This window comes from Aquirufa sp. (assembly GCF_044342065.1).
Classification (GTDB): Bacteria; Bacteroidota; Bacteroidia; order Cytophagales; family Spirosomataceae; genus Aquirufa.
Genome location: NZ_JBIIQN010000016.1, coordinates 1 through 54,031 on the forward strand (window position 1 = coordinate 1; position 54,031 = coordinate 54,031).

The window sequence follows — 54,031 nt, forward strand, 5'->3', positions numbered from 1 at the left end:
ATAATTTTACAGGTGATGTTTCCTTAGTATCCGTTTTATCAGGCATGTTTAATTGCATGGTAACGGGCTTTGCTAACGTCGTTGTTAACATAAAGAAAGTAATCAAAAGGAAGCCTAAGTCCACCATGGGTGTCATGTCGATTTTGGTCGACATTTTCTTACTACGCTTCTTTCCGCCGCCTTTCTTCCCGCCACCGGAGCTATCTATTTCTGCCATTTCTTTTCGTAATTAATAATTAAAATGAAAACTTATCTCGGTTTATTTTCCGGTCCAGTTACTAATTGGAAGATATTGATATTCTGAGCCTGCAAAGTACCGATGATATCGGCAAAAACTTTGTAGTTAGAATTTTGATCTCCTTTAATAGCAACTTTCAACTCTGGATTAGACAATTTCGCATAACCCACCCAATACGAAAGTTCGTTATTAGTTGAATCAATTGGAATCCCCTTGCTTAGCTTTTTAGCTTCTGAAGGTTTCATATTTAACACCTGACGCATTGCTCCTAGAGGATAGCCTACGATTTCTGAAGCCATAAAGTTCTTCTTCATCTCGGCTGTTACAGCGACACCATAGCGATTAGCCATGCGCTCTAACATAAACTCACGTGCCATTTGATCATCAGTTGCCAAATAAACGCCTCCTTCTGGTGAAACACTAACCATCAGCATACCATCTTTAATGTTCAGAGGTTTCTCTGAGATAGAAGATGGAGGAGTGATCGTAACTGCCTCTTCTGGACGGAACTTCGCGGTTAACATGAAGAACGTCAAAAGAAGGAAAGCCACATCACACATCGCTGTCATGTCGAGTGAGACACTTTGTCGTTTAGCTTTAACTTTTGGCATAACAATTATTTTTTTGAACGGTGAATAAAATTGAATGAAAGGGCAAGGCCCCTAAATCAGTTCAAATATTAATTGTGATGTGTAGCGTAGTTTTGGTTAACGCTTAAGCCGATTTCGTCAATGCTATAAGTTAACTCATCAATTTTCGCTGTGAACACGTTGTATGCAATGATACAGATCGCTGAAGTACCGATACCTAATGCTGTGTTGATTAGGGCTTCAGAGATACCATTTGCTAAAGCGGATGAATCAGTTGATCCACCTGAGTTACCTAATGACGCGAAGGCCTTAATCATACCGATTACCGTTCCTAATAGACCGATCAAAGTTGAAACGGATGCTAAAGTTGCGATGATAGTTAAGTTTTTCTCTAACATTGGCAATTCTAATGAAGTAGCTTCTTCCACTTCTTTGCTCAATGCAGCTAATTTTTGCTCTTTGTCTAAAGATTTCTCCGTAGTCAAAGCTTTGTATTTTTTGATGGCAGCTAAGGTAACGTTACCTACAGATCCTTTTTGCTTATCACAAGCTTTCAAAGCACCGTCTACGTCATCCTTGTCTAAGGAAGCTTGAATTGAGCGAACAAAAGCATTCACATCACCAGTTCCTTTTGCTTTACCGATTGTGAACATACGCTCGATTGAGAATGTTAATGCAGTTAAGAAACAAGTCATCAAAACTGGCACGATAACTCCACCTTTATAAACTACACCAAAGTAGTCGCCTGGTAGTGGGTGTCCTTCATTAGTACCGCCTTCAAAGTGAGAGCCATCACCCATTACAAGTGAATAAATCGCTACCGCAATGGCAAAAAGGACAATTAGAATTAAACCTGCAGAAATACCGCCAGATTTTTTTTCGGTTGCAGCTGGCTTAGCAGCTGGCTTTGGTTGTTGTGTACTCATTAGTTTGGTAATTTGGGGTTAAAGAATTATTTTTTTGGTAATAAAACTTGTTGAAAAATGCGGGAGTAGTTTTCATAGTTTTTCGTCCACTGCTTTTTTCGGTAAAAGCAAAAGTAATAGAAATCTCAAATAAATCGTATAGGTATACATAAGCTCAGCCATCAAATCAACTTTGCAGGCTAACTTGCTATTGTATTATCTTGATATTTTGTCCTAAAATCCCTCCTTTATTAGGTACTTTTTTTAGAATTATTTTTTGAAAAAATTTTAAAAAAAAATTAATTTAAACCTGTTTACACCACATAAAGAACCAAAATAACGTACATTTGCTCATCTAATTTTCTATGCATGGATTCTCCATATAGCCCGAAAGGACCACGCGCAGCTACACGTAAAAATGAAAGCCAACCGCTCAAAGAGGCGATTGATGCGCTTTTACGCGTATATAAACTGCAAAGTCAATTCGACGAGACTTCCATCGAAGCGCATTGGGAAGAAATCATGGGAAAACCCATCGCGGCCAGAACTACAAAAGTCTATGCCAAAAACCTGAAGCTATACCTACAAATCGATTCTGCTCCCCTGAAAAAGGAACTCATGATGGCGAAACAGAAAATGATTGAATTAATCAACAAGCACGCTGGCAAAGCTGTTATTGAAGAGGTTGTATTTCTTTAGATTTTTTTCAGGTAGTAAAGCCCTTGCGATTTTTCCCAAGAATCTAATACGGAGAATTGCCGAGTCCTATTTTTGATGTTTCGCACTTTCCTTTGCCGAAAAAAAAGGACATATTTGTAGCATATACACGTAATTCATGCAAATCCCCCAACTATTACAAAAAGGTGACCGCGTTGCTATTGTTTCTCCCGCTTCTCCCCCGAGTTCTCAACAATGGAAAAAAGGAATTGATGTTTTAGAATCCTGGGGACTCAATATTGTTTATGCTGATAATTTTTTAGCAAAACACTTTGGTTTAGCTGGCACAGACGATCAACGGCGTTCAGATTTGCAAGCTATGTTGGATGACCCCACAATTAAAGCCATTTTTCCATTACGCGGCGGTTATGGATGTAGCCGATTTATGGACCAATTAGACTTTAATAAATTCAAGGCCTCGCCTAAATGGCTAGTTGGATTTTCTGATATCACTGCCCTATTATGTCACATCGATTCCTTAAAGACGGCAAGTATTCATGGACCTATGCCTAATAATTTTTGCCAAAATGGCGGAGAGGCTGCTTTAAATACACTGCATCAACTACTTTTTACGGGTAAAACCCATATTCAAGCCCCTTCCCAGGCAGCAAATCGGACGGGCGAAGCAGAAAGCACCTTGATTGGAGGTAACTTATCTTTGTTGGCACACCTCATCGGAACTGAAAGCTTTCCAAATCCTGTAGGCAAAATCCTTTTCATCGAAGAGGTAGGCGAACGATTATATCATGTGGATCGCATGCTGGTCCAACTAAAACGGGCAGGGTATTTATCCCAACTCACAGGATTAATCATCGGAGCATTTACCGATTGCCATGAGGCAAAATTGGAAATGGGCAAATCGATTGAAGAGCTTGTCCTTGAACATTGTGCAGAAAACCCATATCCCATTGCTTTTAATTTCCCAGCCGGACATATTCCAAACAATTTCGCGCTCCCCTTCGGAACGAAAATCAAATTCTTGGTAAATTCTGATAATGTCCAAGTTGTTGGACAGATTTAAGCCTCTATAGAATGTTAAAAGACTAGTTTTGATTAAAAAAAATCATGCTAGCTAAAACCTATGCCTGCTCCGTTTTTGGAGTAAATGCAGCATTAATTACCATTGAGACATATGTAGGCCAAGGCAGCAAATGTCACTTAGTAGGGCTTCCGGACTCAACAATTAAAGAGGCTATCCTTCGTGTCGAATCCGCCATGAAACAAATGGGGTGTTTTTTCCCTCGGAGAAAAGTGGTGATAAACTTAGCGCCTGCCAATGTCCGCAAAGAAGGATCAGCTTATGACTTAGCCATCGCACTTTCCATTATTCAAGCCTCTGAGCAAGTTGAGATTCCCGATCTTCCCGCATTCGTCATCATGGGAGAACTTGCTTTAGATGGGGTAATTCGTCCAATCAAAGGAGCCCTGCCCATTGCATTAGAGGCGCGAAGAAATGGAATCCGAAAAATTATTCTGCCAAAAGAAAATGCACACGAAGCAGCCTTTGTAGAAGATATAGAAGTTTTTGGCATGGAAAATCTGCAAGAGACTGTTCAATTCCTACGTGGGAAAACGTTTCACGCATCCATTAAATCAGCACAAACTTTCATGCCTTCCAATCATTCTTTGTTGGATTTTGCGCAAGTTCAAGGACAAGTAATAGCCAAAAGAGCCTTCGAAATTGCCGCAGCAGGTGGACATAATCTTATTTTAATAGGTCCTCCCGGCGCCGGAAAAACGATGTTGGCCAAACGAATACCGAGCATTTTACCCCCATTGAATTTGGAAGAAGCGATGGAAACAACCATCGTCCATTCAATCGCAGGTAAAATACCCTTAGAACATACTTTATTGGCACAACGCCCTTTTCGGTCACCACATCATACCATTTCCTCTACAGCTTTAATTGGTGGTGGCTCAAACCCGCAACCCGGTGAAATTACACTGGCACACAATGGCGTATTGTTCTTAGATGAACTTCCCGAATTTTCTAAACATGCTTTGGAGGTGATGCGCCAACCACTCGAGGATCGTAAAGTATTTATTTCACGGGCAAGATATGCCGTAGAATTCCCGGCCAACTTCATGCTCATTGCAAGCATGAATCCATGTCCTTGTGGATATTACAACCACCCCACAAAGGATTGCACATGCGGTTCCGAAGTTGTGCAACGCTATCTAAATAAAATTTCTGGGCCCCTATTAGACCGGATCGACCTACATGTTGAAGTGCTTCCCGTACAATTTGAAGAAATGCATGGAACACAAACCAATGAAAGTAGTGCCGAAATTTACACACGCGTTCTTCAAGCCAGAGAAATCCAAACCAACAGATTTGTCCAGCAAAAATTTCATGTAAATGCATTAATGAACTCGACCAATTTACGAAAAGTTTGCCAACTGGATTTTGCTTCAGAACAACGTTTAAAATTGGCCATGCAGACACTTTCCCTGTCGGCAAGAGCCTATGACCGCATCTTAAAAGTGGCGAGAACCATCGCAGATTTAGATAGAAAAGAAGTGATTGAAATCAAACATCTTACGGAAGCTATTGCCTACCGCAGTTTGGATAGGGAAAATTGGGGAGGATAATGTATTTTTGAAAAAAAATCCCCGATGAGAATCTTATTCGCCCTGGTAGTTGCGCTACTAATCCCTAGGTATAGTCAAGCACAAAATCCTTCATTCAAAACGCTAGAGAATTTTGATGCCATTTTTGCACGCGCAAAAAAAGAAAATAAGCCCGTCTTTTTCGAGGCCTTCTTGCCCAATTGTTCACATTGCATTGCCTATGATGCAACCTTGAAGAACCAAAAAATCAAGCAGTTTCTGGACAAAAATGTTTTGGCATACCAGCTTGATCTAAGTAAAAAAGAAAACGGGATTTTCTTACGTAAGCAAAAAATATTCGTCCCTTCTACCCCAAGTTTTATCATGCTAGGTCCTGATGGAAAACCCTGGAGTGTTCAAACCATGGGAGATGAATTAAACAATGTGGATGGAATAATCAGCACTTTACAAAAAGCGATTGATCCAGAAAAAAGAGATGAGGCCATTCTCAAAAAATACCAACAAGGGGCTAGAGATTTTAATCAGATGATAGAGCTCGCTAATTTTACCCGAATGACCTTAGATTCAGTACAAAACATGGAGATAGTCCAACAACTTGCTGAAGCATTACCCCAAGATAAATATGAAAGCGAACTGGGATTTCTTTTGATTCGAAAAGTTATGCTTGATAACAACAATCCCCTGTTTGAGCACTTTATAAACAACCTTCCCGCCTATCGAAAATATGCAGATTCTGTTACCGTAAGGCAAGCCGCCGAAAACACCTTAATGTCTACTTTATTCTCCAGTAGGGCGAGAAAATTTAGTCCAGAGCGAATTGCGGGAATAAAAAATGGATTAAAACTAATCGGACTTAACGAAGCTCAAATTGCAAATCGGTGTATCGTTTTGGAAGTGATGATAGACCTAGACAAAGATCATTTAGCAACCGCGGTAGATCGGGTGAAAAAGTTTTATCAAAGTAAAGTAATTCCAGAAAAAGAAAAGGAATTCTGGTGTAAATGGCTCACCCGTAAATCCGGACCGAATATTCCTTGCCCGCTCCCCTAATTTACACTTGTATATTTAGCTAAAATGGCGTAATTTTCAGCATAACATAGGTTGTCCATTACATTTTTTATGAAAAAAATATTACGCTATTGTCTTACAGCTTTAACATTAATTGGATTTTCTAGTGCCATCCCCTTAGTAGGCGAAGAGTCATTGGAATCCGTTTTCAAGCGTATTAAAATAGAGGTGGACACAAATTCGCAAGCCTATTCTACCCTTGGAAATGCCTGCGCAACCATTGGGCATCGATTAACTGGTAGTGAAAATGGGAAAAAAGCAGAGGAATTGGCGTTTCAACTATTCAAAAAATACGGATTTAGGGACACAAAATTTCAAGGTTTTCAAGTAGAAGCTTGGGCGCGTGATACTGTTACATTATCTGTTGCGCCACCAAAATCTGATGACTTTCGAGATATACCTGTTGTTTCTTTGGCACTTACACCTGTAGAATCGAAAATTCAAGGTCAAATTATTGACTGTGGGAATGGACTAGATAGTGATTTTGAAGCAAAAAAAGACCTCATTAAGGGCAAAATAGCCCTGGCCAATATTGGCTTGTTAGGTGCCCCAGAAGGAACAAAAAATTTACACCGTTCTGAAAAAACGGCCTTAGCCATAAAATATGGCGCAACCGGTATCATTTTCGTTAATACAGTTAAAGGCCAAGTATTGTTAACTGGAACAGCATCAGTAACAGGTAATCTTATTTCGATACCTGCCGTTTGCATATCATATGAAAGTGGTCAAGAAATCAGAAAATGGTTAGTGGACCAACCAGGCTTATTGAGTATGATTGAAATGCACAATGTTAGCCAACCCATCAAAGCTCGTAATGTAGTTGCTACCTTAAAAGGGGAAAGCCGCAGTTTACGACATGAAAAAATCATTATTGGTGGACACTTGGATTCTTGGGATTTAGCGACGGGCGCAATTGATAACGGCATAGGCTCTTTCTCTGTCATTGACATCGCACGCACATTCAAAGCCTTAGGCTTGAAGAGCAAGCGTACCATTGAATTTGTTGCCTTTATGGGAGAAGAAGAAGGTCTTTTGGGTTCCAAAGCCTATATGGAACGTGCAAAAAAAACCGGGGAAGTGAATGAAATTGTTTACATGATCAACCTTGATATGGCCAATGATGTGCGTGGATTTAATGCAGGTGGCCGCGATGAAATGTTGGGATTATTAAAAGAAATTGGAAATAAAATCAAATCGATTGACCCGTCGTTTGCCAATGAAATTCATAATGCTGCAGGACTACATTCCGACCATCAAGTATTTTTATTAGAAGGCATTCCTGCAGCTGACCCCGTAGGCAAACTAAGCCGATCTGTACTCGATTGTTACCATGCGAATTGTGATGTATTTAGCTTAGTCAATAAAAAAGAGATGGAAAATAATGTAAAATACACTTCCATGCTTTTATATGCTTTAGGCAATGCAAACTCAATTCCTGCGAAAAAATTAGACTTTTATTCAACGCGGGATTTCTTTATCAAACAAAACTTACAACACGAATTAGAATTAGGAAATGAATGGCGCTGGTGAAATAATTAAATTCTCCTCAATTTCATTATTTTTGCAAGCAATTGAATTACTGTTACCCTTATGAACTCTACGAATCCCTCTTTTTACGACCACGACATGGAAATGATCCCAGAAAACACCTTCAAATCAATAATTAAAGTAGTCGGTATCGGTGGCGGTGGCTCCAATGCCGTAAAGCACATGCAGGAAATGGATATCAAGGGCGCAGACCTTGTAATTTGCAATACCGATTCGCAAGCATTGGCATCTAACCCTGTTCAGACAAAGATTAAATTGGGACAACAAGGTCTTGGAGCAGGAACAGATCCGGAAGTAGGCCGCATGGCTGCTTTGGAAAGTCGGGAAAAAATTGAACACATGCTATCGAATGAAACCCAAATGGTGTTCATTACCGCTGGTATGGGAGGAGGAACAGGGACAGGTGCAGCACCGGTGATTGCAGAAATTGCCCGCGATAGAAATTTATTGACTGTGGCAGTTGTCACTGCACCATACAATTGGGAAGGTAAGGACAAAATTCAATATGCGCTTAACGGTGTAGAAGCATTAAAAAAATATTGTGATACGGTCATCGTAGTCATGAATGATAAATTAGCTGAGCATTACGAAAACTTGCCTATGTCGGAAGCCTTCTCAAAAGCCGATGACGTGCTTGCCAAGGCAGTTAAATCAGTTGTTGACGTTATTGCAAAACCAGGCGATATCAATACGGACTTCATGGATGTCAAGAAGGTTTTGACGAATGCGGGAAAAGCAATGATGAGCTCAGCTTATGGTAATGGTGAAAATCGTGCCCATGAAGCAATTGCGGAGGCATTAACATCGCCTCTATTGAATTCTCAACAAATCAAAGGTGCTAAACGCATCTTGGTTACTGTTTCAACCGGAAGCAGCAATCAGTTGAAGATGAAAGAGCAAAATGTTATTATAAATTACCTCAATGACCGTATTTACTTGCAAGCAGATATGGTGAAATTCGGATTCTCTACCGATGAAGAATTAGGCGACAGCCTGTATTTAACCGTTATTGCTGCAGGCTTTGAACATGAAGGGGATGAATTTGGCACCTATTTCGCTGAATCAGACGGCACCTATGCGTCGGCCGATGACACAGGTAATCGTGAGTTTACATCAGGCAGCACCATCACATTGGATGCAGAATCAGCGAATAACCCCATGAACGAAGAGGAACGTTTTAATTACATGGTTGACATATATGCCAACGGTGGTGTAAGTGAAACGGAGTTTGAAGTGCCAACGTACCGTCGTAATTCGGTTAAGCTTTATGCCTTGAACAGATTACCAGAAGAAGAGTGGGTAACTTCAGAACTTTACTAATTCCCCCGAACTCGCTTAATCGTTTCACGAATTAACTCCTCATTGGAATAGGCTATTTCGAATTCCGAAATTTCACTTAATCCGCCCATGGAAATGCCTGGTCGGCGATATTCCATGGCTGAATCACGTAGGGTTTTAGCACTCGTATGTACCGCATCTACTCCAGCGTCAAGGAAAATTTGGCAATTTTGAGGATTAACACCACTTCCTGCCATGATTTCAATTCGACCAGCGGCAAGGCCAACTAACTGAGCGATATTTTCAACACCATCTATGGCTTTATTTTTTTGCCCAGAAGTTAAAATTCGCTGAAAGTTAAGTTTAATTAATTGCTCCAAAACAAGCGCCGGTTCGCGACTAACATCAATCGCCCGATGAAAGGTTAATGACAAATTACCAACGCGCGCACGCAGTCTAGATAAAAACTCGACATCCAGATCACCATTAGGAAGTAAGGCCCCCACAACCAAACCATGAACCCCGGTTAAAAGAAGCTCATCTGCTTCGGCCAACATAGTTTGCTTCTCCCACTGATCGTAACAAAAATCTCCCCCACGCGGACGCAACATCACATGGACTCCGAGACTCGTTGCCGCAAGGACAGATTTAACTAAACCAGCTGATGGAGTACATCCACCATCATGTGGCGATGCGCAAAGTTCAACGCGGTCAGCCCCGGCACGATCAGCGGCCAAACAAGACTCCAATGAATAAGCACAAACTTCAACAGCAACCCCTGTTTTTCTCTTCATAAAAATAGGCCTAAATGAGCCATTAAATTGCTTTTTCGATAATTAACGAAAATTTAAGAAATAAATCTTTTATAAATATTTTTTTATTTTACTTTTGCACAACGATCAAAAAGAAATAATAAAATTTCCTCAAATATGTATTGGACATTAGAACTTGCCTCCTACCTTGAAGATGCGCCTTGGCCTGCTTCAAAAGACGAATTAATTGACTTTGCTATCCGTACAGGATCGCCACTTGAAGTTGTTGAAAACTTACAAGAATTAGAAGACGATGGACAGCCTTTCGAGAGTATCGAAGAAATTTGGCCAGACTATCCGACCAAGGATGATTTCTTTTTCAACGAAGACGAATATTAATTAAGAGGCGAAAGCCTCTTTTTTTATGGCCTTAATTTCCTCACTCATTTGTTGATTCCGTAAACTAATTCCCCAGCGACGGACCAGTACATCATCCCAGCAGGTCACCATCTCGTGTGCTTTCTGGTAACTAATTTCAGATTCGATAAATGGTAGATTGGGATGAATAATCTGTAGGTCTCCATTCAGTAACTCAAAACTTTGGGAACCATAGGTCTCCCACAAGTGCTTTTGGGTAGCTTTTGACAAACCCAAAGCTTCTGCTTCTTGGTTAAACTTTTCGCGTAATGATTCATCCCCACCCCATAAAGAATGACTTTCGGTCATGCACTTTCTAGGGCTACTATTTAATACCTCGCGTTCTAAAACATCCATGGTATCAGATGCCATGACCCGGTAAGTAGTCCACTTGCCTCCCATAATACTAACTAATTTACTGCGGCCATCAACTTCCACCTCATGATCACGCACTAAAGATTTAGTATCTGTTGACATGGCGGCATCCAAGGCAGCTTGCAATAAGGGACGCTGACCCACAAAAGTTGATGTAACATCACTGCGTGATGCTTTTTCAGTCGCGTAGCGATTGAAATAATCTAGTAAATAGTCAACCTCTTCCGACAAAATAGGCGGATTCTCCCGCAAGGAATCCGGTTCATCTGTGGTCCCTACGAGCACGTATTCTTGCCATGGGATTACAAAAATAACACGGCCATCATCGGTTTTAGGAATCAATAAGGCTGTTTCGCCTGGCCAAAAAGTAGCTGGCAAAACAATATGAGCTCCTCGACTAACCTTCATTCGAGGTTTTAACTTGGGATTAGCAAGCAAACGAATGGCATCAGTAAATGGTCCAGTCGCATTAACAACGGCTTTCACCGGTATTTGATAAGTTTCCCCTGTAACTAAATCGTTAAAACAAACTTCTTTGACTTTGAGGCTCTTTGGGGAGTGCACAAATTGAGTAAGTTCGGCATAATTTAAAATACAAGCACCAGCAGCTTCAGCAGATTGCAAAATCGCCAAAGCATAGCGTGCATCATTCAGTTGGCCATCGTAATACAAAACACCACCGCGTACCTGTTTTAACGAAAGTGCCGGACTTAACTCGCGCATCTGGTTGGGACCTAATCCCCTACTCGGTTCTAAATTAGTATGACCTGCGATTCGATCATACATCCACATCCCAATCCGGTAATAAATCCGATCAAACCAAGTATAACAAGGCGTAAGCAATGCCAAAGGATGTGTTAGAAAAGGCGCATTTTTCAATAAAATCCTTCGCTCGTGCAATGCCTTATAAACCATCTTAAATTGCTGCCAATCTAATTTTTTTACCGCTTGCTCCAAGTAGCGAACGCCTCCATGAACTAATTTCGTCGATTTAGAAGAAGTTTGTGACGCGAAGTCCCCTTTCTCAATTAACAATACGCGATAACCGCGTAATGTAGCATCTAAAGCTACACCTGCACCCGTAGCCCCGCCACCAATGACACATAAATCAAATGGCTCACGCAATTTCTGTATTTGGTCTGCACGGTTAAAGGACATCTGATTGTGAGGTTTACAAAGGATAAAGTACGATTTACTTCAATTTACTCAACAAATTCTAAAATAAAACGCAAAAGATTCATTTAAAATTGATAAAAATAGAAGAGATTTTATAATTTTGCAGTCCTTTGGCTAGTGACATAAACTAGCTCGAGCATCAAAGCATTATAATTTTATGGCAAAGAAGAAAGAAGTTAACGAATCCATTGAAATCATTGAAAGCCCAGAGGCACTTCAACACGAATTAGAGAAAGTCACTGGAGTTTTCGATCAAAATAAATCAACTGTTATTGGCATTGCCGTTGTTGCAATCGCGGTTATTGTAGGCTATTTCGGCTTTCAGTGGTATCAAAATACACAAGACGCAGAGGGCGAAAAGAAATTATATAAGGCTGTTTACGCCTTTGAATCCGATTCTTTAGCTGCTGCATCAAAGGACCTAGCGAAAGTTTCAGATGAATTTGGCGGGAATACGCAAAATTTAGCTGATCTATATTTAGGTATTACCTTATTAAAACAAGGTAAATATGATAACGCAATTGAAAAATTGAAAAATTTCAACAGCGGAGATTTATTAGTTCAAGCACGTGCTTATTCATTAATTGGTGATGCATATTCAGAAAAGAAATCGTACGCTGAAGCCATTGAATATTATACAAAAGCGGCTGATTATAAGTCGAATAAATTCTTCTCTCCAGGTTATTTATTGAAGTTGGCAAATGCTTACGAAGCCAATAAACAATCGAAAGAAGCATTGGATGCCTATACAGCAATTACGGAGAAATATCCAGAATCGGCTGAGGCGATTCCAGCAAAGAAATATAAGGCGCTATTAGAAAGCTCTATCTCTGAATAATACCAATTAAGATCATTTCAGGAGGGGATAAGAGCAAACGCTTTTATCCCTTCTTGTTTTAGCCCCATTAGTATGTCATCTTCCGTAAAAAACTTAAGCGAATTTAGCACCATGCATTTGCCCAATATTACCGGTAAACGCTTTGCCATCGTAGTATCAGAATGGAATACCGACGTAACGCATGCGCTCTATACTGGTGCATTTGAAACCTTGTTAAAGTACGGCGCTACCGAAAACAATATTATTCGCGTTCAGGTGCCTGGGAGTTTTGAATTAAGCTTAGGGGCGCAAAAGATGGCCGAAAAACAGGATATTGATGCTGTCATCTGTTTAGGATGTGTAATACAAGGCGAAACCCGGCATTTTGATTTCATCTGCCAAGCCGTAGCGGATGGTATTACAAACGTAAGTTTGAAATACAATAAACCCGTCATCTTCGGCGTATTAACTCCGAATACCCAAGAACAAGCCATGGACCGCGCTGGTGGAAAACATGGTAACAAAGGAGATGAGGCTGCTATTACGGCCATAAAAATGTTAGCAATAAATTAAGATATACTATTATGCAAGTTTGGAAATTTGGCGGTACATCCGTAGGAAAGCCAGAAAGAATGCAATCAATTCGTCAACTGATCACAGAAGACGGGAAACCTAAAATTGTTGTTTTGTCAGCTCTATCTGGTAGTACCAATGCATTATTATCTATTTCTGAATCTTTAATCGCAAAAAATGCAGCTGATGCGCAAACAAAAGCAGCCGCATTACGTGCGCACTACGATACATTCATAACTGAACTTTATCATACACCGGCTGGACTAGGTAAAGGCCAAGCCATCGTAGAAAAAGAATTTAATTTCATCGATAGCCTAATTGACACCGTTCCTTATACGCTGAAGGAGGAAAAAGAGATGGTTGCTTTAGGCGAATTGCTTTCTACGCAAATTTTTGAAGCATACTTGCAAGAAGAAGGAGTCAGCTCAACATTACTTCCTGCCCTGGACTTCATGGTGATTGATGCGGATAACGAACCCATCATGGCTGATATCTCAGCGAAATTAGCGGCTACATTAACTCCTGTAAAGGATAAGCAAATCTTCGTTACGCAAGGTTTCATATGCCGCAACCCTGCGGGCGAAGTGGATAACTTGAAGCGTGGAGGATCTGATTACACGGCATCTTTAATAGGTGGAGCTATTCAAGCTGACGAAATTCAAATCTGGACAGACATTGATGGAATGCATAATAATGATCCGCGCATTGTTAAAAATACATTCCCAATTCGTGAATTATCCTTCGCAGAAGCAGCCGAATTAGCCTACTTTGGGGCAAAAATATTGCACCCGAGTACGATTACGCCAGCCAAAATTAAAGGCGTTCCCGTGCGATTAAAAAATACCATGGAGCCTAGCGCCTTCGGCACCTTGATATCTGAAAAATCCACAGATATTGAAATCAAAGCGATTGCAGCTAAAGATAATATTACGGCCATATACATTCACTCAACACGTATGTTGAATGCCTACGGTTTCTTAAAACGGGTTTTTGAAATATTCGAAAAATATAAAACGCCTGTTGATATGATCACGACATCCGAAGTTTCGGTATCTGTGACAATTGATCAAACCGTAAATCTTGATGCAATTATGCGCGAATTGCGTGAATTTGCCGAATTAGAAGATCCCGATAAAGACCAAGTAATCATTTGTATTGTTGGGAATTTCTGGGCCGATAAAGAGGGTATCGCCATCAAAGTATTGGATGCCATTAAAAATATCCCAATCCGTATGATTTCGTACGGAGCGTCTGAACACAACATCTCACTTTTAGTAGATGCCAAACATAAAAATGACGCATTAAACGCATTAAACGAAGGACTTTTCTAAACAAACACCATGTTAACGATTCCATTTATCCGGACAAATACGGAGCTTACGATTGCTGGTTTAACGAAAAAACATGTGAAGGATGCTGCAGAAATTGTAGCCCAACTCCTTGTGATGGATGATAAGCGTAAATCCTTGCTCCAACAGGCTGAACAAGCGCTGGAAAAATCCAATGCCGCTGCCAAAGAAATCGGTGCGCTGATGCAATCAGGTCAGAAAGAATTAGCTGAAGGAAAGCGTGCTGAAACCGCTGCGTTAAAGGGTGAAATCAAAATGATGGAAGATGCAGCGCGTGTAGCCGAGAAGGATTTAAATGACTTATTGGTCACACTACCTAACCTGCCGCATAGCTCTGTTCCCGAGGGAAAAGTAGCTGAGGATAATGAAGTGGTGTTAAGCTGGGGAAATATCCCCACCCTACCTGCAGCCGCTAAGCCGCATTGGGATTTAATCAAAGAATATGACATTATTGACTTCGATTTAGGGAATAAAATTACAGGCGCCGGTTTCCCAGTTTACAAAGGAAAAGGTGCACGCTTGCAACGTGCGCTAATCAACTTCTTTTTGGATGAAGCCATCAAAGCGGGCTATTACGAAATTCAACCTCCTATCTTAATCAATGAAGAATCGGGATTTGGTACCGGCCAATTACCTGATAAAGAAGGTCAAATGTATGTTACCCAAGCAGAAGGATTGTATTTAATCCCGACAGCCGAAGTACCTATCACCAATTTGTATCGTGATGTCATTGTTAATGAAAAAGAGTTACCGATCAAAAATGTAGGACATACCCCCTGTTTTCGTAGGGAGGCTGGCTCATGGGGTGCGCATGTGCGGGGATTGAATCGCTTGCATCAATTTGATAAAATTGAAATTGTACAGATTCAAAAACCCGAAAACTCCTATGCGGCACTGGAGGAAATGTCGCTTCACGTTCAAAGCCTTTTACAAAAATTAGCATTACCATACCGCGTATTACGTCTTTGTGGCGGCGATATGGGCTTTACCTCCGCATTAACGTATGACATGGAAGTATGGTCTGCAGCCCAAAGTCGGTGGTTGGAAGTGAGCTCAGTATCAAACTTTGAAACCTACCAAGCCAACCGACTAAAATTGCGTACGAAAATAGACGGTAAATCAATCTTATGCCACACGTTAAACGGCTCAGCATTAGCATTGCCGCGGATAGTAGCAGCGATTTTAGAGAATAATCAAGGACCTGATGGAATCAAAATTCCCGCAGTATTGGTGCCGTATACGGGCTATACACATATCAACTAATCGACACTCAATCGAAAACCCTCGCCGTGCAAATTCAATAACTGTACGCGAGGGTCTTCCTTTAGCAACTTCCGGAGTTTGGTCATGTAAACATCCATGCTTCGGGCATTAAAATACGTGTCATCTCCCCAAATCAATTTCAGTGCATACGAACGACTAACCGGTCGGCCTAAATTCTCGCATAACAATTTCATTAGCTCATTTTCCTTTGGCGTAAACTTCTGTTCATTCCCCTGGAATACAAGTCGCATTTTTGCAGGATAGTAAAGAAAATCTCCTAAGTGAATTTCATCTGCTAACGCAGGCAAAGTCTTATCGGATTTCATTCGACGCAAAACAGCCTCCATTCGAGCGACTAGCACGTCCATCGAGAACGGTTTTGTGAGGTAATCGTCTGCCCCCACTTTAAATCCTTGCAGGGTGTCTTCCTCCATGGATTTTGCCGTCAAAAAAATAATGGGAACGTCCAAATGAGTCGCGCGGATATCTTTTGCCAAAGAAAACCCGTCTTTTTTAGGCATCATAACATCTAAGATGCAAAGGTCATATGATCCTTTTACAAAAAAATTTAACGCCTGATCGCCGTCCTGACTCCAGGAAACATCATACCCTTTTTTCTTTAAAAATTCCGATAGCAATAACCCTAAATTAGGGTCATCCTCGGCCAATAAAATGTTGAGATTAGTTGCCATAAGGTATCGTGATTTCAAATGTACTTCCTTTTCCTACTTGACTTTTTACATGTACCGTTCCCCCGTGTGCTTCCACAATTTTCTTGACATAACTCAAGCCAAGTCCAAAACCTTTTACATTATGCACATTGCCTGTTGGTACGCGATAAAACGGGTCAAAAACCTGAGATAGGAATTCTTTACTCATACCAATTCCTTCATCACTAACTTGAATATGAAATCCTAAATGATCGCTATCCGTAAATATTCCAATTCGCGGGGCCTTATCGCTGTACTTAACGGCATTATCAATCAAGTTATTAATCACATTACTCATATGCACTTCATCGATTAATATGACGCTAGAATCAGCACTAAATTCGGTATTAATTTCCCCTTGATTAGCCATCAACATCGGTTGGTTCATTTCAATCACCTGATGAATGAGTTCATGCATGTCCAAATGCTTTTTCTTTAAAACGATTTCTTCCCGCTCCATTTGTGCTGTTTGGAGTACTCTTTCGACTTGCTGGCCCAAGCGCACATTCTCATCTTTGATAATCCCTAAATACCGTTGAATGGTACTGTTTTCAACGACGCTCACATCTTCCTGAATTAATTGAGTTGCCAATGAGATAGTCGAAATAGGTGTTTTAAATTCATGTGTCATGTTATTGATAAAATCATTTTTGATTTCTGCCAGTTTCTTTTGCTTTAAAATCGTCATCATCGCAATGTAAAAACAGCCAACCATAATAAAGAGTAAAATGGCTGATCCCAATAAACTTACGCCCATCGTCTCCCAAATAAACCCTAAGGAATCAGGAAAATATACATGCAAAAATTGACCTGAGGCATGTAAATCATTGGGAAAAAGCGCTGCCATAAATTGTGGCGTATGTTTTTTAATGGTAGCGTTGGAGGTAAAAATCCAGTCTTTTGACTGCTTGGGTGCTTGAGGAGCTATACCAAAGGCGTAGGACAATTGAATATTTTTTGCGGCCAACTCCTTTCGCAACAGACTATCGATGTAGTGTGGTTCCACACGTTGGGCGATGGGTTGTTCTTTAAATAAATAATCCGCAAAAACCTCTTTGGCAATGGCCGTTTTTTGGATTACTTTTTCCACTTCAGCTTTGGCAGCCAAGTTGATATCGGCACTTCGCTTATTCTGATTCTTTTTTGATTCATCCCTATCCGCACGACTTGCCTTGTGTGCACGGTCACGCTTCTTGCGAAAAGGTAGGTTTTTATTGGCTGGTACTCCATTCAACAGCTCTGATAATTGTTGATCTTCCTGCATCCTGCGTTGGATTTCTTGTTCAGGGTCTACATCCACGTGATACTCCTCCGTAATTTCAGCAATCTGACCATTGGGAAGTAAAAAGGATTTCCGCACATACATGATATCTGATCGGACCTCATTTTGAAATACCCCCATACCATTGCGTGCGACCACGTCTGGGCTGATAAATGCATCGGCATTCTTTTGCTCATTCGGTGGCATGGGAACCACGGGTTTCTTGGGTTTAATTGAAGCTAACTTGGCGGAAAGTTCCTTGATTTTCTGTTGCTGGCTTTCGTACGTTTTATGTCGCTCAGCAAGCATAACTAACTCTTCCTTCTCTAATTTTCGAACCACTTGAGCTAAGCCATCCTGAACATCCGAAGCGAATTGTTCTTTCTTTGTCTCCAGCATGAACCCGAGCCAGTAAGCTTGAAAGGCAATAAGACCAACTAATGCGAGGGTCATAAAGCTAATAATCCATCGAATCTTTTTCTGGGTCATACTTATTTCAAAATCGAAAGAACAAATTTATTAAATTGATTGAAGGATAAAAGAAGTCTTAACACTTCTTAACAAACAAGAATAAAAGGCATTTTGTAATTTTGCATGAAATCAAAAACGAAATCAAATATGAAATATCTATTCATCACAGCAATAGCCGCTTGTATTTCTACTACAGCTTTTGCGCAAGAAAAAAAGGAAGCTACCGTTAAGATTGTCATCAACGAAAACGGTAAAGAACGCATCATCGAAAAAAAATTCACTGACCTAGACCAAGCTGATGCTGAGATAAAAAAACTAAACGACTCCTTGGACATCAATATTTCTACATCGGGTGGAAAGAAAAAAATCGTTCGTGTCGATGTGAATAAGACACACATGTCTGATAAGCCAGGCAACATCATTATAGAGAATATGGAAGGGGGAAAAGAAGGAGGTGACGAAAAGCGTGTAATTATTCGCCGCGTTGGCCCAGGCATGCCGGGACCGGGAGCTCCAGGTCATCATGGCAATGAGTCCAACGTGATGATCTTCCGTGGAGAGGGAGGCCCTGAGGGAATGCCTAAAGAATTCAATATTGAATTAGATGGTCCAATGGGGGGACGTATGAAAGGATTAAAGAAATTAATGGAAGAAAAAGGATCTAAAACTATCCATGGTCTTTCAGGAGAACCCAATCAACCATTCAATGGCAAATTGAATGTTGAATTTAACGCTCCTGAAAAAGGAAACGTAACCATCGCTGTTACAGATGTAAATGGAAAAGAAATAGCATCCGAACAAGTGAAAGATTTCCAAGGGGATTATTTAGGTCAGATTGACTTAAAGAAAGCCGGATCCGGTGTATATTTCTTGCGCGTGACGCAAGGAAATGACGGTGCCGTACGAAGAGTTAAGGTTGATTAGTTTGTTATTTCCCCAGGCCTTCAAGCCTGGGGAACCATTTGAAATCCGTCTAAGTCAAAACCCTGAGCATCTGCTTAGGGTTTTTTTAGTTGACCATATTTGCCCAAGCAAAGGCATACATGTCTGCCGTTAGCTCGATCAATTTGGCAGTATTACTAGACCCATGTCCACTATTGGTGTCAATCCGGATAATAATGGGCTTTTTGCTTTTGTTCTTTGCCTGTAAGGTGGCCGCATACTTAAATGAATGCGCCGGAACCACTCGATCATCATGATCTGCTGTCGTAATCAATGTGGCCGGATAAGTCTTTCCCTCAATGTTGTGCAAAGGAGAATAGCTGTACAACACCTTAAACTCCTCAGCATTATCACTAGAACCATAATCGGCAATCCAGTTCCAACCAATTGTGAATTTTTGAAAACGCAACATATCCATAACACCAACACCAGGTAATGCCACGCCAAATAATTCGGGGTGTTGGTTAATGACAGCGCCAACTAATAACCCTCCATTCGAACGACCTGAAGCCGCTAAATAGGAAGGTGCTGTATATTTCTCTTTAATCAGATACTTGGCCGCATAAATAAAATCATCAAATACATTTTGTTTTTTTAGTTTCATCCCTGCCTCGTGCCATTTCTCACCATACTCACTTCCTCCTCGCAAATTTGCCAACACATATACCCCACCTTTTTCTAACCAAGCCATCAGACTTGCCGTGAAGGTTGGAGTGGAACTGATATTAAACCCGCCATAGCCATGAAGAATTGTTGGGTTTTTTCCATTCAGCATCAATCCCTTTTTACTCACGATAAACATCGGCACGCGTGTTCCGTCTTTACTCGAATAAAATTTCTGAATCACCTGGAAGTCTTCCGGGATAAAGGCCAGTTTGGGCTTTTGGAATACTTTACTAGTATTTTGCGCTATTTCGTATTTGTAGACAGTAGGCGGAAAGTTAAAAGATGAATAGGTAAAGAAAGTGTATTTATCATCCTTCTCTCCATTAAATCCGCTGACATTTCCAAGGCCTGGCAACTTCACTGAACCTATGCCCACGCCATTATATTTATAGATCAAAGTACGTGAAGTTACATCTTTCAAGTAGGTCAAATACAACCGATGTCCCGCACTTGCGACCGATTGCAAGGGTTCTGCTCTTTCTGCAATCAAGGGCTTCCAATTATTTTTCTCAGGTTTAGCTAAATTCAGCTCAACCACTTTCCCATTAGGTGCGCCGTCATTCGTCTCCAAGATGAGGCGATCTCCTTCATTATCTATAACCGAATAATGAAATGAACCAGGCTCACGAACGATGGGTCTAAATACATCGCCAACAACATCCGTACGAATAAACCATAATGCATTTCCATCTAAACCTTTCCCACGATCACTAATAGTCAGGTAAGCTAAGGTTTCATCATCCGACGTACGCAGGGTATGAAAACGTTGCGGATTTTTCTTATCCTCATAAACCAATCGATCTTGGCTTTGAGAAGTACCTACTTGGTGATACCAAACTTGGTGATTTTCGTTTTTTGTGCTCAATTCTTTACCTTCTGCCGGCGCAGGATAACGTGAATAATAAAACCCATCCCCTTTCCAGGCAACGCTGCTTACTTTAACCCAGTTCACTTGGTCGGGCAAGTCTTTACCTGTTTCCATATCGCGAACGCCAAAAACCTGCCAATCACTCCCTCCTTTACTTAGGCCAATGCATGCATAACGCCCATTTTTGCTTAAACTAAACACAGTTAATCGGGTCGTGGCATCAGAAGAGAGCTTATTAGGATCTAAGACCTCTTCAGGTGTGCCCGTTAATCCATTTTGGCGATAGAGCACCGATTGGTTTTGCAAACCTGAATTCTTGTAAAAATAAAACCAATCTCCGCGTTTAAATGGAGCAGAAATTTTCTCATAATCACTCAGTTGTTCGATACGCTTTTTGAATGTTTCTCGCAAAGGCAAGGTTTCAAGATAACCAAAGCTTACTTTGTTTTGCGCCTTCACCCACTCCTTTGTTTCTTCGCTATTGTCATCTTCTAACCAGCGATAAGGATCTGCAACCGTAACACCATGGTAAACATCTTGGTGGTCAACTTGACGCGTTTTCGGGTACACTAATTGTGACCATGCAGCCGAATTCATTAACATTCCCATGAGTAAAATCAAATACTTTTTCATACTTATTTATTTTTTGGTAACCATAAAATAGCATCAGCGGTTAACAAGCCATTAGCTCCACGCTGAGAAACCAATACGTCACCCGTTGAATTTTCTTCAAAATGATACGTTCCAACAGGCACCCAAGTTTCCGATGCATCTGGAGCTAACTTTAAGGAGGCTATATGCCTTACCTTGGCTATGTATACTTCCAAGTTCAAAACTTTAGTCCCTCCTCGTACAGCCGGGATGTAGTAGTACAATGTATAATCGCCTTTTAAAGGCGTTTTTGATGCAAATCGTATACGTGAACCTAAGTCATCCAAGGGATTTGTTTGTAAATACGTACTCCCGAAAGACCCGGCCTGATTTTTAACTTTATTCCAGTGGCCAATAATCTCCATATTCGCAATCTCCGCATCATCTACAATTAAATCAGGACGCGAACCATCCATCCATGGATTGAATTTATAATAGCGATCTACCTCTTCAACAGACACTTTAGAAACAGGAACATCGCGTGACATAGATTCCAAAGCTTTAATGACTGCTGTTTGTGCTAACTGCATATTAGCGACGTCAGAACCTTTGCCTAAAACAAGTACTGGAGCCTGTATGTTTGTCAGGCTAGGTTCAGCATATACCAAATGGCTAGCAGATCCTCCCATTCCATCTTCCTCCAATTCTTTTGTTGGCTGATATCCCGTTTTTAATAGCATATTCCCCGCGTAGGAGCAATCAATGTAGGTTTTCGCGCGTACTAACTTTACCCCATCATTCGACTGTAAGCTGAGTTGTTTCACCTCATTTTGCTCAACAAGACTTGAAATGACCTGATGCTCCGACCAAACCGTCACTTTCCCAGCCTCCAAATAGCCTTGCAAAACATCTATACCGACAGAAGAATCAAAAACATAAGATTCAAATTTTCCTACTTTTACCCCTACTCTTCTAAAGAAATCGCGCGACAAACCTTGCATATTTGCTCGGTTTATTTCAAACTTCATCCCTAAGCCTTGTTGGGCATAAGGAATTTGCGCAGATGCATCAATCAGTAAAGTCTTCTTTCCTGCCACTTTCGCAGCATAAGCTGCTATAACCCCAGCAGGATTAGCACCATAGACAATTACGTCAAACGACTGAACCTTTTGAGCCCAACAGGTTGTTGCCAACAAAAAAAAACAAATAAAATAACGCATTAAAATAAAGTTCCTGTTTGAGCTTTAGGTTCAATTCCTACGTGGCGATAGGCCTTTTCGGTTGCTTCTCTACCACGCGAGGTTCTTTTCAAAAAGCCTTCTTGAATTAAAAAAGGTTCATATACCTCTTCGATCGTTTCAGCCTCCTCGCCGCATGCAGTTGCAATGGTCGTCAAACCCACTGGACCGCCTTTGAATTTTTCAATAATCGTCATCAAAATCCGATTATCCATTTCATCCAAACCGTTTTGGTCCACATCTAAAGCATCAAGTGCTATTTGAGCAATCCGTACATCAATCTCCCCATTGCCTTTTACTTGAGCAAAATCTCGGGTTCTTCTTAAAAGATTATTGGCAATACGCGGGGTTCCTCGGCTCCTACGCGCAATCTCAAAAGCCCCTGATTCTTCAATCGGCATTTTCAGAATTTGGGCAGAACGCTTCACGATCGTCGTAAGTAGTTTGGCATCGTAATACTCTAATCGAGCATTTATTCCAAAACGGGCACGTAAGGGTGAGGTCAAAAGTCCCGCGCGCGTTGTTGCACCGATTAAGGTAAAAGGATTTAAACTAATCTGAATGCTCCGGGCATTGGGCCCAGAATCCAACATAATATCAATCTTATAATCCTCCATAGCAGAATACAAATACTCTTCCACAATGGGATTTAATCGATGAATTTCATCAATAAACAACACATCATAAGGCTGTAAATTAGTAAGTAAACCCGCCAAATCAGAAGGTTTATCCAATACAGGGCCGGAGGTTATTTTCAAGGTAGAACCTAACTCATTTGCAATGATATGCGAAAGTGTCGTTTTACCTAATCCTGGAGGTCCATGCAACAAGACATGATCTAAAGCTTCTTCACGAGCTTTTGCAGCACCAACGAATACTTTAAGATTATCAACGATTTTCCCTTGACCGGAAAAATCAATAAAGCTTAACGGACGTAAGGCCTTATCAAACTCACGCTCTTGTGGATTCAATGCTTCCGCATCACCGGTTAAATAATCTTCCCGCATAGGACTATCTTGATTCAAAATTGAACTCAAAGATAATTTTTTTATTGCGAAGATTTTATAGTTTTGATAAACCAACAAGAATAACTAAAACTATGAGCTCGATTTTTATCGGTGAGTTAGCCGGAACAGCTACCCTATTATACCTAGGCAATGGCGTCGTTGCCAATGTTCTCTTAAAAGATACCAAAGGAAATGGAACGGGATTATTAGCCATTGCAGCAGCCTGGGCGTTTGCCGTTACGATTGCCATTTTCGTATCAACCTATTTTGGAAGTCCAGCAGCACACTTAAATCCAATCGTCACCATCGCTGATTGTGTTAAATCTGGGGATTGGAGCTTATTTCCTACATTTATAGGAGCTCAATTAGTAGGTGCGATGTTAGGCCAACTACTTGTTTGGGTGCATTACAAACCACATTACGATATCACAGAAGATGCAGGGGCAATAAAAGCTTCATTTTGCACAGACCCTGCCGTCAAAAATACCCCATTTAATTTCATTTCTGAGGCTTTTGCATCGGCACTAGCCGTCCTAGCATTAGGGACATTTAGTAGCATAGAAACTGGCTTGGGGCCGTTTATGGTTGGCATTTTAGTCTGGGCTGTGGGTCTTGGCTTAGGGGGAACTACGGGTTATGCGATCAATCCAGCACGTGATCTAGGTCCGCGCATTATGCACGCCATTTTACCTATTAAACATAAAGGTGACTCCGATTGGGGTTACGCTTGGATTCCTGTGATAGGTCCAGCAGCGGGTGCTGTATTAGGTGCTTATTTGTTGACATTAAACTAATTCGAACATGTACATCGGATCGATTGACCAAGGAACGACCAGTTCCCGTTTCATCATATTCAATAAAGGCGGGGATATTATTTCCGTAGGCCAAAAAGAACACAAACAAATTTATCCACAAGCCGGCTGGGTCGAACACGACCCCGCTGAAATATGGAAAAATACACAAGAAGTTATCGGCCTCGCTTTAGGCAAAGCGAATTTATCAGCCAAAGATATTGCAGCAGTAGGCATCACTAATCAACGTGAAACCACCGTTGCTTGGAATAAACATACCGGAAAAGCCTATTATAATGCTCTGGTTTGGCAAGATACCCGTGTTGGAAATGAACTAACTGAACTCGCCAAAGATGGGGGTATGGATCGGTTTCGTGCTAAAACGGGTTTGCCATTGGCCACCTATTTCAGTGGTTTAAAATTACGTTGGTTACTGAATAACATCGAAGGCCTCCGCCAGGATGCTGAAAAAGGCGATGCCTTGTTTGGAAATATGGATACCTTCATCGCTTGGCACCTTACGGGTGGGCCCGAAGGTGGTATCCACATAACTGATGTCACCAATGCTAGCCGTACGCAATTGATGGATTTGGCCACTTGCCAATGGGACGATGAAATTTTACAAGTATTGAACATCCCCAAAAAGATGCTCCCTGAAATAAAATCAAGTTCGATGGTCTATGGCCATGCGAAAGGGGTTTTGGACGGTGTGCCGGTGGCAGGGATTTTAGGGGACCAACAAGCCGCTTTGGTGGGCCAAACCTGTTTCAACCCAGGTCAAGGAAAAAATACCTACGGAACTGGTTGCTTCTTGTTGATGAATACCGGGCTAAAACCGGTGCCATCTCAACATGGTCTTCTGACTACGGTTGCTTATCAATTAGGTAATGAACCAGTACACTATGCCCTGGAAGGTTCTGTGGCAATTACGGGAGCTCTGGTTCAATGGTTACGTGATAATTTGGGGATTATAAAAAATAGCCCTGATATTGAAAAACTAGCTAAAGAAGTGGAGGACAACGGAGGATGCTATTTTGTACCAGCCTTCTCGGGTTTGTATGCTCCTTATTGGAAATCAGATGCGCGAGGCGTGATTGTAGGACTCACCCGTTATGTCAATAAAGCGCATATTGCACGTGCCGCACTAGAAGCTACCGCATTTCAAACTTGGGAAGTGTTGGAAGCGATGGAAAAAGACGCGGGCATAGCCATCAGTTCGCTACGTGTTGATGGAGGAATGGTTGTAAACCAATTATTAATGCAATTCCAATCTGATATTTTAGGTGAAGAAGTGATTTGCCCTAAAATTATAGAAACAACTGCCTTGGGAGCGGCTTATGCCGCAGGTCTTGCTGTGGGATATTGGGAAAACTTGGATGATCTTCGGAAGAATTGGGCTATTGCTCACACTTGGAAGCCAAGCATGCCATCCGAGAAGCGAAATCACCTTCGGAAACAATGGAAGAAAGCTGTTACAAAAAGTTTTGACTGGTCGGAAGACTAGCTTCTTTTAACTTTAGGGGCATCTGCACGTGTTGTACCATAAGCCGGACAATTGTTTTGCTGAGAGCAAGAACCAAGAATCATACCAGCTAAAACACCTACTGCAATTAATTTTTTCATATTCGTTTGAGTTATACGGAAGCTAAATTGCTAACCTTGGGGGTTTTCGACACATCATTAACGGATAGATCTGCCAAATTATTATCTGGAGTACTATATCCTAAAATTTGCAACATGGGAGCAGAAGTCTGCTCTTCTTGAAACAACCTCGTTGTAATTGTTCCATCCTCTAAGCGATCTACAATAACATGTTTAGGCGCAGGAATTAAACAATGTTGAATTCCACCATATCCACCCAACGATTCTTGATAAGCACCGGTGTGGAAAAATCCGACATATTGACGCTCTTGATCCTCCTCAAAAATAGGTAAATATAAATCGGAGCTATGCGCTTCGGTATTATAAAAATCCATCGAGTCACATGTCAGGCCACCTAAGTTGACCTTCTGGTAAGGTGAACTCCAATTATTTACAGGCAGCATAATGTATTTCTGGTTCATACCCCAAGAATCCGGTAATTGGGTGATAAATGAACCATCAATCATATACCACAACTCTTTATCATTTTGCAGCTTTTGGTCAATAATCTCATATAAAACCGCTCCACTTTCTCCTACAGTATAGGAACCAAATTCCGTGAAAATATTCGGAACAGGGACATTATTTTTATTACAAATCCAAGAGATGGATTCGACAATCTCATCTACCATGGCTTGGTAATCGTAATTAAATTGCAGGGATGTTTGTATAGGCAAGCCCCCTCCCAAATCAATCGAATCCAATTCTGGACACACTTTCTTTAACTCACAATATTTGTAAATAAAGCGACTCAACTCTGACCAATAGTAAGCAGAATCCTTAATCCCCGTATTGATGAAGAAGTGTAACATCTTCAAATTGAACTTGGGATTAGGCTTAATTTTGTCTTCATATAGGGTCTGTACATCCGAATAACGAACACCCAAGCGCGAAGTATAAAACGCAAAATCAGGCTCCTCATCCGTTGCAATTCGGATGGCTAAGTTCACCTTATCAGCTGTTACCATTTTTTCATAAAAATCAATTTCTTTCAAATTATCCAACACAGGGATGCAATTGAATCCATCATTGATTAACTCTGAAATGAACTGGGTATACAAAGGTTGTTTGTAGCCATTGCAAAGAATATAGGTAGATTTGGTGATTTTACCTTGACCATACATATCCCGAATAATCGGTATATCAAAGGCACTTGAAGTCTCTAAGTGGACATGTTGCTTCAACACTTCTTCCAAAATAAAAGAGAAATGTGATGACTTTGTGCAATAGCAATATGTATAGTTCCCCTTGTAATTATATTTCTTGATAGCATTACGAAAAAGCAATTTGGCATTTTCAATATGCTCTGAAATTTTAGGCAAATAGGATACTTTTAACGGCGTACCGTATTGTTTGATGATTTCCATCAAAGGTACGTTGTTAAATAACAACTCATTATTCTCATTGATATTGAATTCTCGCGTAGGGAATTCAATGGTTTGATCAATTAGATCGACGTAATTTTTCATTCAGTCAGATGAATTGTACTCAAGCGTACTTGAGTTTGTGGAAAAACGTGCAAAACTGCAATAAAAGTATGTACTTTGCAAACTAAATACAGATTAAGTTATATGTCGAAAATTCATTTTATCGCAATCGGTGGCGCGGCCATGCACAATTTAGCATTAGCTTTGAAGTCAAAAGGCTATGAAATTAGTGGCTCCGACGATGAAATTTACGAACCTTCAAGAAGCTTATTGGCTCAGCACGGCATTCTACCCGAGAAATTCGGCTGGTTCCCCGAAAAAATAACGAGCGACCTAGATGCAGTTATTGTGGGTATGCATGCACGAGCAGACAATTCAGAATTACTCAAAGCTCAAGAACTTGGCTTAGCGGTAGAATCTTATCCATCCTATTTATACAAGCAAAGCATAAACAAACAACGCATCGTTATTGCGGGAAGTCATGGAAAAACAAGTATTACGTCCATGGTATTACATGTATTAAAATCACTCGGACGTAAGTTTGATTATCTAGTAGGTGCGCGCATTGAAGGTTTTGAATTGATGGCATCCTTGTCAGACGCTCCCATAATTATCATAGAGGGCGACGAATACTTAGCTTCACCGATTGATCGCCGAGCAAAATTCTTATTGTACCAGCCCCATATTTGTTTGATTTCTGGCATAGCTTGGGATCATATCAATGTCTATCCGACATTTGAATCTTATACGGATTCATTCAAAACCCTCTTGCATGGTTTACCCAAAGCGGGTAGTTTATTTTTTGACCAAACCGATGTCGTTTTAAATGAATTAATCGCAGAATGTCCTGAGCATTGCGAAAAAACGGGATATGAAGCACATCCAGCCAACATCGAAAATGGCCAAACCATCTTAAAAGGTGAAGATGGGAAAGCTTATCCCATACAGGTTTTTGGAGAACATACCTTGAAAAATTTAAATGGGGCACGCTTAATCTGTGAACAGATTGGGGTTGCGCCAACTGAGTTTTATGAGGCAATGACCACATTCAAAGGTGCAGCGAAGCGGCTCGAATTAGTGGCTTCTTCAACGACGAGTTTGCTTTACAAGGATTTTGCCCATGCACCGTCCAAAGTAAAAGCAACGACGCAGGCTTTGAAAAATCAATTCCCAAATCGTAAACTAATTGCTTGCCTGGAACTTCATACGTTTAGCAGTTTAAACCCCGCTTTCTTGCCAGCATATGAAGGGACATTGGATTTAGCAGACGAGGCCTTTATCTATTTAAGTGAACATGCACGAGAAATCAAACGCATGGATCGAATAGAAGAATCTGTGGTACAAACCTATTTCAAACACCCTAAACTGAAAGTTATCCGTGACGCTGAAACACTGCAAAAAACATTGCAATCAGATTCATGGTCTAACTCCAATATCTTGATGATGTCATCAGGGACATTTGACGGGGTAGATTTACCTAGTTTAGGAGAAGCACAAGGTTTATCACGCGTTCAGTAGCGTGTCAAGCTCAGATTTAAATCCGGCTAGCAGCAACTCTTTCATACTTATCTTACGCTTTTGCGTATTGATTTTGCTGATGGTTGGTTTTTCTTCCATTTGGCGATCAAGTTCAGCTTGTGCAATGAAATCATCTAGCTCACCTCGCTCTTTCTTGGTCATATAATCCATTTGATTGATCATAATCTTTAATTGCTCGATACGAGGTTTCTCGTTTAATGCCGGATGACGATAAGATATCACCCGCAACAAATAATTCATTTCAAAAATTTTGTCGCAGGCATTTCGGAAACGCTCTGCCATTTGACGATCCATAGACTTGATTTGTGTAGCGATTTCTTTCCATTTTACTAGATAGGCTTTCGCTAAATCAGCCGTTGAAGCCATATTAGGCTGGTCATGCAATTTTAATTCTAGCTCACCGGTCATCATCGTTAATTCTTGAATGCGCGGATCAACACGTGGTTTGTATTCGATGCCTTTGACACGATTATATTTCTCAAAGAACATGTCATTTGCTTTCTTAAAATTCTTCCACAACATGGATTGTTTCTTTGGAGGCAGACCTATGACATTCTTCCATTCTTTTTGTAATTCTTTCACCTTAATGATAGAGTCATCTAAATCTTCTGCTTTACGCAACTGATGAACCGAATCAATAAAACCTTGTAATAGCGCAATTTTTTCATCAATCTGCTTATTCTTATCCTCAAAATAAGAACGGCGACGTAAGAAGAAATTATCCAATACTTCTTGGAAACTTTCACTTAAACTATCTTGATACTTTTTATCAACGGGACCTGTTTTAACCCATTTTAATTTCAAATCCATTAAATCCTCGGTCGCTTTCAACACATCTTCTTGACTTGCAACAAGCTTCGCATCTTCGATAAGGGCTCGCTTAATTTCGAGATTTTTTATTTGATTATTTTGAATCAAATCACGTAAAAATACTTCCAAAGAATCCAATTGCTTGAAAAGAGGCTCAAAATCTCCAAGTCCATCAAAATCAGCCAAATAAGCCTTCATCTGAACAACTTTGGTTAAATAAGAACCTTTATTCTGGACATCATTAATTTCAGAAGCCAATTGAATCACCTTCGTTTTAGCTAATTCAAAACGATTCACAAAATAGTCAAGAGCTTCTTGTTCTGTATTTCGAACAAATCCAATCTCACGTTGAGGGAAAGATAAAAAGGCATTGATGTACACCTTGCCGTCTTGGCAAAATCCGTACTCATTTTTAATGATGTGGCTCATAATAGGATTAAAATAAAGAGTTTCGAGCAAACGCGCTAACTCAAGGGCTAAACATAATCGGATTTATTCAAATAAAATCCTGACACAATTTATCTAAAAATTTATGAATAATTAAAGAATTCCGGGCCTGAAATTCAATTATTTACACAAATTTCACATTCTTTGCAGGTTCTTATCAATTATTAAGCAAATATCATGAGTAACGAGACAATTATCTTTTCAATGGAACGGGTTTCCAAGGTCATCCCTCCACAGAAAACGATTATTAAAAATATATACCTTTCATTTTTCTACGGGGCCAAAATCGGGGTATTAGGATTAAACGGATCCGGTAAATCAACCCTGCTGCGCATCATTGCAGGATTAGATAAATCGTACACGGGTGATGTGGTTTGGTCACCTGGTTACAGCGTGGGTATGCTCGAACAAGAGCCACAATTAGATCCCAACAAAACAGTTCTGGAAATTGTGGAAGAAGCAGTTGTTGAAATCAAAAACCTCTTAAAAGAATTTGATGAAATAAATGAAGCTTTTGCTGATCCAGATGCCGACTTTGATAAATTACTTGCTCGCCAAGGAGAGGTTCAAGAAAAATTAGACCATTGCAATGCATGGGAGTTAGATACTCGTTTAGAAAAAGCCATGGATGCTTTACGTTGTCCAGATTCTGATGCCTTAATTAGTACGCTTTCGGGGGGAGAAAAACGTCGAGTAGCACTTTGTCGCTTGCTATTACAAGAGCCTGATGTTTTGTTGTTGGATGAGCCTACGAACCATTTGGATGCAGAATCCGTGGATTGGTTAGAACAACACTTACGTCAATATAAGGGTACCGTTATTGCTGTTACGCACGATCGATATTTCTTAGATAATGTTGCGGGCTGGATTTTAGAATTGGATCGCGGCGAAGGTATTCCGTGGAAAGGAAATTATTCTTCATGGTTAGAGCAAAAACAAAACCGATTGGCACAAGAGGAAAAGACAGAATCTCGCCGTCAAAAAACCCTACAACGCGAGTTGGAATGGGTACGTATGGCTCCTAAAGCGCGCCAAGCGAAATCTAAAGCGCGTATTGGTGCTTATGAAAAATTACTTTCGGAAGAAAATCGTCAGAAAGAAGATAAGTTGGAATTGTTTATTCCAGCAGGTCCTCGTTTGGGAAATAAGGTGATTGAAGTACAAGGCGTTTCCAAATCTTTTGGTGATAAGTTACTGTATGAGGATGTAAGCTTCTCTCTACCTCCAGCTGGAATTGTTGGCATTATTGGACCTAACGGAGCAGGAAAAACGACAATGTTCAAACTGATCACTGGACAATTAACTCCTGATTCAGGTAGTTTCGAGGTAGGAGAAACGGTGAAGTTGGCCTATGTCGATCAAGAACACAATCAATTGCAAGCAGAAAAATCCGTTTACGAAACGATAGCAGAAGGTAATGATTGGATTATGCTAGGCGGAAAGCAATCAAATGCCCGGGCGTATGTGAGCAAGTTCAACTTTAATGGTGCAGATCAAGAGAAGAAAATTGGCAATTTATCTGGTGGAGAACGAAACCGAGTTCATTTAGCGATGATGTTGAAAGAAGGTGCGAATGTATTGTTGCTTGATGAGCCTACTAACGACTTGGATGTAAATACCTTACGTGCATTGGAGGAGGGTTTAGAAAATTTTGCGGGTTGTGCGGTGGTTATCTCCCACGATAGGTGGTTTTTGGATCGTATTGCGACACATATTTTGGCATTTGAAGGTGATTCACAAGTGACGTATTTTGAAGGAAATTATTCAGAGTACGAAGAAGCGCGCAAAAAGCGACTTGGCGATGCCGCACCGAAACGAATTCGTTATAAGAAATTGCAGTAAGAACCTGCGTGATGAATCCCAAAAGCTTTATCACTGATATTTTCTTATTTTTGTAGTCAACTTCGAAATATTAGCTTAGAATCACCGTGGAGTTTTTGGAGTAAATATCCTCGCTATCATTGTGATTTTTAAAAAATGGTAAGTATGAATTCGAGAGAAAAGATTCAAGCAGTCATTGATGAAATGGGCAAAGTGGTTGTAGGACAAGAGCGTCTGATCAACCGACTTTTAGTAGGGCTATTTACGGGTGGACACGTATTATTGGAAGGTGTTCCAGGCTTAGCCAAAACGCTTACGATTAACACTTTGGCTAAAATCTTGGATTTGCATTTCCAACGAATTCAATTCACCCCGGATTTATTACCGTCTGATTTGGTTGGGACAATGATATATAATCCGCTCAAGAACGAATTTGAAGTAAAGAAGGGTCCAATATTTTCTCAGATTATTTTGGCAGATGAGATTAACCGAGCTCCTGCTAAGGTGCAATCGGCCTTATTGGAAGCCATGGCAGAAAAGCAGGTTACGATAGGCGAAACAACTTACCCTTTAGATAAGCCATTTTTGGTTTTAGCTACCCAAAATCCCGTTGAGCAAGAGGGCACATTCCCATTGCCAGAAGCACAAGTAGACAGATTCATGTTGAAAGTTTTCTTGAATTATCTGGATAAGGAACAAGAGCTTGAGGTTATGCGTAAGATGTCGAATATGGATTTCGATTATGAACCAAAGGCGATTTTAGGACTTAAAGATATTCAAGCTATTCGCAAAGAAATCAATGAAATTACGATTTCAGAATCGCTGGAACGTTATATTATCGAATTGATTTTTGCTACTCGAAATCCGGCCGATTATGGGTTAACGAAGGAAGCGGATTATATTCAGTTTGGGGCTTCTCCCCGTGCGAGTATTCATTTGAATTTAGCATCTAAAGTAATGGCATACTTAGCAGGACGTGATTATGTACTTCCGGAAGACATCAAAGAAATGACGCCCGACGTGTTAAATCACCGGATTATTTTGACCTATGAGGCGGAAGCAGACAACATTACAAGTTTGCAAATCATTCAAACGATTTTAAGTTCGGTCGCAATTAATCGGTAATTAAGCAGTAAAAATGCGCTGTTTATTGCTTTAAAGGTCAAATTATGCCCTTATGAAACTTCGTTTAGCGCTGATCTTTAGCACCCTATTTTTTTTCAGCTTTACTAGTACAGAACCACTCCGTGTCTTCTTGATTGGTGATTCCACGATGGCCGACAAGATTCCTGCGGATTTTCCAGAGACTGGATGGGGAATGCCGTTCGCGAAACTATTCAATGAGGCTGTGGAGGTTCAAAACCATGCCTATAATGGGAGGAGCACGAAAAGTTTCCGGCGTGAGGGGCGCTGGGCGAAAGTGCAAGCTCAATTAAAAAAAGGCGATTATGTGTTTATTCAGTTTGGCCATAATGATGCCAAGGTAAGCGATACCTCCCGCTATGCCCCAGCTCAAACTGATTTCCGGGCGAATCTCATTCGATATGTGAAAGAAACGCGCGCTGTGGGCGCGACACCCATACTGTTAACGCCTACGCAACGGCGCAAATTTGACTCGACGGGCGTATTTGTGGATCAACATGCCGACTACCCTGCAGTTGTTCGCGAAGTTGCTGCACAAGAAAACGTGATGTTGATTGATGTGGAGAAAGCGAGTAAAGCGATTATCCAACAAGAAGGTCCCGAAGGTGCCAAAAAGTTATTCCTACATTATCCTGTTGGTATATTTAAAAAATTTATAAAAGGCGTAGCAGATGATACGCACTTCTCTCCTTATGGTGCGGCACGCATGGCGAATTTGGTGGCGGAAGCTATGGCTAATTCAACGGAGCATTTAAAAAGTTTCTTGAAGAAATCGATATATAGTCAGAAATACGAATTTGAATTACCGGTTGTTGCAGGAACGGCATTTAAAAAAGACACGTTTAATATTGTTCAATATGGAGCTAAAAATGCCGTTGGAGTATTGAATACGGGGGCGATCCAACAAGCCATTCAGTTTGCTAACCAACAAGGTGGTGGGGTTGTGTTGATCCCGGCAGGATTTTGGATTAGTGGTCCAGTTAAAATTTTATCAAATGTGAACTTACATTTGGCGAAAGGGGCGGTTTTGCAGTTTAGTAACAATCCAAAAGACTATCCGTTGGTGCGAACGAATTGGGAGGGTGTAGATGCGATTCGGGCACAATCGCCCATATCGGCTGTGGGCGCGCGAAACATTGCGATTACGGGTTTTGGGGTGATTGATGGTGCAGGAGAAGTATGGCGTCCGGTCAAAAAAGGAAAGTTGACAGCTGGGGAATGGGATAAATTGGTCGCATCTGGAGGTGTTTTGGATGCCAAAAAAGAAACGTGGTATCCGACAGCAGGAGCATTAAAAGCTTCCACGATGGATCGTCCGGGTGTCGTGGCGGCTGGGTTTACGGAGGCAAATACGGAGGAGATTAAGGAATTTGTTCGTCCGAATATGATCAGTTTGCGTGAATGTGAGCAGATTTTATTGGAGGGTGTAACGTTTCAAAACTCACCTGCTTGGAATATTCATCCATTACTATGTAAGCATTTAACGGTTGAAAATATCACCGTAAAGAACCCTTGGTTTGCGCAGAATGGGGATGGGATTGATATCGAATCTTGTGAGTATGTGGCGGTTCGTAATTCAAGTTTTGATGTGGGGGATGATGGCATTTGTTTGAAATCCGGAAAGGATGCAGAGGGCCGGAAGCGCGGCCGGCCAAGTGCACATATTCTTATCGAAAATTGTGTGGTATTCCATGGACATGGCGGGGTTGTTGTGGGGAGTGAAATGTCGGGCGGTGTTCATGATTTGTTTGTTCGCAATTGCCAATTTTTAGGAACCGATGTGGGATTACGTTTCAAGACGGCACGCGGTCGGGGTGGGATTGTGGAAAATGTATTTATTCGTGATATATCGATGAAAAATATCGCTGGCGAGGCAATCTTATTTGATATGTACTACCAAGGAAAAGATCCGGTGTCTACCTATGGAAATGGTAGCGAAACCCCTAAAATTGAATTAGTCCCTGTCAATGAGGGAACACCACAATTCAAAAATATTTATGTTGATAATGTGGTTGCCAAAGGTGCAGAAACGGGATTATTAATCCGCGGTTTGCCCGAAATGCCAATCCACCACATCAATTTGAGCAATTTGGACATCGAAAGTGTGCAAGGATACCGGGTAATTGAGGCGAGTGATATCGTCTTGAAACAAGCAAAATTTACGGAAACTGGGGCGAAAAAATCGGAGTTATTTCATGTGAAAAACTGGAAAATTAACTAACCACTTACCTTTGCCAATCCTCCAAGGTTTGGCAAAGGTAGGAGGTAAATACTTCAACTAATTGATAATTTTATGGCGTATCCATCTATTTATGATAACTCTACGACGCAATTACTCCATGCGCGAATCGATAAGCTAACTGAAAATTCTCAAGGAGTTTGGGGCAAAATGACCGTTGGGCAAATGTTATCACATTGTGCTGTTCCTTATGAACAAATTTTAGGATTAAATTCGATCCAACCTCCTATGTTCATGCGAATCATTTTGAAACTGTTTCTCAAAAAATCCATGATTAACGAAGTCCCGTACAAACAAAATTTACCAACTGCCCCCAGCTTTATTCGTACGGAACAATTTGACTTAGCTGAAGAAAAGATCAGATTAAAAGACCTTATCAAAACCATTCAAGAAATGGGCGCTGAAAAATTAGCTGAAACTCCTTCGTTAAGTTTAGGAAAACTGACAGCCACAGAATGGAATAATTTGCTGTATAAACATATCGATCATCACCTCAAACAATTTGGTGTTTAGCCTACCTTTGCCAATCCTCCAAGGTTTGGCAAAGGTAAGGGGGAAAAACTTCAAGTAACTGATATTTTTACTTGCGTAAAATAATAATACTCGGGTCCGTCACGAAACGGCCAGATTGATCTCCATAAAGCGCTAAACCACCACGTGTCGACTCAAAACGAATTACCAGTTTCCCTGCTCTCAAAGCTGCCTGCCATGCAGCTGGGGGAATAACACCCTGCACCAAATACCCATACGTCCCCGCCTCGTCCAATTTATTATTCCGAGCCTGATAATGCCACGACAAAATACCCTGATGGTCAGCCGGATCATCCGCTAGAACAGTTTCCAATGCCGGAATTCCATTGACCGAAACGCGCATCGAGGAAGAGGAAGGATAAACATCCGTTTGTGGATAAGCGTTTGGATTAACACTAGGGTCAAAAGTTCCCTTCCCCAACATATAATCCCCATCCATTTTTCCCCCACCTGGACGATCCTTGCCCAAAACAGGCTTTGAGGACGCCTCCACCATAAATCGAACCTCAGCAATATCGGAACCCGTAATGGGGAATTCATACTCAAAATAACCAACACCGGCCCCATTAACTTTATGCCCCAAAACACCTGTCCATTGCTTTTCTGGCCATAGCGAAGCACTAAATCGCTCTACAGGAACTGATACGAATTCCATTTTTGGATTCGAAGGCTTAGCATTCCCCTCTTCAACAATAATATGCCCAAAATTCCGATGCAACACTTTTCCCGCTACATCCATTAAAACAAATGAAAGGGTATTCACTGATTTATCTTTGGGCAAAATCACCGACAAAGAATCGAGAGCCTTCACATCCCAAGGAGCAAATTTTAGAGGTACCTCCTTCGTCCAATGTGTTTGCTTTTCACCCCACGCTGTTACGCCAGCGAACGAAATTTTCAAACGTAGCCCACCCGACATATCTGTCATCGATGACAGATGAAGCGGAATCTTAATGGTCTGTCCAGCCATCCCAGCCCAGGTAATTTCCTGACCCGTCGACACATAAAACGGCCCATGCAAATCCTTCAATGTCATCCCCGGCACAATTGCACCCAACCCAGTTTCCTTCTCCGTCCGATCAAATTTATAATAGCCATTCCACTCATTAATCACATCATGATGTTCCGTATACAACCAACCAGCCATTTTCGGATGATTCCGAAACGAATTCATCGCCTTATGATAATCAAACGTATAATCCACATCTCCCGTACTTCCCTGATACCCCCACACATTCCCAAACTCCGAATTAATCATCGGCTGTGCCCCTTGCACATAGCCCTTTTCAAAATTCCATTGACTCCCCGGAAATACATTTTTAGATTGATCAGCCATAACTTGATCCCACTCATAACCCGCCTGATACGCATGCCAAGACTGAATATCCGTCTCCGTATGTCCACGTCCACAACAAATCGAATTGTCTTCCACTAGGCGCGTTGGATCTAAAGATTTAGCCAAACGATACACCGAAGCCACCCACTTTTGCGTTTCCGGCGTGTAGACAGACTTCTTATCCTGCTTCGTAAACAAACCCCATGTTTCATTAAAAGTAATCCAAGAAAAAATCGCCGGATGATTAAAGTCGCGCTTCAACATCTCATGTAACGTATATTCTGTCTCCCGACGCATATCGGCATCCGGTTCTCCCCAGGAATTTGGCACATCTGACATCACCAATAACCCTAATTTATCAGCCCAATACAATTTACGCGGCACATCGACCTTAATGTGCGTACGAATACCATTTAACCCAATCCGCTTACTCCGTAAAATCTCATCTCGCATAAAGGCGTCAGATGGGAAAGTATAAAATCCATCAGCATGGTAACTTTGGTCAAGGGCCAACTGTAGATAAACAGGCTTATTATTCAATGCGATGTAAGGAATCTTAGAACCCGGTAACGGCGTCACCGAAATCTTCCTAAAACCGAAATATCCTTTCACCTGATCATTCCCTAAACTCAACGACAAATCATACAAATATGGATCCTCCAGTGACCATAAACGCGGTTTTGCCAATTTCAACGTAAGATCCGCTAAAGTATCTCCTTTTTTAACCGACACTCGAGCCGATTGCCCATTAGCCAGCTTTAATGCTAAAACAGCATCTTTGGAAGTAGCATTACCAAAGTAGGTCTTGATTCGAACTGTTCCATTATCTATATCAGGATAAACCGCATAGTGGTCGATGTAATCCGCCCCGCGCGCATCCAAATAGACCGTCTGCCATAGCCCCCGCGCATTCCCATAGCCCTGCTTCCCATATAAGGTAAACATACGGCGCTTATCATCCACGCGAATATCGACCGATTGAATCCCTACTTTCAAAAATGAAGTGACGTCAAAATCAAATGGGGTATATCCCCCTTTATGTTCCCCAACAAACCGACCATTTACATACACGGACGTATGCCAATCAGATGCACCAATGTTCAAAAACACGCGCTTAGAACCCCATGCGTCAGGCACTTGAAATGATCGATGATACCACGCTACATCGGCTTCATCTTTTACACCCGAAAGCTTCGATCCCCAAGGAAAAGGAACCTGAATCTTATGCGCAAATTTGGAAGGAATAACAAAGGTAGAATCAAAAGTAAAATCCCACGAACCATTTAAATTCAACCACTGTGACCGCATTAAATCAGGCCTTGGATGTTCCGGAAGGGGTTGAGATGTTTTCTGAGCAAATGCAACCGAGTTAGCCCCTAATAATAGGAGTATCAATAGTTTTTTCATAGGTTTAGATTTTAGCCAAGGCAAAGCCTTAGCGAGAAACAAATTTGGCAATTTTTCTGATTGTTTCAGCTAATTTTTAATTAAATAGGTAATTTTACGGCTATGAGTCAATTAGAAGAATTAAAAAAGAAAATCCCTACACAGGTTGCGGTTATCGGCGGAGGCAGTTGGGCTACAGCACTCGTTAAAATTTTATCTGAAAACCAGGTCAAAATCAAATGGTGGATCCGTCGGAAATCAGACGTTGACTTCATTCGTAAATACAATCATAACCCAAGCTACCTGACAGATGTAGCCATCAACCCCCGAAAAGTAAAAACCTACAGCAAGATGTCGGATGCACTAGCGGGTGTTGAATATATTATCCTAGCCGTCCCTGCTGCTTTCATTCCTGCAACGTTAAAAGATTTAAATCAAAAACACTTCGAAGGAAAGAAAATTGTATCTGCGATTAAAGGGATGATTCCAGAGGAAAATCTATTGGTCACCGACTGGATGGAAAAAGCATTCAATGTGCCCATTAGTCAAACTTGTGTAATTGCAGGACCTTGTCATGCAGAGGAAGTTGCGCTAGAAAAACAATCCTATTTGACCATTGCATCGCCTTCTTTAGCTATTGCACAATCATTTTCAAACTTATTGAATAGCCGCTTTCTGCAAGCTCATGCCATCGAAGATCTCTATGGGGTGGAATATTGTGCGGTTATCAAAAACATCATTGCGATGGCGTGCGGAATTACACGTGGCTTGGGATTTGGCGATAACTTTCAGGCTGTACTTGTAAGCAATGCCATGCAAGAAATTAAGATTTTCTTAGATGTGGTCTACCCTGAAGCTAAACGCGACTTAAACAGCTCAGGATATCTTGGGGACTTATTAGTGACGGCTTATTCGCAATTTTCACGTAACCGTACCTTTGGAAATATGATTGGTAAGGGATATTCTGTTAAATCAGCACAGATTGAAATGAACATGATTGCAGAAGGATACTATGCAGTGCGAAGTATTTATAGTATTTCACGCCAACATAACATTCACCTTCCCATCATAGAAGCCGTATACCATATCGTATATGAAAAGGCGAATCCTCAGGCAGAAATGAACAAATTAAAAGGATTCTTAAAGTAAATAAGAACGTATTTTCTCAGCCGTTGCAGCTAAAGATTCCTGTGATGGCTTAAGCTTCTCTTGTGAAAAGTTGATATCCAACATGCGGTTCAAGGGTACCAAATGCACATGTGCATGGGGAACTTCTAGGCCTATCACCGCTACACCGACTCGCCTACACGGAATCGCTTTTTTAATCGCAGGTGCTACCTTTTGAGCAAATTTCATCAAGTCGCCAAGCAATTCAGGCGCTAGATCAAAGATATAATCAACCTCTTGTTTGGGAATTACCAAAACGTGACCTTCCACTAAGGGCATCACATCGAGAAATGCCATAAATCGATCATCCTCAGCAATCAAGTGACATGGAATCTCCCGATTCACAATTTTGGTAAATATCGTCGCCATATTAGTCGATGCGTTTTAAATTACACTTGGTAATCGGCTTAATAATCAATGGTACTTTTTCCAATTTTACGGCATCACTATCTAAACCAAAGTATTTATCTTCCGAATGCGTAAATTGTTTAACAAAGAAATAGGCTTTCATAACCAGACGATCCATCAAAGGCATTTCATTGTCAAAAGACAAGAATTTCTCCAACACAACGAAACGGAAATCTCCAATCACGTTTTGCTCATTCAAGGATTTATAACGTGAAGTAATATCTACTTCTCCACGAGAAACCATTTCCTCTACCACCTTTCGGAAGTATAAATTAATACGCTGCTCCACACGGAAACCCAACTTAAAGTTAACTTTCACAATATCATCTGGTTCAATAACCGTTACTTTATAATCCATGGTATATGGATCATCCATGGTATCTACATGAACAAACCAGTAGATATCAGCCTTCTTGGGACGACGTTGAAAAATCGAATAAATTATCTTGGATTCAATATCAGTTACACGCGCTGCATTCGACATAAAAACCAAGTGCGTGGCATATTTTGGAATCGTTTCATCTCTACTTAGCTCCTTGAGTGGCTCGATGTAGTCAGCTAATTTCTCATATTCAGTTAACTTTTTCTTAATGCGTGTCGCCCGGAACCAAACCAACATAATTAAAATGATGACGCCCGCAATGAATAAAGAAACGTATCCTCCATGCCAAAATTTTTGCAAGTTGGCCACTAAGAAAGACCCCTCAAGAGAAACATAAACCACCAGGAATAATAGAATCCACCACATATCAACTTTCTTGATATGTAAATAATAGGCCATTAATGAGGTGGTCATCAACATGGTGAGCGTAATGGCTAATCCGTATGCTGCCTCCATGTTAGCAGACTCTCTGAACCACAATACAACACCAACACAGCCCATCCACAATAGTAGATTAATCGAAGGCACATACAATTGCCCTTTCTGATCGGATGGATAAATCAAACGAACGCGTGGCCATAGGTTTAACCGAATGGCTTCAGAGATTAATGTAAATGAGCCTGAAATCAAAGCTTGAGATGCAATCACCGCAGCAAGCGTAGCAAGCATAATACCAGAAAACAAAAACTGAACACCTAACTCTGATTTCAACAATTCAAAAATGGGCTTTTGGGCCCCTAACAAAGTACCATTCTGTGACAATAACCAGGCCCCTTGTCCAAAGTATTGAAGCAGTAGAGCAACTTTAACAAAAATCCATGAAACTCGAATATTCTCCCGACCACAATGGCCTAAATCAGAATACAAGGCTTCCGCACCAGTTGTACAAAGAAATACTGCACCTAAACTCCAGAAACCAGCACTCCCAGCTTGATGCGTTGTCAATAACTCCCAGGCATAGCTGGGATTAATAGCACGTAATATAGACCAATCATTTTCGATACCTAAAATACCCGTGAAAGCAAGCATTCCGAACCAGGCCAACATCACTGGTCCGAAAAATTTACCAACGATTTTCGTACCTAGTATTTGAAACAAAAATAATCCAGTTAAAATTATGATAACTAAAGGAACGGTATCTGTCACAAAAGGTGTTCCATCCGCATGATGCAACATGCGAAGTCCTTCAACTGCAGATGAGACTGAAATAGGAGGCGTAATAATACCATCAGCTAAAAGTGTAGCACCACCAATGATGGCAGGGAGCGTTAGCCATTTCGCATGCCGCCGAACCAACGCGAATAATGCAAAGATTCCACCTTCTCCTTTGTTGTCTGCACGCAGAATTAGAATAACATATTTTAATGTTGTTTGCAATGTCAAGGTCCAAAAAATACAGGATAAACCTCCCAAAACCGTTAATTCATTGATGGGATTATCTCCAATGATGGCCTGCATTACGTAGAGTGGAGATGTTCCAATATCCCCATAAATGATACCCATGGCTACCAAAAGACCGGCAGCCGTCATTTTATTCTTGTGTTTGTGTTCCATTCAACCTAAGGGTAGTAAAAGTTTTTTCAAATAGAGCCGCTTTATCTTAAGAGTGCAAATAATGCCTAAAATTGTACTATTTTGTACCATTTTCTTGAAATATTTCAAGAAGTGGAGGCAAATATAATTCAATGTTTTAGATATCAAATAGCTTTGAAAAACTTTTCAATAAATGCCTGAAAGCTTGAGAATTAACGCCCGTAATAATAACCAAAAATGATGTTCATTTCATCCTCAGAAGTAAGACCAAATCCAATAGGTTTAGAGGTGTCATTCAGGTAGGTTACTACCGAAGTTAAACCTTCTCCGGCTTGTAATAAAATGGGCGTATCGTAATTAATCACCTTAGGATGTTCCCAATCTGTGTTTTCATAGACGAGCTCGCCATCACGAGCGCCCCCTTTTATTTTAATTTGGAATAACTTACCTCTCGCATGAAAATGTGAGGTCAAGGAAACGATGGCGACTGGCTTGTCAAATTTAAAATCACGCGTAATTGTGGTTTTTTGATTGGCTGGTAAAGTAAAACTGTTGACGCTAAAGTCAATCATTTGAACGACCTTCTTCACCTGATCCGCCGGTACGGTGTACAGATTTACATAATTCTCTCCGTATAAACTTTCCGTGGTTTTATTGAAATAATGCGGATTTAAATCGATGGATGCATTTGCAGGAAGCTGTATCGCCATTCCAGCCGGGAAGGTGTAATCTGAATTAGGATCTGTACCGCCTCCTAGGAAAATATGATTAGACATCTGAAGAAATGTTAAAAAATTTAGAGAGTTGTCTAAATTTCTTAAATCTCTAATTTCATCAATTGCTGGCAAAGATGTTTTCGATCTAAAATCATATAAAACCATGTGATGACTATTGACTCTCGATTTTAACTTAATCCGTGATATATAAATGGGTTCAGCATTATTAAGCGACCGACGAACAAATAGTTCCCTTTCAAAATTTGGTGGAACCAGAAAACGATCCACTTTTAGTTGGACTCCTGCTTTTCCTTCTGCCGATGGCGTAGCTAATGGGGTAAAATTCGCATCAGGTACATAACTAGGGGTGGTATCATCCAATAATCGCGCATCTGCAACAACCCCAACACTCGGGGCCCCTGCATCGATCCACTTTTGCACAAAAGTCAAGGCCCCTTTGCTGATTGGCTTTCCACCCAAAGGCATTGGTGCACCATAATTTGTTAATCCATGATGAGTTAAATCCCAGTTAAGCTTATGAAAAAATAAACTTTCTCCTGAAGCAAATTTACGTACACGGAGTACTGAATTCTTGAGCGCGACCGAGTTAACAGAGGGCACTCCTACCAAATTTGCATACGAACTTCCTTTGGCAAGGACCAATCGATGCTGCGCAAAACCAGCATCTTTATTTGATAAATGACATCCCGAACTGGCACAAGATGGAGTTAATAATTTATCCTGCAACAAATCAAAAGATGAGGCAGTTGTGGTTTGTGGCGCAGGTACAATTCCTGGATCATTTGCCATTTTAGAACAAGCAAATGGCAAAGCTGCCAACAATACTATCCATTTTTTCATCGTAGTGAATAATGATCTTGATTTTCCCCTGGCTCGATTTTAAGCACCCGACTCAACACAAGTAAAACCATTTTGCGCGAAGCCAACCAGATAGGCAATTTACATTGTAATGCAAACTCAGCCAAGGTAATTTGTTCATTTAAACGTAAATATTCCATTAACCACTGCTCATGCGCACCATAAGCAAACGTCAAACCTTCCTCGTTCTCCCTGCGAAGAATTTGCTTCATTTCCTTGCTAGCTTGAATCGTACGGTCTTTTACCCGAACATAACAAACCGGATTAGGCTCCGAATCAAGTTGAACAAAATGAGGCTTATCGATGCTTTCAAAAACATGATAAACTAAAACCGACCGGCCATTTTCCAATGGTATTCGATAAACATGATAAGTAAATGCAGGAAAACAATACGTAGATATAGCTTTTTCTAAAACAAATTGATCTTCATCTACAAACTTGGACCCCTCTATATTTCCATCATCTGAGACACCTACAAACAAATGTCCACCATCTGAATTAGCAAATGCGACTAACTCTTTAACAATTTTTTCTGGGAACTTGACCTTCATTTTAAACTCGAGCCGTTGGCCCTCACCATGACGAACCAAATGCTTTAGATTTCGTAAATCCAAAAACATTTCGGCCTCTTCTCCAGAAGCTTGATCCAACAATATTTCGTCTCCCGTACGCATGGTCTATAAACTCTTTTCAATTTATAAAAGTTTTAAAACAAATACGTTTATTTTTTATATTAGTATAGCAATTCAATAGACTTTGTATATCTTTGTGAAAATTTCTTAAAAATGGTCACAGAAAATTTCGAAAAATCTCTTTTAGCGCTTTCGTTGCCTGAGCGATTGAAGCAAATTGAAACACTTTTTGTTGGCAATAATATCGTTTTTTCGACTTCTTTTGGACAAGAAGATCAAGCCATAACCCATGCAATCGCGTCCCAAAAGTTGAATATTGAAATCTTCACTTTGGATACCGGCAGGCAATTTCAAGAAAGCTATGAACTGATTGATCTCACTGTCAAAAAACTAGCATTCAGCCTAAAAACCTATTTCCCAAATACATCTGCCGTTGAAAATCTGGTGGAAACCAAAGGATTTAACTCCTTTTACACATCAGTCGAAAACAGAAAGGAATGTTGCTACATACGTAAAATTGAACCACTAAATAGGGCCTTACAAAAAGCCGATGTTTGGATAACTGGATTACGCGCTGCACAATCAGATAATCGCGCCGACATGCCCATGATTGAATGGGATGCTCAGAAAAATTTATACAAAATCAATCCAATAATAGATTGGTCTTTTGAAACCTTAGAGAATTATTTAGCTGAATATAAAGTCCCGCAAAATCCTTTACATAAAAAAGGTTTTATCTCGATTGGATGCGCACCTTGCACGCGAGCTATCGCTGCGGGAGAACACCCGCGCGCTGGTCGCTGGTGGTGGGAAAATTCCCAAAAAGAATGTGGTTTACACGCCTAATAGCAGAATATGAATAAGTTACACGATAAAATTGGACAGTTCCCGAGGCAGCTTGAGGATGAGTCCGTCTATATTATGCGCGAGGTTGCAGCTCAATTTGAGCACCCTGCCTTGCTATTTTCCGGTGGAAAAGATTCCATCACCTTAGTTCGTTTAGCTCAAAAAGCATTTTACCCTGGGAAGATCCCATTCCCTTTGGTACACATTGACACGGGACACAACTTCCCTGAAACAATCGAATTTCGGGATTGGTTAGCCAAAGAAACAGGGGCTGAATTAATCGTTCGGTATGTGCAGGATTCGATCGACCAAGGTAAAGCCAAAGAAGAATCTGGTAAATATGCCTCGCGAAATGTTTTACAAACGGTAACGCTGTTGGATACGATTGAAGAATTTAAATTTGATGCATGTATTGGCGGCGCACGCCGTGACGAAGAAAAAGCCCGCGCCAAAGAACGCATCTTCTCGGTACGTGATGACTTCGGTCAATGGGATGCCAAACGCCAGCGCCCCGAATTATTTGACATGTTGAACGGCCGTATTGCCGTAGGCGAAAATGTGCGGGTGTTCCCGATCTCCAACTGGACCGAATTGGATGTTTGGAACTACATCAAAGAAGAAAACATGGAAATCCCTTCCATTTACTTTTCGCACAAACGTCAAGTAATTGAACGCGATGGAATGCTTTGGGCTGATTCCGAACATTTAAATAAAGAGGCTGACGAAATTCCATTTGAGGCAACTGTCCGATTTAGGACCGTTGGCGATATGACCTGCACCGCTGCAGTAGCCTCGGATGCTACTGAAATCGACGTCATTATCGAAGAGATTCTTTCTGCGGAAATTTCGGAACGAGGTGCACGCATCGACGATAAACGCTCGGAAGCAGCGATGGAAAAAAGAAAACAACAGGGATATTTTTAATCAAGCGAAGAAAGACCATGGATATATTACGCATAGCAACCGCCGGTTCTGTTGATGATGGGAAAAGCACCTTGATCGGTCGTTTATTATACGAGACCAACTCAATCACCAAAGATAAAATTGAAGCGCTTGAAACCGCTTCAAAACGCAAAGGACTAGATTTTTTAGATCTTTCGCTGTTGACAGACGGCCTAATCGCAGAACGCGAGCAAGGAATCACCATCGATGTAGCGCACATTTATTTTTCTACCCCATCCCGTAAATACATCATTGCCGATACCCCGGGTCACGTAGAATATACCCGCAACATGGTCACTGGTGCATCTAACGCGAAGGTTTCTTTAATTTTGGTGGATGCCCGACAAGGTCTTGTGGAACAAACGGCACGCCACTTGTCGATCGCGGCTATGCTGCGCATTCCGAAAGTTATTATCTGCGTCAATAAAATGGACTTGGTTCAATATCAAGAATCGACTTTTGAGGAAATAAAAGCCAGTTTAACTGACCTAGTAGCGCAAACTACTTTCGAGGGACAGGAGGTTAGTTTCCTCCCTATCTCCTCATTATACGGTCAAAATATTACGTCCAAAGCTGAACACATGCCTTGGTTTACAGGCAATACGTTGTTGGGTGAATTGGAAGCTTTCGAATACGCCTCTGTACTGGCACATGCCCCCGCGCGTTTCCCGGTGCAATTTGTAATCCGCCCCATGACGGAAGCCTACCACGATTTTCGTGGTTATGCAGGTAAAATCAGTTCGGGTACGTTCAAGGTGGGTGATGCAGTTCGGGTATTGCCAACGGGCCAGGAAAGCCACATTGCGTCGATAGAAAAATATAACTCCAAGCTCGATCAAGCGATTGCCGGCGATTCCGTGACAATTACGTTAACAACTGACATTGACATCTCTCGTGGTAATACCATCGTTTTAGCAGCAGAATCCGCAGCCCCACAATTAAAAGATTTCTCCGCACAGGTTTGTTGGCTCGACCACCAAGCCCTCACCCCCGGAAAAACCTATTTATTGCAACATGGCATTAACATCACAAAAGCGAAAATTTCACAGATTACGGAGGGCTTGGATGTCGTCGCTCAAACTTCAACCGAAGGCGTTGATTCCTTGAAACTCAATGAAATAGGACGTATCGCATTGCGAACAGCCCAGCCGATTAGCGCAGATGTATATGCAAACAACCCTTCGAATGGAGCATTTATCTTGATCGATGAATTCTCCAACTCAACCGTTGGCGTGGGATTCGTTCAATAAATTATTGATACTTTTTAGGGGCATATAGGAAACCAAAAGCCTCGGCACCGTCCTTTGTATGGACTTCATGATGCACATAATGCGCCTTCATGATACGTTTCATGTAAGCTGATCCGGCCTTGTACTTGATTTTTATACGGCGATGCACGATGATATCGTGAAAAATAAAATAAAATATTCCATAGGTCGCAATGCCTAAGCCAATGTAAAACAGAGGCCACAACGCAGGCACCTCCGCTCCAACGATGATTGTTGCAGTGGATGAAATTCCAAAAACCACCGAAAAAAGGTCATTTTTCTCCAGCGGATTCTTGTGGTGTACATGATGTGATTCATGCCAATTCCACATAATGCCATGCATAATATATTTGTGTGTAAACCACGCAACCCCTTCCATACCTAGAAATGTGCCCAACCAAAGTAGAATACCCATAATTTTCAATTTCAATTTTAACCAAAATTACATTGAATTGTTTTAAAAATCCACCCACTCCTTTGGCCGAAAACAATTATCTTTGTAGGCTATAAATACTCATACGCTTTTTATGATTGATAAGAATTACGCCCCACAGGAAATCGAACAAAAATGGTACGCCTATTGGTTAGAGCAAAAGGTCTTTGCATCTAAACCAAACCCAAATAAAGAAGCGTATTCCATCGTCATTCCTCCTCCCAATGTGACAGGCGTATTACATATGGGCCATATGTTGAACAATACCATCCAAGACGTCCTCATTCGCAAGGCCCGTATGGAAGGGAAAGAGGCATGTTGGGTTCCAGGCACCGACCACGCTTCCATTGCGACTGAAGCAAAAGTTGTGGCGATGTTGAAAGAAAAAGGTATTGAGAAAAAAGATATTTCACGGGAAGAATTCTTGAAACACGCCTTCGAATGGAAGGATAAGTATGGAGGAATTATTCTTGATCAATTAAAAAAATTAGGGGCTTCATGTGACTGGGATCGTACCCGATTCACGATGGAACCTTCATTATATCAAGCGGTGATTGACACCTTTGTTCGTTTGTACAACAAGGGGTTGATTTATAGAGGGGTGCGCATGGTGAACTGGGATCCACAAGGAAAAACAGCTTTATCAGATGAAGAAGTAATCTATAAAGATGTTCAGGCCAAATTATTTCATATCCAATATCCACTCGTGGATGGTACTGGATTTGTAACGATTGCAACCACGCGTCCTGAAACCATTATGGCAGATGCGGCGATTTGCGTGAATCCAGCGGATGAACGTTACCTACATTTACACGGCAAAAAGGTTAGAATACCTTTGATTGATCGTGAAATCAGCATCATACCAGATGAATATGTAACCCTAGATTTTGGTACAGGTTGTTTAAAAGTAACTCCGGCACACGATTTAAATGACTACGAATTAGGCCTAAAACACAAATTACCTGTCATCGACATCTTGAATGATGACGGTACATTAAATGAAAAAGCTATATTATTTGTGGGCGTTGATCGTTTCGAGGCACGCAAACGTATCGTAAAGCAACTAACAGAAGAAGGCTATTTAGTCCAAACAGATGAGTACAAATCCACCGTAGGAACATCTGAAAGAACGGGTGCCGTAATCGAGCCAAAATTATCTTTGCAATGGTTCTTGAAAATGGAGGAAATGGCAAAGCCAGCCTTGGAAAATGTCTTGAATGACAACATTCAATTGCATCCTGCCAAATTCAAAAATACCTATCGTTCATGGATGGAAAATGTGCGTGATTGGTGTATTTCGCGTCAATTGTGGTGGGGCCAACAAATCCCTGCGTTTTACATGGAAGATGGCACGGTAATCGTAGCAAAAGATAAGCAAGAAGCTTTACGCATAGCACGTGATAAATACCAGTTATTCGCATTAGTTGAGGATGATTTAACACAAGATCCAGATGTTTTGGATACCTGGTTTTCATCATGGTTGTGGCCTATTTCAGTATTCGACGGTATTGAAAATCCAGATAACGAAGAAATCAAGTATTACTATCCTACCAATGATCTTGTCACTGGACCGGATATTTTATTCTTCTGGGTTGCACGCATGATCATGGCGGGCTATGAATGGCGGGATGAATTGCCGTTTAAAAATGTGTATTTAACCGGAATTGTACGAGATAAACAAGGACGTAAAATGTCCAAATCATTGGGTAATTCACCGGATCCATTGGAGTTAATTGAACGCTTCGGGGCAGATGGGGTACGTTCCGGTTTATTGTTTTCGGCTCCAGCTGGCAATGACTTGTTGTTCGATGATAAATTATGTGAGCAAGGAAGAAACTTCTCGAATAAAATATGGAATGCATTCCGCCTTTTAAAAGGTTTGGAGGTTGTACCTGGAGCATCTTTACCTGAGCATGCGTTAGCAACTGCTTGGTTTGAATCCAAGATGAGCCAAACCATTACTGAAGTTCAAGATCACTTTAGCAAATTCCGTATATCAGACGCTTTATTAAGCATTTACAACTTGGTATGGGATGATTTCTGCGGTAAATACTTAGAGATTATCAAACCTGCCTACCAAAGTCCAATTCATGCAGACACCTTGGATGCAGCATTGCGTTTATTTGATTCATTGATGCGATTAATGCATCCGTACATGCCTTTTATTACCGAAGAAATATGGCAGGCAATTGATACAAGAGCAAAAAATACGACGATTTGCAAGGCTGAATTTCCAAAAGCTGGTGCCGTACATGAAGCTTTGATTGCCCAATTTGATGCGATGTTTGAGGTAGTTACTAAGGTTCGTGAGATTCGTAATTCGAAGCAACTATCTCCTAAGTTGGCCTTAGCTCTTTGCATTAAAACGGCGGAACCAACGGCCTATGCCGCTGTAGAAGCCATTATGATGAAACTGGCCAATTTAGAATCCATTAACTTTATTACAGAACCCATTGTAGATGCACAAACTTTTGTGGTGAAGTCGGACCAGTTCTTTGTGCCGATGGCGAACGATGAAGATCCGGCCGTTTTGAAGGCTGAATCAGCGAAAGAATTGGAATATTTGTTAGGCTTCAAAAAATCAGTTGAGGCAAAACTAGCAAATGAGAAATTCGTTCAAAATGCGAAGGCAGATTTAGTGGAACGTGAGCGCCAAAAGCTTTCTGACGCAGAGAACAAGATTAAATCATTGCAAGAATTATTAGCTCGTTTAGGATAATGAACCGTCTGCTTATCATCTTCTTGGCTATTGTTTTATGGCAATGTGGGAAAACTGTAGAGGAAAAACAGGCTGTTCCAAAAATTAAATGGGACATGCTGCGCTTGGACCGGGTTCTGGCTGAAGCCAAATCAGCAGAGGCAATTGATTCGATTTTGAAGAAATACCCTGAAATTGGGATAGGATATTTCAGTTGTCCACCGGAAAAGACAGCATTTCTAGCCAAGGATTTGTATCAATTATACCAAAATCCTTCGCTGCAAGCATTTTACAAGCAAAGTCAAGATACGGCATTTTTCGGAGGAGATCGTTTAGAAAAGGAATTGAAAACTGCTTTTGAACGTATTCAAAGTGAATTCCCAGGGCTAAGGACCCCTAAAATTCGTACAGTATTCTCAGGTTTTGGGGGAGTAGGCGGCGAATTTACTGCCCAGCATTTACAGGTATCAGACAGTTTAATCGTGATAGGTCTCGATTTTTTTATGGGCAAGAACGGGAAATTCTTACCGCCGAATGTTTATGATTATCAACTTCGTCGATTGGAGCCTAAAGCATTGGTTGGCCAAGTTATTTTACAATATTCGGCATTTATCAATCGCCAAAATGAGGAAGATCATTCTTTACTCAGTGATATGATATGGTATGGAAAAGGATTTGTATTCACGAAGAAAATATTACCTGAATTGCCAGATTCCTTGTTATTTGGTTATACAAACCAGGAGTTGGCCGAAACAAACGCTTTCCAAAAACAGGTATGGGAACATTTTATTGACAAAAAACTGTTGTTTACTAAGGAAGAACTCACGAAAAACAAATACCTAGGTGAGCGTCCAAAAACCCCAGAAATTGGTCCGGCTTGCCCAGGTTCAATTGGCCGATGGCTAGGTTGGCGTATTGTAGATCTTTACTGGCAACAGAATCCTAAATTGACGCTTTCTAAATTAATGACAGATCCAGACTATAATCAACTATTTTTAAAGTCGGGCTATCGCGGGGAACCGGACAAAGAATAAAGCAGCATGGCAAAAAGACACGAGAAATTTGGTTCAGGACCTGAACCAAAAGATAAGGTAAAGGTGGATAAACAAGGACTTAAAAAAGCCTTGAAAATCTTTCAATTTGTCATACCATACAAGTGGACCTTTGTGATAGGTATGTTGTTTTTATTGCTCTCGAATTTGACAACGATGAGTTTCCCATTGTTAATTGGTCAAATGACAAAGGTGATTGAAGGCAAGTCGGATTATCATATCAATGAAGTGACGCTTTTCTTTTTTGCCATATTAATTCTACAGGCTATCCTTTCATTTTTGCGTATATATACGTTCGCTCAGGTTTCAGAAAAGGCGATGCGGGATGTTAGGCAAAGTTTATATGCCAAGATTATCACGATGCCCATCTTCAACTTTGAAAAAAGAAGGGTCGGTGAATTGATGAGTCGCATAACATCGGATATTACGCAATTACAAGATGTCTTATCAATTACCTTGGCGGAATTTTTCCGACAAATATTCACGCTTGTTGGCGGAATTGCCTTGATAACGTACTTGTCGTGGAAGTTGACATTATTCATGTTGGCGACTTTTCCTGTGCTTGTTATTGCAGCGATTGTTTTTGGCAAGTTCATTCGAAAGATTTCAAAAAAATCACAGGATGAATTAGCGTCTACCAATATCATCGTTGAGGAAACATTTCAATCAATCCAAGCTGTCAAATCATTTACGAATGAGGCGTATGAGGTCAATCGATATACGAGTTCATTAAATCGGGTAATAGAGGCGGCACTGAAGGCCGCGACCATGCGCGGAGCCTTTGTGAGTTTTGTCATTTTCGCCTTATTTGGTGGGATAGTTGGGGTGGTTTGGTATGGAGCAGCGCTTGTTGCCCAAGGGGATATGATCTTAGCAGATCTATTAACTTTCATATTTTATACGGCCTTTATTGGAGGATCTGTGGGAGGTTTAGGGGATATTTATGCGCAATTGCAAAAGACGATTGGTTCATCTGATCGAATATTGGAAATCTTAGAGGACCCATCTGAGATAGATTTAACGAATCAAAAATCGACGAAAGCGCTTGATTTTGGGACCATTTCAATTGAGGATTTACACTTTTCATATCCAAGTAGACCATCGGTTGAAATATTAAAAGGTATATCCATTGATATAGAACCAGGCCAAAAGATTGCGATTGTAGGAACATCCGGTACGGGTAAGTCGACTTTGGCGCAATTGATGATGCGATTCTATGAACCAAATGCTGGCCATATAAAATTAAACGGCCAGAATATTCAAGAATATTCAGTTAGTGACTGGAGAGGGATGTTGGCACTTGTGCCACAAGAAGTCTTACTATTTGGGGGGACCATCAGGGAAAATATCGCTTATGGCAAACCCGGATCTAGCCAAGCGGAAATTGAGCATGCGGCTGAACAAGCATTTGCAAAGGAGTTTATTGAATCATTCCCAGAGAAATGGGATACATTGGTAGGTGAACGAGGGGTCAAATTATCAGGGGGCCAGCGGCAACGAATTGCCATAGCACGGGCTATTTTACGTAATCCAAAATTCTTGATTTTAGATGAGGCAACGAGTGCTTTGGATTCAGAGTCAGAAAAATGGGTACAATCTGCTTTAGAGGAGTTAATGAAGAATCGAACGAGTTTGATTATTGCGCATCGCTTATCGACGATTCGCACAGCAGATCAAATCATCGTAATGGAAGAAGGCAAGATTCTAGAAAGGGGTAACCACGATAAATTGATGAAAATCAAAAATGGTGTATACCGAAATATGGTGACACTTCAGACAGAGCATTTACAAGCATAAAATGGCATCTAAACCTAGCATAAAATTGGATAATTTTGGCCTTCGGGCAACGACTTGTCGGGTCGCTGTGTTAGATTCCTTCCAACATGCGGGGTATGCCTTGAGTCAAGGAGACATAGAGCAAGCGCTATCTAGCCAATTTGACCGGGTTACTATTTACAGAACATTGAAGTCCTTTTTGGCGAGCGGATTACTTCATAAGGTTTTAGATGATCAAGGCAGTATAAAATATGCCTTATGTCATGATACCTGTCATCAGGAAACTCACCAACATCAGCATGATCATGTACATTTCAAATGTACCCAATGTGGCCAGACGACATGTCTCGAAACGGTACACATCCCAACGATCATATTACCAGAACATTTCGTCAAGCAGGAGAGTAATTTATTGATTCAGGGGGTTTGTCGGGGGTGTAATATCTAAGGTTGGAAGACGTTAGACTATAGACGTTGGACTATAGACGTTTCAATTAAGAGATAAGAGTTAAGAACGAAGAGTTAAACTGGCTCCTGATTTCCCTTCGGACTGCGGACTGATTCCCTTCGGACTTAATAATAGTTCAGAGTGAAGAATTAAGAGCTAAGATTGAAGAATTAAGAGCTAAGATTGAAGAGTTAAATTAGCTCCTGATTCCCTTCGGACTTGCGACTGACTACTGTTGACTGTTATGCAAAAAAAAACCGCTCTCCTAGGAGGCGGTTTTTTTTAAATAACTTGGAGCTTACTTACTTTCCCGGGTTTGATCCCAGTATCATCAGCGGTGCGGGGCTTA

Annotated in this window: 46 protein-coding genes; 27 read left to right on the forward strand and 19 right to left on the reverse strand. The window is 40.9% G+C overall.

Annotated elements, in window-relative coordinates; all coding sequences use genetic code 11:
• The 3 genes from ACIQZ2_RS07215 to ACIQZ2_RS07225 all read right to left on the reverse strand — a co-directional run.
• On the reverse strand, positions 1-217 hold a 217-nt coding region (locus tag ACIQZ2_RS07215), incomplete at its 3' end, for an ExbD/TolR family protein (protein ID WP_395768179.1).
• A 32-nt stretch (positions 218-249) separates the two neighbouring features.
• Positions 250-849, reverse strand: a complete 600-nt coding sequence (locus ACIQZ2_RS07220) for an ExbD/TolR family protein (RefSeq protein ID WP_395616889.1) — start codon at positions 847-849, stop codon at positions 250-252.
• A 68-nt stretch (positions 850-917) separates the two neighbouring features.
• On the reverse strand, positions 918-1,754 hold the full coding sequence (locus ACIQZ2_RS07225) for a MotA/TolQ/ExbB proton channel family protein (RefSeq protein WP_395616888.1): 837 nt from the start codon (positions 1,752-1,754) through the stop codon (positions 918-920).
• 348 nt (positions 1,755-2,102) lie between these two features.
• On the opposite strand from ACIQZ2_RS07225, the gene ACIQZ2_RS07230 reads away from it, so the two are divergent.
• The 6 genes from ACIQZ2_RS07230 (at position 2,103) to ftsZ (ending at position 8,957) form a co-directional block, all read left to right on the forward strand.
• Entirely contained in the window at positions 2,103-2,432 is a 330-nt protein-coding gene (locus tag ACIQZ2_RS07230; RefSeq protein WP_395768180.1) for a DUF721 domain-containing protein, read from the forward strand.
• Positions 2,433-2,568: 136 nt separating this feature from the next.
• Positions 2,569-3,471: an LD-carboxypeptidase gene (locus tag ACIQZ2_RS07235; RefSeq protein WP_395768181.1), complete on the forward strand. Its 903-nt coding sequence runs from the start codon at positions 2,569-2,571 to the stop codon at positions 3,469-3,471.
• Positions 3,472-3,515: 44 nt separating this feature from the next.
• Positions 3,516-5,042: a YifB family Mg chelatase-like AAA ATPase gene (locus ACIQZ2_RS07240; RefSeq protein WP_395768182.1), complete on the forward strand. Its 1,527-nt coding sequence runs from the start codon at positions 3,516-3,518 to the stop codon at positions 5,040-5,042.
• Positions 5,043-5,066: 24 nt separating this feature from the next.
• Positions 5,067-6,071 (forward strand): hypothetical protein, encoded by a 1,005-nt coding sequence (locus ACIQZ2_RS07245; RefSeq protein WP_395768183.1) that lies wholly within the window; start codon positions 5,067-5,069, stop codon positions 6,069-6,071.
• Positions 6,072-6,140: 69 nt separating this feature from the next.
• On the forward strand, positions 6,141-7,619 hold the full coding sequence (locus ACIQZ2_RS07250; RefSeq protein WP_395768184.1) for a M28 family peptidase: 1,479 nt from the start codon (positions 6,141-6,143) through the stop codon (positions 7,617-7,619).
• A 60-nt stretch (positions 7,620-7,679) separates the two neighbouring features.
• Entirely contained in the window at positions 7,680-8,957 is a 1,278-nt protein-coding gene (ftsZ, locus tag ACIQZ2_RS07255) for a cell division protein FtsZ (RefSeq protein WP_395768185.1), read from the forward strand.
• Here the strand turns inward: ftsZ and ACIQZ2_RS07260 are convergent.
• A complete protein-coding gene (locus ACIQZ2_RS07260; RefSeq protein WP_395768186.1) occupies positions 8,954-9,709 on the reverse strand; it encodes a copper homeostasis protein CutC in 756 nt (251 codons plus the stop codon). The two genes, ftsZ and ACIQZ2_RS07260, sit on opposite strands and share 4 nt — an antisense overlap.
• Positions 9,710-9,844: 135 nt before the next feature.
• On the opposite strand from ACIQZ2_RS07260, the gene ACIQZ2_RS07265 reads away from it, so the two are divergent.
• Positions 9,845-10,066, forward strand: a complete 222-nt coding sequence (locus ACIQZ2_RS07265) for a DUF2795 domain-containing protein (protein WP_130895915.1) — start codon at positions 9,845-9,847, stop codon at positions 10,064-10,066.
• Here the strand turns inward: ACIQZ2_RS07265 and ACIQZ2_RS07270 are convergent, their stop codons facing one another.
• Positions 10,067-11,617 (reverse strand): glycerol-3-phosphate dehydrogenase/oxidase, encoded by a 1,551-nt coding sequence (locus ACIQZ2_RS07270; RefSeq protein WP_395768187.1) that lies wholly within the window; start codon positions 11,615-11,617, stop codon positions 10,067-10,069.
• A 175-nt stretch (positions 11,618-11,792) separates the two neighbouring features.
• Between ACIQZ2_RS07270 and ACIQZ2_RS07275 the strand changes: the two genes are divergently transcribed.
• From ACIQZ2_RS07275 to serS, 4 genes are all read left to right on the forward strand, one after another.
• Positions 11,793-12,473 carry a tol-pal system YbgF family protein gene (locus tag ACIQZ2_RS07275; protein WP_395768188.1) on the forward strand — a complete coding sequence of 227 codons (681 nt, stop codon included), beginning with the start codon at positions 11,793-11,795 and terminating at the stop codon, positions 12,471-12,473.
• Positions 12,474-12,545: 72 nt separating this feature from the next.
• Positions 12,546-13,025 (forward strand): 6,7-dimethyl-8-ribityllumazine synthase, encoded by a 480-nt coding sequence (gene ribH / locus ACIQZ2_RS07280; RefSeq protein ID WP_395768189.1) that lies wholly within the window; start codon positions 12,546-12,548, stop codon positions 13,023-13,025.
• Between the two features lie 11 nt (positions 13,026-13,036).
• Entirely contained in the window at positions 13,037-14,356 is a 1,320-nt protein-coding gene (locus ACIQZ2_RS07285) for an aspartate kinase (protein WP_395768190.1), read from the forward strand.
• Between the two features lie 9 nt (positions 14,357-14,365).
• Positions 14,366-15,637 (forward strand): serine--tRNA ligase, encoded by a 1,272-nt coding sequence (gene serS, locus ACIQZ2_RS07290; RefSeq protein ID WP_395768191.1) that lies wholly within the window; start codon positions 14,366-14,368, stop codon positions 15,635-15,637.
• Here serS and ACIQZ2_RS07295 read toward each other — a convergent pair.
• Together ACIQZ2_RS07295 and ACIQZ2_RS07300 are read right to left on the reverse strand one after the other, a co-directional pair.
• Positions 15,634-16,329 (reverse strand): response regulator transcription factor, encoded by a 696-nt coding sequence (locus tag ACIQZ2_RS07295; protein ID WP_395768192.1) that lies wholly within the window; start codon positions 16,327-16,329, stop codon positions 15,634-15,636. The two genes, serS and ACIQZ2_RS07295, sit on opposite strands and share 4 nt — an antisense overlap.
• A complete protein-coding gene (locus ACIQZ2_RS07300) occupies positions 16,319-18,097 on the reverse strand; it encodes a sensor histidine kinase (protein ID WP_395768193.1) in 1,779 nt (592 codons plus the stop codon). Before ACIQZ2_RS07300 ends, ACIQZ2_RS07295 begins: the two co-directional genes overlap by 11 nt.
• Positions 18,098-18,226: 129 nt before the next feature.
• Here ACIQZ2_RS07300 and ACIQZ2_RS07305 point away from each other — a divergent pair, with 129 nt between their 5' ends.
• Entirely contained in the window at positions 18,227-19,003 is a 777-nt protein-coding gene (locus ACIQZ2_RS07305) for a T9SS type A sorting domain-containing protein (protein ID WP_395768194.1), read from the forward strand.
• 85 nt (positions 19,004-19,088) lie between these two features.
• Here ACIQZ2_RS07305 and ACIQZ2_RS07310 read toward each other — a convergent pair whose 3' ends face one another.
• Genes ACIQZ2_RS07310 through ruvB form a run of 3 tightly spaced genes read right to left on the reverse strand, consistent with a single transcriptional unit; the run spans position 19,089 to position 23,391 of the window.
• Positions 19,089-21,188 carry a prolyl oligopeptidase family protein gene (locus tag ACIQZ2_RS07310; protein WP_395768195.1) on the reverse strand — a complete coding sequence of 700 codons (2,100 nt, stop codon included), beginning with the start codon at positions 21,186-21,188 and terminating at the stop codon, positions 19,089-19,091.
• A gap of 2 nt (positions 21,189-21,190) precedes the next feature.
• Entirely contained in the window at positions 21,191-22,339 is a 1,149-nt protein-coding gene (locus ACIQZ2_RS07315; protein ID WP_395768196.1) for an FAD-dependent oxidoreductase, read from the reverse strand.
• 26 nt (positions 22,340-22,365) lie between these two features.
• On the reverse strand, positions 22,366-23,391 hold the full coding sequence (gene ruvB / locus ACIQZ2_RS07320; protein ID WP_395768221.1) for a Holliday junction branch migration DNA helicase RuvB: 1,026 nt from the start codon (positions 23,389-23,391) through the stop codon (positions 22,366-22,368).
• A 92-nt stretch (positions 23,392-23,483) separates the two neighbouring features.
• Here ruvB and ACIQZ2_RS07325 point away from each other — a divergent pair, with 92 nt between their 5' ends.
• Together ACIQZ2_RS07325 and glpK are read left to right on the forward strand one after the other, a co-directional pair.
• A complete protein-coding gene (locus ACIQZ2_RS07325) occupies positions 23,484-24,185 on the forward strand; it encodes an MIP/aquaporin family protein (RefSeq protein ID WP_395768197.1) in 702 nt (233 codons plus the stop codon).
• A 7-nt stretch (positions 24,186-24,192) separates the two neighbouring features.
• Positions 24,193-25,686: a glycerol kinase GlpK gene (glpK, locus tag ACIQZ2_RS07330; RefSeq protein WP_395768198.1), complete on the forward strand. Its 1,494-nt coding sequence runs from the start codon at positions 24,193-24,195 to the stop codon at positions 25,684-25,686.
• On the opposite strand, the gene ACIQZ2_RS07335 is transcribed toward glpK, so the two are convergent.
• Together ACIQZ2_RS07335 and ACIQZ2_RS07340 are read right to left on the reverse strand one after the other, a co-directional pair.
• A complete protein-coding gene (locus tag ACIQZ2_RS07335) occupies positions 25,683-25,805 on the reverse strand; it encodes a hypothetical protein (protein WP_395768199.1) in 123 nt (40 codons plus the stop codon). The genes glpK and ACIQZ2_RS07335 overlap by 4 nt on opposite strands.
• A gap of 11 nt (positions 25,806-25,816) precedes the next feature.
• Positions 25,817-27,292 carry an arginine decarboxylase gene (locus tag ACIQZ2_RS07340; RefSeq protein WP_395768200.1) on the reverse strand — a complete coding sequence of 492 codons (1,476 nt, stop codon included), beginning with the start codon at positions 27,290-27,292 and terminating at the stop codon, positions 25,817-25,819.
• A 102-nt stretch (positions 27,293-27,394) separates the two neighbouring features.
• Here ACIQZ2_RS07340 and murC point away from each other — a divergent pair, with 102 nt between their 5' ends.
• Positions 27,395-28,768 (forward strand): UDP-N-acetylmuramate--L-alanine ligase, encoded by a 1,374-nt coding sequence (gene murC, locus ACIQZ2_RS07345; protein WP_395768201.1) that lies wholly within the window; start codon positions 27,395-27,397, stop codon positions 28,766-28,768.
• On the opposite strand, the gene ACIQZ2_RS07350 is transcribed toward murC, so the two are convergent.
• Positions 28,754-30,028, reverse strand: a complete 1,275-nt coding sequence (locus ACIQZ2_RS07350; protein WP_395768202.1) for a DUF349 domain-containing protein — start codon at positions 30,026-30,028, stop codon at positions 28,754-28,756. The two genes, murC and ACIQZ2_RS07350, sit on opposite strands and share 15 nt — an antisense overlap.
• Positions 30,029-30,223: 195 nt before the next feature.
• Here ACIQZ2_RS07350 and ettA point away from each other — a divergent pair, with 195 nt between their 5' ends.
• From ettA to ACIQZ2_RS07370, 4 genes are all read left to right on the forward strand, one after another.
• Positions 30,224-31,888 carry an energy-dependent translational throttle protein EttA gene (ettA, locus tag ACIQZ2_RS07355; RefSeq protein ID WP_395768203.1) on the forward strand — a complete coding sequence of 555 codons (1,665 nt, stop codon included), beginning with the start codon at positions 30,224-30,226 and terminating at the stop codon, positions 31,886-31,888.
• Between the two features lie 144 nt (positions 31,889-32,032).
• Positions 32,033-32,992, forward strand: a complete 960-nt coding sequence (locus ACIQZ2_RS07360; RefSeq protein WP_395768204.1) for an AAA family ATPase — start codon at positions 32,033-32,035, stop codon at positions 32,990-32,992.
• A 52-nt stretch (positions 32,993-33,044) separates the two neighbouring features.
• Positions 33,045-35,231, forward strand: a complete 2,187-nt coding sequence (locus tag ACIQZ2_RS07365; RefSeq protein ID WP_395768205.1) for a glycosyl hydrolase family 28 protein — start codon at positions 33,045-33,047, stop codon at positions 35,229-35,231.
• A 72-nt stretch (positions 35,232-35,303) separates the two neighbouring features.
• Positions 35,304-35,762 carry a DUF1569 domain-containing protein gene (locus tag ACIQZ2_RS07370; RefSeq protein ID WP_395768206.1) on the forward strand — a complete coding sequence of 153 codons (459 nt, stop codon included), beginning with the start codon at positions 35,304-35,306 and terminating at the stop codon, positions 35,760-35,762.
• A gap of 67 nt (positions 35,763-35,829) precedes the next feature.
• Here ACIQZ2_RS07370 and ACIQZ2_RS07375 read toward each other — a convergent pair whose 3' ends face one another.
• On the reverse strand, positions 35,830-38,523 hold the full coding sequence (locus ACIQZ2_RS07375) for a glycoside hydrolase family 2 protein (protein WP_395768207.1): 2,694 nt from the start codon (positions 38,521-38,523) through the stop codon (positions 35,830-35,832).
• 102 nt (positions 38,524-38,625) lie between these two features.
• On the opposite strand from ACIQZ2_RS07375, the gene ACIQZ2_RS07380 reads away from it, so the two are divergent.
• Positions 38,626-39,651 carry an NAD(P)H-dependent glycerol-3-phosphate dehydrogenase gene (locus tag ACIQZ2_RS07380; RefSeq protein ID WP_395768208.1) on the forward strand — a complete coding sequence of 342 codons (1,026 nt, stop codon included), beginning with the start codon at positions 38,626-38,628 and terminating at the stop codon, positions 39,649-39,651.
• On the opposite strand, the gene ACIQZ2_RS07385 is transcribed toward ACIQZ2_RS07380, so the two are convergent.
• The 4 genes from ACIQZ2_RS07385 to ACIQZ2_RS07400 all read right to left on the reverse strand — a co-directional run bounded on the left by ACIQZ2_RS07385 (position 39,643) and on the right by ACIQZ2_RS07400 (position 44,261).
• Positions 39,643-40,038 carry an HIT family protein gene (locus tag ACIQZ2_RS07385; RefSeq protein ID WP_395768209.1) on the reverse strand — a complete coding sequence of 132 codons (396 nt, stop codon included), beginning with the start codon at positions 40,036-40,038 and terminating at the stop codon, positions 39,643-39,645. The two genes, ACIQZ2_RS07380 and ACIQZ2_RS07385, sit on opposite strands and share 9 nt — an antisense overlap.
• Position 40,039: 1 nt before the next feature.
• A complete protein-coding gene (locus tag ACIQZ2_RS07390) occupies positions 40,040-42,013 on the reverse strand; it encodes a KUP/HAK/KT family potassium transporter (RefSeq protein ID WP_395768210.1) in 1,974 nt (657 codons plus the stop codon).
• Positions 42,014-42,204: 191 nt separating this feature from the next.
• Positions 42,205-43,569 carry a hypothetical protein gene (locus tag ACIQZ2_RS07395; RefSeq protein ID WP_395768211.1) on the reverse strand — a complete coding sequence of 455 codons (1,365 nt, stop codon included), beginning with the start codon at positions 43,567-43,569 and terminating at the stop codon, positions 42,205-42,207.
• Positions 43,566-44,261, reverse strand: coding sequence for a helix-turn-helix domain-containing protein (locus ACIQZ2_RS07400; RefSeq protein WP_395768212.1), 696 nt, complete (start codon positions 44,259-44,261; stop codon positions 43,566-43,568). The genes ACIQZ2_RS07395 and ACIQZ2_RS07400 overlap by 4 nt, the downstream gene beginning before the upstream one ends.
• A gap of 111 nt (positions 44,262-44,372) precedes the next feature.
• Here ACIQZ2_RS07400 and ACIQZ2_RS07405 point away from each other — a divergent pair, with 111 nt between their 5' ends.
• Genes ACIQZ2_RS07405 through ACIQZ2_RS07415 form a run of 3 tightly spaced genes read left to right on the forward strand, consistent with a single transcriptional unit; the run spans position 44,373 to position 47,257 of the window.
• Positions 44,373-45,065 (forward strand): phosphoadenylyl-sulfate reductase, encoded by a 693-nt coding sequence (locus ACIQZ2_RS07405; RefSeq protein ID WP_395768213.1) that lies wholly within the window; start codon positions 44,373-44,375, stop codon positions 45,063-45,065.
• Positions 45,066-45,074: 9 nt separating this feature from the next.
• A complete protein-coding gene (gene cysD, locus ACIQZ2_RS07410) occupies positions 45,075-45,989 on the forward strand; it encodes a sulfate adenylyltransferase subunit CysD (RefSeq protein ID WP_395768214.1) in 915 nt (304 codons plus the stop codon).
• 17 nt (positions 45,990-46,006) lie between these two features.
• Positions 46,007-47,257: a sulfate adenylyltransferase subunit 1 gene (locus tag ACIQZ2_RS07415; RefSeq protein ID WP_395768215.1), complete on the forward strand. Its 1,251-nt coding sequence runs from the start codon at positions 46,007-46,009 to the stop codon at positions 47,255-47,257.
• Position 47,258: 1 nt separating this feature from the next.
• On the opposite strand, the gene ACIQZ2_RS07420 is transcribed toward ACIQZ2_RS07415, so the two are convergent.
• A complete protein-coding gene (locus ACIQZ2_RS07420; RefSeq protein WP_395768216.1) occupies positions 47,259-47,690 on the reverse strand; it encodes a sterol desaturase family protein in 432 nt (143 codons plus the stop codon).
• 112 nt (positions 47,691-47,802) lie between these two features.
• Between ACIQZ2_RS07420 and ACIQZ2_RS07425 the strand changes: the two genes are divergently transcribed.
• The 4 genes from ACIQZ2_RS07425 to ACIQZ2_RS07440 are packed head-to-tail and all read left to right on the forward strand — an operon-like array spanning position 47,803 to position 53,682.
• Positions 47,803-50,427 (forward strand): valine--tRNA ligase, encoded by a 2,625-nt coding sequence (locus ACIQZ2_RS07425; protein ID WP_395768217.1) that lies wholly within the window; start codon positions 47,803-47,805, stop codon positions 50,425-50,427.
• The gene (locus ACIQZ2_RS07430; protein WP_395768218.1) at positions 50,427-51,440 is read left to right on the forward strand and encodes a gliding motility protein; all 1,014 of its coding nucleotides are present in this window, start codon (positions 50,427-50,429) and stop codon (positions 51,438-51,440) included. Before ACIQZ2_RS07425 ends, ACIQZ2_RS07430 begins: the two co-directional genes overlap by 1 nt.
• 6 nt (positions 51,441-51,446) lie before the next feature.
• Positions 51,447-53,255, forward strand: coding sequence for an ABC transporter ATP-binding protein (locus ACIQZ2_RS07435; RefSeq protein ID WP_395768219.1), 1,809 nt, complete (start codon positions 51,447-51,449; stop codon positions 53,253-53,255).
• Position 53,256: 1 nt separating this feature from the next.
• A complete protein-coding gene (locus ACIQZ2_RS07440) occupies positions 53,257-53,682 on the forward strand; it encodes a Fur family transcriptional regulator (protein WP_395768220.1) in 426 nt (141 codons plus the stop codon).
• Positions 53,683-54,031: the final 349 nt, after the last annotated feature.

Bases quoted from the DNA above. Each gene is read 5' to 3' on its own strand.
- ACIQZ2_RS07430 (WP_395768218.1), top strand. From the start codon at position 50,427: ATGAACCGTCTGCTTATCATCTTCTTGGCTATTGTTTTATGGCAATGT.
- ribH (WP_395768189.1), top strand. From the start codon at position 12,546: ATGTCATCTTCCGTAAAAAACTTAAGCGAATTTAGCACCATGCATTTG.
- ACIQZ2_RS07405 (WP_395768213.1), top strand. From the start codon at position 44,373: ATGGTCACAGAAAATTTCGAAAAATCTCTTTTAGCGCTTTCGTTGCCT.
- ACIQZ2_RS07305 (WP_395768194.1), top strand. From the start codon at position 18,227: ATGAAATATCTATTCATCACAGCAATAGCCGCTTGTATTTCTACTACA.
- ACIQZ2_RS07375 (WP_395768207.1), bottom strand. From the start codon at position 38,523: ATGAAAAAACTATTGATACTCCTATTATTAGGGGCTAACTCGGTTGCA.
- ACIQZ2_RS07395 (WP_395768211.1), bottom strand. From the start codon at position 43,569: ATGAAAAAATGGATAGTATTGTTGGCAGCTTTGCCATTTGCTTGTTCT.
- cysD (WP_395768214.1), top strand. From the start codon at position 45,075: ATGAATAAGTTACACGATAAAATTGGACAGTTCCCGAGGCAGCTTGAG.
- ACIQZ2_RS07270 (WP_395768187.1), bottom strand. From the start codon at position 11,617: ATGTCCTTTAACCGTGCAGACCAAATACAGAAATTGCGTGAGCCATTT.
- ACIQZ2_RS07370 (WP_395768206.1), top strand. From the start codon at position 35,304: ATGGCGTATCCATCTATTTATGATAACTCTACGACGCAATTACTCCAT.
- ruvB (WP_395768221.1), bottom strand. From the start codon at position 23,391: ATGCGGGAAGATTATTTAACCGGTGATGCGGAAGCATTGAATCCACAA.
- ACIQZ2_RS07285 (WP_395768190.1), top strand. From the start codon at position 13,037: ATGCAAGTTTGGAAATTTGGCGGTACATCCGTAGGAAAGCCAGAAAGA.
- serS (WP_395768191.1), top strand. From the start codon at position 14,366: ATGTTAACGATTCCATTTATCCGGACAAATACGGAGCTTACGATTGCT.
- ACIQZ2_RS07350 (WP_395768202.1), bottom strand. From the start codon at position 30,028: ATGAGCCACATCATTAAAAATGAGTACGGATTTTGCCAAGACGGCAAG.
- ACIQZ2_RS07295 (WP_395768192.1), bottom strand. From the start codon at position 16,329: ATGGCAACTAATCTCAACATTTTATTGGCCGAGGATGACCCTAATTTA.
- ACIQZ2_RS07385 (WP_395768209.1), bottom strand. From the start codon at position 40,038: ATGGCGACGATATTTACCAAAATTGTGAATCGGGAGATTCCATGTCAC.
- ACIQZ2_RS07235 (WP_395768181.1), top strand. From the start codon at position 2,569: ATGCAAATCCCCCAACTATTACAAAAAGGTGACCGCGTTGCTATTGTT.
- ACIQZ2_RS07230 (WP_395768180.1), top strand. From the start codon at position 2,103: ATGGATTCTCCATATAGCCCGAAAGGACCACGCGCAGCTACACGTAAA.
- ACIQZ2_RS07440 (WP_395768220.1), top strand. From the start codon at position 53,257: ATGGCATCTAAACCTAGCATAAAATTGGATAATTTTGGCCTTCGGGCA.
- ACIQZ2_RS07240 (WP_395768182.1), top strand. From the start codon at position 3,516: ATGCTAGCTAAAACCTATGCCTGCTCCGTTTTTGGAGTAAATGCAGCA.
- ACIQZ2_RS07380 (WP_395768208.1), top strand. From the start codon at position 38,626: ATGAGTCAATTAGAAGAATTAAAAAAGAAAATCCCTACACAGGTTGCG.
- ACIQZ2_RS07335 (WP_395768199.1), bottom strand. From the start codon at position 25,805: ATGAAAAAATTAATTGCAGTAGGTGTTTTAGCTGGTATGATTCTTGGT.
- ACIQZ2_RS07435 (WP_395768219.1), top strand. From the start codon at position 51,447: ATGGCAAAAAGACACGAGAAATTTGGTTCAGGACCTGAACCAAAAGAT.
- ACIQZ2_RS07365 (WP_395768205.1), top strand. From the start codon at position 33,045: ATGAAACTTCGTTTAGCGCTGATCTTTAGCACCCTATTTTTTTTCAGC.
- ACIQZ2_RS07250 (WP_395768184.1), top strand. From the start codon at position 6,141: ATGAAAAAAATATTACGCTATTGTCTTACAGCTTTAACATTAATTGGA.
- ACIQZ2_RS07390 (WP_395768210.1), bottom strand. From the start codon at position 42,013: ATGGAACACAAACACAAGAATAAAATGACGGCTGCCGGTCTTTTGGTA.
- ACIQZ2_RS07275 (WP_395768188.1), top strand. From the start codon at position 11,793: ATGGCAAAGAAGAAAGAAGTTAACGAATCCATTGAAATCATTGAAAGC.
- ACIQZ2_RS07425 (WP_395768217.1), top strand. From the start codon at position 47,803: ATGATTGATAAGAATTACGCCCCACAGGAAATCGAACAAAAATGGTAC.
- ACIQZ2_RS07260 (WP_395768186.1), bottom strand. From the start codon at position 9,709: ATGAAGAGAAAAACAGGGGTTGCTGTTGAAGTTTGTGCTTATTCATTG.
- murC (WP_395768201.1), top strand. From the start codon at position 27,395: ATGTCGAAAATTCATTTTATCGCAATCGGTGGCGCGGCCATGCACAAT.
- glpK (WP_395768198.1), top strand. From the start codon at position 24,193: ATGTACATCGGATCGATTGACCAAGGAACGACCAGTTCCCGTTTCATC.
- ACIQZ2_RS07325 (WP_395768197.1), top strand. From the start codon at position 23,484: ATGAGCTCGATTTTTATCGGTGAGTTAGCCGGAACAGCTACCCTATTA.
- ACIQZ2_RS07245 (WP_395768183.1), top strand. From the start codon at position 5,067: ATGAGAATCTTATTCGCCCTGGTAGTTGCGCTACTAATCCCTAGGTAT.
- ACIQZ2_RS07420 (WP_395768216.1), bottom strand. From the start codon at position 47,690: ATGGGTATTCTACTTTGGTTGGGCACATTTCTAGGTATGGAAGGGGTT.
- ftsZ (WP_395768185.1), top strand. From the start codon at position 7,680: ATGAACTCTACGAATCCCTCTTTTTACGACCACGACATGGAAATGATC.
- ACIQZ2_RS07310 (WP_395768195.1), bottom strand. From the start codon at position 21,188: ATGAAAAAGTATTTGATTTTACTCATGGGAATGTTAATGAATTCGGCT.
- ACIQZ2_RS07415 (WP_395768215.1), top strand. From the start codon at position 46,007: ATGGATATATTACGCATAGCAACCGCCGGTTCTGTTGATGATGGGAAA.
- ACIQZ2_RS07220 (WP_395616889.1), bottom strand. From the start codon at position 849: ATGCCAAAAGTTAAAGCTAAACGACAAAGTGTCTCACTCGACATGACA.
- ettA (WP_395768203.1), top strand. From the start codon at position 30,224: ATGAGTAACGAGACAATTATCTTTTCAATGGAACGGGTTTCCAAGGTC.
- ACIQZ2_RS07300 (WP_395768193.1), bottom strand. From the start codon at position 18,097: ATGACCCAGAAAAAGATTCGATGGATTATTAGCTTTATGACCCTCGCA.
- ACIQZ2_RS07340 (WP_395768200.1), bottom strand. From the start codon at position 27,292: ATGAAAAATTACGTCGATCTAATTGATCAAACCATTGAATTCCCTACG.
- ACIQZ2_RS07265 (WP_130895915.1), top strand. From the start codon at position 9,845: ATGTATTGGACATTAGAACTTGCCTCCTACCTTGAAGATGCGCCTTGG.
- ACIQZ2_RS07360 (WP_395768204.1), top strand. From the start codon at position 32,033: ATGAATTCGAGAGAAAAGATTCAAGCAGTCATTGATGAAATGGGCAAA.
- ACIQZ2_RS07225 (WP_395616888.1), bottom strand. From the start codon at position 1,754: ATGAGTACACAACAACCAAAGCCAGCTGCTAAGCCAGCTGCAACCGAA.
- ACIQZ2_RS07400 (WP_395768212.1), bottom strand. From the start codon at position 44,261: ATGCGTACGGGAGACGAAATATTGTTGGATCAAGCTTCTGGAGAAGAG.